The 57,671-nt window shown below is 34.9% G+C and carries 51 protein-coding genes (2 of these 51 running past the window's edge); 22 read left to right on the top strand and 29 right to left on the bottom strand.

What is annotated here, in order from left to right:
* Nucleotides 1-855 carry the 5' portion of a magnesium/cobalt transporter CorA gene (corA, locus tag VB798_RS16550; RefSeq protein ID WP_323260312.1) on the bottom strand. The gene continues 216 nt to the left of window position 1, outside the view, so the window shows 855 of its 1,071 coding nt (coding positions 1-855); it begins with the start codon at nt 853-855; the stop codon falls past the left edge of the window.
* A 131-nt stretch (nt 856-986) separates the two neighbouring features.
* Between corA and VB798_RS16545 the strand changes: the two genes are divergently transcribed.
* From VB798_RS16545 to truA, 4 genes are all read left to right on the top strand, one after another.
* Nucleotides 987-2,219 (top strand): serine hydrolase domain-containing protein, encoded by a 1,233-nt coding sequence (locus VB798_RS16545; protein WP_323260310.1) that lies wholly within the window; start codon nt 987-989, stop codon nt 2,217-2,219.
* Nucleotides 2,220-2,323: 104 nt separating this feature from the next.
* A complete protein-coding gene (locus VB798_RS16540; RefSeq protein ID WP_323260307.1) occupies nt 2,324-2,869 on the top strand; it encodes a nuclear transport factor 2 family protein in 546 nt (181 codons plus the stop codon).
* Between the two features lie 157 nt (nt 2,870-3,026).
* Nucleotides 3,027-3,743, top strand: a complete 717-nt coding sequence (locus VB798_RS16535; RefSeq protein ID WP_323260305.1) for a YebC/PmpR family DNA-binding transcriptional regulator — start codon at nt 3,027-3,029, stop codon at nt 3,741-3,743.
* A 238-nt stretch (nt 3,744-3,981) separates the two neighbouring features.
* Nucleotides 3,982-4,764, top strand: coding sequence for a tRNA pseudouridine(38-40) synthase TruA (truA, locus tag VB798_RS16530; protein WP_323260303.1), 783 nt, complete (start codon nt 3,982-3,984; stop codon nt 4,762-4,764).
* 175 nt (nt 4,765-4,939) lie between these two features.
* Here the strand turns inward: truA and mutS are convergent, their stop codons facing one another.
* Both mutS and radA read right to left on the bottom strand, forming a co-directional pair.
* Nucleotides 4,940-7,630: a DNA mismatch repair protein MutS gene (gene mutS / locus VB798_RS16525; RefSeq protein WP_323260301.1), complete on the bottom strand. Its 2,691-nt coding sequence runs from the start codon at nt 7,628-7,630 to the stop codon at nt 4,940-4,942.
* Between the two features lie 151 nt (nt 7,631-7,781).
* A complete protein-coding gene (gene radA / locus VB798_RS16520) occupies nt 7,782-9,158 on the bottom strand; it encodes a DNA repair protein RadA (protein WP_323260299.1) in 1,377 nt (458 codons plus the stop codon).
* Nucleotides 9,159-9,373: 215 nt separating this feature from the next.
* Here radA and VB798_RS16515 point away from each other — a divergent pair, with 215 nt between their 5' ends.
* Nucleotides 9,374-10,009 carry a porin family protein gene (locus VB798_RS16515; RefSeq protein WP_323260297.1) on the top strand — a complete coding sequence of 212 codons (636 nt, stop codon included), beginning with the start codon at nt 9,374-9,376 and terminating at the stop codon, nt 10,007-10,009.
* A 181-nt stretch (nt 10,010-10,190) separates the two neighbouring features.
* The gene (locus VB798_RS16510; RefSeq protein WP_323260296.1) at nt 10,191-11,627 is read left to right on the top strand and encodes an ATP-dependent DNA helicase; all 1,437 of its coding nucleotides are present in this window, start codon (nt 10,191-10,193) and stop codon (nt 11,625-11,627) included.
* A gap of 2 nt (nt 11,628-11,629) precedes the next feature.
* On the opposite strand, the gene VB798_RS16505 is transcribed toward VB798_RS16510, so the two are convergent.
* Nucleotides 11,630-12,316: an NUDIX hydrolase gene (locus VB798_RS16505; protein ID WP_323260294.1), complete on the bottom strand. Its 687-nt coding sequence runs from the start codon at nt 12,314-12,316 to the stop codon at nt 11,630-11,632.
* A gap of 137 nt (nt 12,317-12,453) precedes the next feature.
* Between VB798_RS16505 and pyrE the strand changes: the two genes are divergently transcribed.
* Nucleotides 12,454-13,092 (top strand): orotate phosphoribosyltransferase, encoded by a 639-nt coding sequence (pyrE, locus tag VB798_RS16500; RefSeq protein ID WP_323260292.1) that lies wholly within the window; start codon nt 12,454-12,456, stop codon nt 13,090-13,092.
* Nucleotides 13,093-13,176: 84 nt separating this feature from the next.
* Here the strand turns inward: pyrE and dprA are convergent, their stop codons facing one another.
* From dprA to VB798_RS16485, 3 genes are all read right to left on the bottom strand, one after another.
* On the bottom strand, nt 13,177-14,295 hold the full coding sequence (dprA, locus tag VB798_RS16495) for a DNA-processing protein DprA (protein WP_323260290.1): 1,119 nt from the start codon (nt 14,293-14,295) through the stop codon (nt 13,177-13,179).
* 48 nt (nt 14,296-14,343) lie between these two features.
* Nucleotides 14,344-14,712, bottom strand: coding sequence for a MerR family transcriptional regulator (locus VB798_RS16490; RefSeq protein WP_323260289.1), 369 nt, complete (start codon nt 14,710-14,712; stop codon nt 14,344-14,346).
* A gap of 102 nt (nt 14,713-14,814) precedes the next feature.
* Nucleotides 14,815-15,702 (bottom strand): oxygenase MpaB family protein, encoded by an 888-nt coding sequence (locus tag VB798_RS16485; RefSeq protein WP_323260287.1) that lies wholly within the window; start codon nt 15,700-15,702, stop codon nt 14,815-14,817.
* A gap of 279 nt (nt 15,703-15,981) precedes the next feature.
* On the opposite strand from VB798_RS16485, the gene alaS reads away from it, so the two are divergent.
* The 5 genes from alaS (at nt 15,982) to VB798_RS16460 (ending at nt 21,770) form a co-directional block, all read left to right on the top strand.
* Nucleotides 15,982-18,621, top strand: coding sequence for an alanine--tRNA ligase (gene alaS, locus VB798_RS16480; protein WP_323260285.1), 2,640 nt, complete (start codon nt 15,982-15,984; stop codon nt 18,619-18,621).
* Between the two features lie 105 nt (nt 18,622-18,726).
* Complete coding sequence (locus tag VB798_RS16475; protein ID WP_323260283.1) at nt 18,727-19,731, top strand: aminodeoxychorismate synthase component I; 1,005 nt, start codon at nt 18,727-18,729, stop codon at nt 19,729-19,731.
* A 120-nt stretch (nt 19,732-19,851) separates the two neighbouring features.
* Nucleotides 19,852-20,727, top strand: a complete 876-nt coding sequence (locus VB798_RS16470; RefSeq protein WP_323260281.1) for a hypothetical protein — start codon at nt 19,852-19,854, stop codon at nt 20,725-20,727.
* Between the two features lie 24 nt (nt 20,728-20,751).
* Nucleotides 20,752-21,231: an NUDIX domain-containing protein gene (locus tag VB798_RS16465; RefSeq protein WP_323260279.1), complete on the top strand. Its 480-nt coding sequence runs from the start codon at nt 20,752-20,754 to the stop codon at nt 21,229-21,231.
* Nucleotides 21,232-21,290: 59 nt separating this feature from the next.
* Nucleotides 21,291-21,770: a DUF4199 domain-containing protein gene (locus VB798_RS16460; protein ID WP_323260277.1), complete on the top strand. Its 480-nt coding sequence runs from the start codon at nt 21,291-21,293 to the stop codon at nt 21,768-21,770.
* 353 nt (nt 21,771-22,123) lie between these two features.
* Here the strand turns inward: VB798_RS16460 and VB798_RS16455 are convergent, their stop codons facing one another.
* The 6 genes from VB798_RS16455 to VB798_RS16430 form a co-directional block, all read right to left on the bottom strand.
* Nucleotides 22,124-22,540 carry a DUF1801 domain-containing protein gene (locus VB798_RS16455; RefSeq protein ID WP_323260275.1) on the bottom strand — a complete coding sequence of 139 codons (417 nt, stop codon included), beginning with the start codon at nt 22,538-22,540 and terminating at the stop codon, nt 22,124-22,126.
* Nucleotides 22,541-22,566: 26 nt separating this feature from the next.
* Nucleotides 22,567-22,929, bottom strand: a complete 363-nt coding sequence (locus VB798_RS16450) for an iron chaperone (protein WP_323260273.1) — start codon at nt 22,927-22,929, stop codon at nt 22,567-22,569.
* Nucleotides 22,930-22,945: 16 nt separating this feature from the next.
* Nucleotides 22,946-23,317 (bottom strand): DoxX family protein, encoded by a 372-nt coding sequence (locus VB798_RS16445; RefSeq protein WP_323260271.1) that lies wholly within the window; start codon nt 23,315-23,317, stop codon nt 22,946-22,948.
* Entirely contained in the window at nt 23,304-23,744 is a 441-nt protein-coding gene (locus VB798_RS16440; RefSeq protein ID WP_323260269.1) for a VOC family protein, read from the bottom strand. Before VB798_RS16440 ends, VB798_RS16445 begins: the two co-directional genes overlap by 14 nt.
* Nucleotides 23,745-23,814: 70 nt before the next feature.
* On the bottom strand, nt 23,815-24,654 hold the full coding sequence (locus tag VB798_RS16435; protein ID WP_323260267.1) for a VOC family protein: 840 nt from the start codon (nt 24,652-24,654) through the stop codon (nt 23,815-23,817).
* Nucleotides 24,655-24,669: 15 nt separating this feature from the next.
* Nucleotides 24,670-25,095: an SRPBCC domain-containing protein gene (locus VB798_RS16430; protein ID WP_323260265.1), complete on the bottom strand. Its 426-nt coding sequence runs from the start codon at nt 25,093-25,095 to the stop codon at nt 24,670-24,672.
* A gap of 123 nt (nt 25,096-25,218) precedes the next feature.
* Between VB798_RS16430 and VB798_RS16425 the strand changes: the two genes are divergently transcribed.
* Nucleotides 25,219-26,196 carry a GlxA family transcriptional regulator gene (locus VB798_RS16425; RefSeq protein ID WP_323260263.1) on the top strand — a complete coding sequence of 326 codons (978 nt, stop codon included), beginning with the start codon at nt 25,219-25,221 and terminating at the stop codon, nt 26,194-26,196.
* Nucleotides 26,197-26,258: 62 nt separating this feature from the next.
* On the opposite strand, the gene VB798_RS16420 is transcribed toward VB798_RS16425, so the two are convergent.
* The 5 genes from VB798_RS16420 to argS form a co-directional block, all read right to left on the bottom strand.
* Nucleotides 26,259-27,638 carry a PAS domain S-box protein gene (locus VB798_RS16420; protein WP_323260261.1) on the bottom strand — a complete coding sequence of 460 codons (1,380 nt, stop codon included), beginning with the start codon at nt 27,636-27,638 and terminating at the stop codon, nt 26,259-26,261.
* A 555-nt stretch (nt 27,639-28,193) separates the two neighbouring features.
* Complete coding sequence (locus tag VB798_RS16415) at nt 28,194-29,525, bottom strand: tetratricopeptide repeat protein (RefSeq protein ID WP_323260259.1); 1,332 nt, start codon at nt 29,523-29,525, stop codon at nt 28,194-28,196.
* A 145-nt stretch (nt 29,526-29,670) separates the two neighbouring features.
* Nucleotides 29,671-30,654 carry a 1,4-dihydroxy-2-naphthoate polyprenyltransferase gene (locus VB798_RS16410; RefSeq protein ID WP_323260257.1) on the bottom strand — a complete coding sequence of 328 codons (984 nt, stop codon included), beginning with the start codon at nt 30,652-30,654 and terminating at the stop codon, nt 29,671-29,673.
* A 127-nt stretch (nt 30,655-30,781) separates the two neighbouring features.
* Nucleotides 30,782-31,411, bottom strand: a complete 630-nt coding sequence (locus VB798_RS16405) for a glutathione peroxidase (protein WP_323260255.1) — start codon at nt 31,409-31,411, stop codon at nt 30,782-30,784.
* Between the two features lie 13 nt (nt 31,412-31,424).
* Nucleotides 31,425-33,200, bottom strand: coding sequence for an arginine--tRNA ligase (argS, locus tag VB798_RS16400; RefSeq protein ID WP_323260253.1), 1,776 nt, complete (start codon nt 33,198-33,200; stop codon nt 31,425-31,427).
* Between the two features lie 382 nt (nt 33,201-33,582).
* Between argS and VB798_RS16395 the strand changes: the two genes are divergently transcribed.
* From VB798_RS16395 to VB798_RS16380, 4 genes are all read left to right on the top strand, one after another.
* Nucleotides 33,583-35,166, top strand: coding sequence for a hypothetical protein (locus VB798_RS16395; protein ID WP_323260251.1), 1,584 nt, complete (start codon nt 33,583-33,585; stop codon nt 35,164-35,166).
* Between the two features lie 81 nt (nt 35,167-35,247).
* The gene (locus VB798_RS16390; RefSeq protein ID WP_323260249.1) at nt 35,248-35,802 is read left to right on the top strand and encodes an L-threonylcarbamoyladenylate synthase; all 555 of its coding nucleotides are present in this window, start codon (nt 35,248-35,250) and stop codon (nt 35,800-35,802) included.
* A gap of 208 nt (nt 35,803-36,010) precedes the next feature.
* The gene (locus VB798_RS16385) at nt 36,011-37,435 is read left to right on the top strand and encodes a CCA tRNA nucleotidyltransferase (protein WP_323260247.1); all 1,425 of its coding nucleotides are present in this window, start codon (nt 36,011-36,013) and stop codon (nt 37,433-37,435) included.
* Between the two features lie 80 nt (nt 37,436-37,515).
* The gene (locus VB798_RS16380; RefSeq protein WP_323260245.1) at nt 37,516-38,421 is read left to right on the top strand and encodes a sugar phosphate isomerase/epimerase family protein; all 906 of its coding nucleotides are present in this window, start codon (nt 37,516-37,518) and stop codon (nt 38,419-38,421) included.
* A gap of 74 nt (nt 38,422-38,495) precedes the next feature.
* Here VB798_RS16380 and VB798_RS16375 read toward each other — a convergent pair whose 3' ends face one another.
* The 5 genes from VB798_RS16375 to VB798_RS16355 all read right to left on the bottom strand — a co-directional run bounded on the left by VB798_RS16375 (nt 38,496) and on the right by VB798_RS16355 (nt 43,218).
* On the bottom strand, nt 38,496-39,386 hold the full coding sequence (locus tag VB798_RS16375) for an SDR family oxidoreductase (RefSeq protein ID WP_323260244.1): 891 nt from the start codon (nt 39,384-39,386) through the stop codon (nt 38,496-38,498).
* Nucleotides 39,387-39,559: 173 nt separating this feature from the next.
* Nucleotides 39,560-40,159, bottom strand: a complete 600-nt coding sequence (locus tag VB798_RS16370) for a YceI family protein (RefSeq protein ID WP_323260242.1) — start codon at nt 40,157-40,159, stop codon at nt 39,560-39,562.
* A gap of 36 nt (nt 40,160-40,195) precedes the next feature.
* Complete coding sequence (locus VB798_RS16365) at nt 40,196-40,666, bottom strand: MarR family winged helix-turn-helix transcriptional regulator (protein ID WP_323260240.1); 471 nt, start codon at nt 40,664-40,666, stop codon at nt 40,196-40,198.
* 106 nt (nt 40,667-40,772) lie between these two features.
* Nucleotides 40,773-41,234 carry a MarR family winged helix-turn-helix transcriptional regulator gene (locus VB798_RS16360; protein WP_323260238.1) on the bottom strand — a complete coding sequence of 154 codons (462 nt, stop codon included), beginning with the start codon at nt 41,232-41,234 and terminating at the stop codon, nt 40,773-40,775.
* Between the two features lie 103 nt (nt 41,235-41,337).
* Nucleotides 41,338-43,218 (bottom strand): hypothetical protein, encoded by a 1,881-nt coding sequence (locus VB798_RS16355; protein ID WP_323260236.1) that lies wholly within the window; start codon nt 43,216-43,218, stop codon nt 41,338-41,340.
* A 91-nt stretch (nt 43,219-43,309) separates the two neighbouring features.
* On the opposite strand from VB798_RS16355, the gene VB798_RS16350 reads away from it, so the two are divergent.
* Nucleotides 43,310-43,891, top strand: coding sequence for a Maf family protein (locus tag VB798_RS16350; RefSeq protein ID WP_323260234.1), 582 nt, complete (start codon nt 43,310-43,312; stop codon nt 43,889-43,891).
* A gap of 223 nt (nt 43,892-44,114) precedes the next feature.
* Nucleotides 44,115-46,895 (top strand): alpha-amylase family glycosyl hydrolase, encoded by a 2,781-nt coding sequence (locus VB798_RS16345; RefSeq protein ID WP_323260232.1) that lies wholly within the window; start codon nt 44,115-44,117, stop codon nt 46,893-46,895.
* 259 nt (nt 46,896-47,154) lie between these two features.
* Here the strand turns inward: VB798_RS16345 and VB798_RS16340 are convergent, their stop codons facing one another.
* From VB798_RS16340 to VB798_RS16325, 4 genes are all read right to left on the bottom strand, one after another.
* On the bottom strand, nt 47,155-47,880 hold the full coding sequence (locus VB798_RS16340) for a CDP-alcohol phosphatidyltransferase family protein (RefSeq protein ID WP_323260230.1): 726 nt from the start codon (nt 47,878-47,880) through the stop codon (nt 47,155-47,157).
* A gap of 23 nt (nt 47,881-47,903) precedes the next feature.
* Nucleotides 47,904-48,545, bottom strand: a complete 642-nt coding sequence (locus tag VB798_RS16335; RefSeq protein ID WP_323260228.1) for an MBL fold metallo-hydrolase — start codon at nt 48,543-48,545, stop codon at nt 47,904-47,906.
* 61 nt (nt 48,546-48,606) lie between these two features.
* The gene (locus VB798_RS16330; protein ID WP_323260226.1) at nt 48,607-49,299 is read right to left on the bottom strand and encodes an SAM-dependent methyltransferase; all 693 of its coding nucleotides are present in this window, start codon (nt 49,297-49,299) and stop codon (nt 48,607-48,609) included.
* 50 nt (nt 49,300-49,349) lie between these two features.
* A complete protein-coding gene (locus tag VB798_RS16325; protein ID WP_323260224.1) occupies nt 49,350-50,123 on the bottom strand; it encodes an alpha/beta fold hydrolase in 774 nt (257 codons plus the stop codon).
* 503 nt (nt 50,124-50,626) lie between these two features.
* On the opposite strand from VB798_RS16325, the gene VB798_RS16320 reads away from it, so the two are divergent.
* Nucleotides 50,627-53,971: a TonB-dependent receptor gene (locus VB798_RS16320; protein ID WP_323260222.1), complete on the top strand. Its 3,345-nt coding sequence runs from the start codon at nt 50,627-50,629 to the stop codon at nt 53,969-53,971.
* Between the two features lie 67 nt (nt 53,972-54,038).
* Here the strand turns inward: VB798_RS16320 and VB798_RS16315 are convergent, their stop codons facing one another.
* Nucleotides 54,039-54,395 carry a CoA-binding protein gene (locus tag VB798_RS16315; protein WP_323260221.1) on the bottom strand — a complete coding sequence of 119 codons (357 nt, stop codon included), beginning with the start codon at nt 54,393-54,395 and terminating at the stop codon, nt 54,039-54,041.
* Between the two features lie 98 nt (nt 54,396-54,493).
* Between VB798_RS16315 and VB798_RS16310 the strand changes: the two genes are divergently transcribed.
* Together VB798_RS16310 and VB798_RS16305 are read left to right on the top strand one after the other, a co-directional pair.
* Complete coding sequence (locus VB798_RS16310) at nt 54,494-56,536, top strand: hypothetical protein (RefSeq protein ID WP_323260219.1); 2,043 nt, start codon at nt 54,494-54,496, stop codon at nt 56,534-56,536.
* 72 nt (nt 56,537-56,608) lie between these two features.
* Nucleotides 56,609-57,199, top strand: coding sequence for an HNH endonuclease (locus VB798_RS16305; RefSeq protein ID WP_323260217.1), 591 nt, complete (start codon nt 56,609-56,611; stop codon nt 57,197-57,199).
* 64 nt (nt 57,200-57,263) lie between these two features.
* Here the strand turns inward: VB798_RS16305 and porZ are convergent, their stop codons facing one another.
* Nucleotides 57,264-57,671: the end of a type IX secretion system anionic LPS delivery protein PorZ gene (porZ, locus tag VB798_RS16300; protein WP_323260215.1), read on the bottom strand. It continues 1,476 nt past the right edge of the window; the window shows 408 of its 1,884 coding nt (coding positions 1,477-1,884); its start codon lies beyond the right edge, outside the window — the gene reads right to left on this strand; the stop codon is at nt 57,264-57,266.

The raw sequence follows: 57,671 nt of genomic DNA, 5'->3' as shown, positions 1-57,671 counted from the left end.
AAGATACAAATCCATCAGCGATGCTCCTAGGTCACGAAAAGAATCAATCGTTTCAACAACTTGCATCACGTGGTCGAGTACATCTCTTAAATAAAGACTAGTATTAGAAGTAATCAATGGAGCTTCTTCCCTAATCAAATTCGCCAACATTTCACGCAAAGGGAAAATTACCCTTCTCATTAAAGTAAGCTCACGTTTCATACTGTAAAGTTCGTTCAATGATTTTGGATTGGGATTTTTAATAATATCTTCTTCCAATCTTTCCATATTCTCTGAAAGCTTATCAAGTACTGAAAAGTAATTATCAACTACTAAGTCAATCAAAGAATAAAGTAAATAATCAGCGCCATTTTTTCGAGTTTTACCAGCCGAAGCTTTAATTCTTGTCAGAATAGGTTCAAAAATATCTTTTGAACGTTCTTCTTGAAACGAAATCACATAACCATCACCCATGACAAAACTTAAATGCTCAATTTCAACTTCACGTGTATAAGGATTGTATTCAATCATTTTAAGCGTCACAAAAAGTTGTTCTTCATTGTAATATTCAAACTTAGGTTTTTGTTGTGTATTCAGAATATCCTCCAACATTAATGGATGTAAGGTAAACATATCTCCAATCGTAGCAATGACGGCGGGTTCATGAATGCCATCAACATTCATCCAATAGGTTTTATTCTCTGTTAGTTCTACATTAAAAGTATCTAAAGTAGGGATTTTGGCTACTTCATATTCTTCAAAATTATAGCTAGTCCAAAGTATTTTGGTTACAAAATCAACTTCTTTTCCTACATAAGTGAGCGTACCGGGCGAAGTTCCTAAGTTTTTATTCTGAATAATATATCTTTTTGACATCAGCGTCGTTTTATTAGCATTGTGATAAAATAGTATTCAATTTAGAGAGTAGATTGGCAATTTTCAAATTCCAGCAGTAAATTGCTACATTAATTGACCACTCAATTAAGATTATAATCCTTTACAGCATCGTGATAATATTAAAGTACACAAAACATATCATTATATGTAGCTTAATTTCAGGTATCGTTTTATTGGCTTGCTCACATCAGCCAAAACAATTAGGCAAAAATACTTCAACAGACATTTCTATTCGAAATGATAGTATTACCAAATTATTTGACCCTAAACTTGCCGCCAAAAAGGCTAGTAAGCTTGATACTTTTTTCAAGAAACTTCATAAAGTTAATGGTTTTAATGGCGCCGTTTTGGTTTCGCAATATGGCAAAGTGATTTATAAAAATGCTTTTGGTTATGCAAGTTTCAGTAAAAAAGATTCTAATACGACTCAAACGCAATTTCAATTAGCCTCTGTTTCAAAGCAGTTTACTGCGGTTGCCATCATGCAATTACATGAAAAAGGTTTAATAAATTACGATGACCCCGTTTATAAATACATTCCCAATTTTCCTTACGACCCAAGTATTACCATCAAAAGTTTACTTTCGCATAGTTCTGGAATTCCAAACTACGTGTATTGCTTAGATAAAATCATTAATAAAAAAGTAGCGCTTACCAACAACCAAGTGGTTGATTTATTTGCTCGCCACAAGCCCGGCATTAATTATTATCCAAATAGTAGATTCAACTATAATAATTCAAACTATGCTTTGTTGGCTTATATTGTTGAAAAACTTTCGGGAATGAATTTCAGAGAATATGCCAAGCGAAATTTGTTTGCACCAGCTGGAATGTCGAAAAGCTTTGTTTACGACCCTGCGAAACCAGAATTAGTAAGTTCTGCGGCTGTTGGTTATACACCAAGACGAAGAGGTTTTTGGCAAGTACCTTTCGACCACCTCGATGGTGTGGTAGGTGATAAAGGAATTTATTCAACCGTTGAAGATTTATATAAATGGGACATGGCTTTGAACAGTGAGAAACTCGTAAAAATGAGTACCCTCAACGAAGCCTTTTTACCTGCACATTCTTTTAAAAACTTGTTGACTAAAAATTATGGTTTTGGTTGGAGACTTCAGTTATTGGACGATGGTACTTGGCTAACTTTCCATACAGGTTGGTGGCATGGTTTTAAAAACTATTATATGCACAATAATCGAGATAATTCCTCTATTATTATTTTACAGAATGTTTCAAATAGAGCCTTAGCAAGAGTAAAGGTGGCACAATCAATATTATATCCAGAAAAAGCATGGTATTTTATGAGTGGCGAAGGCTTACCGGGTGAATTAGAAATTGAATAATTTACTTCGTTTAATTTTGACAATAATTATTTAAAAACTCGTTTAATCATAAAAAAAAGCTAATTTTAGAGGGTAAAAAACCTTTTATGAAAATTTAAAAAAACATGAAAATCTCGAAACTACTACTCAATTTTTTTTGCTTGTTGATGTGTCTTTCCTTCACTGTGAAAGCCCAGTCGGAAGATGAAGCCATCAAAACTTGTGTGAATAATTACTTGGAAGGTGTTTTGAAAGGCGATGCGGCTCGCTTAAATCTTGCCTTTCATCCAACGGCATTGTTGAGAAGTGTCAATACAAGTAATGGTACTTTGCAAGATATTCCAGTTGCTAAATTCATTTCAACTACGCCAGCTGGTGGCATTCAAACAAAGGGCGGTTCAACAAAATTGATTTCCTATTCATACATAGGTATTTCTGCCTTAGCAACAGTTGAATTACGTTTTGGAGAATTCAAATATGTTGACTTACTAAGTATGTTAAAATTTGGTGAAGAATGGAAAATCGTAAGCAGAGTATTTAGTCGTACCGATTTAGACAGCCAAGTAAAAGGTACTGCGGCGGCTACTGCTACGGCTCCAACAGCTAGCAAACCTGTGGTAAAAAAATCATCCTCAGCAAATGTAAAACCTAAAGCAGATGATGGTTGGTAAGACCTAAAAAATATAATTCTCTAAAGCTCATGAAATTCATGAGCTTTTTTTGTGTAAAGCCAAAAGCTAAAACAAACTCACCCTTTGCGTAAAACCTAATAATTCCTAACTTTGCAAACTCAAAAAGAAAAGGTAGCAATCACAATTAAAAATAGAAATGGGAAGAGCATTTGAATTTCGTAAAGCAAGAAAATTTAAGCGATGGGGACAAATGGCAAAAACATTTACCAAAATCGGTAAAGATATTGTCATTGCAGTAAAATCGGGCGGACCAGACCCTCATTCAAATTCACGTTTACGGGCAATTATCCAGAATGCCAAGGCAGTGAATATGCCAAAAGACAATGTTGAGCGTGCTATCAAAAAAGCTTCATCTAAAGAACAAGAAGACTACAAAGAGATTGTTTATGAAGGATATGCTGCTCATGGCGTTGCGGTGTTAGTAGAGTGTACAACTGACAATACCAATCGCTCTATTGCTAATATCAGAAGTCATTTCACTAAATGTGGTGGAAGTGTTGGTACTACAGGTATGTTAGATTTCATTTTTGAACGCAAATCTGTTTTCAAAATTGCCAAAACTGCCGACATTGATGTGGAAGAATTAGAATTAGAATTGATTGATTACGGTGCAGATGAAATCTTCTTGGATTTAGAAACCAATCAAGTAAACATTTATGGAGAATTCACTGCATTTGGAGCTATCCAGAAATTTTTAGAAGAAAAAGGTTTTGAACTACAAGGAGCTGATTTCGAAAGAATTCCGAATGATACCAAAGAACTCACTGAAGAACAAATGGCTGATGTTGAAAAACTAATCGAGCGTTTGGAAGAAGATGATGATGTTCAGAACGTTTATCATAACATGAGATAGATTTTCTTAATCAATAAAAAGATGAGTCATATTGAACTTCCTCATCAAAAGCATTTTAAAGTTTTTGAACTTGTTCTCGTCCTTACTTTTCTTTCCTTGATGAAAGAAAAGTAACAAAAGAAAATCAAGAATTACTAAACTCGCTTCGCTCAAACAGTAGGAATTCGATGTTCATCAATCACAAAAAAGCGGTCTAAATTAGTTTTTTGACCGCTTTTTTGTGATTTTAAAATTCGGAATGATTTATATTTTCCTTCACAATCATCATTCATTCAGTAATAAAATTGAAATGCGATATTTTATAGAGTGTTCATATAAAGGCACAAATTATTGCGGTTGGCAAGCACAAGAAAATGCACGTACTATTCAGGGCGAAATAGAAAAAGTACTTTCTATTTTACTTAGGAAACCTGTTGAAATCGTAGGAAGTAGTAGAACAGACACGGGAGTTCATGCAAAACACCAAACAGCACATTTTGATTTGGAAGAAGCCATTCCTAATCCTGAAAATACGGTTTATCGCATGAACAAAATGTTACCTTTTGATATTTCTATTTTGAATATTTTCACTGTTGCCGACGATTACCATTCTCGTTTTGAGGCAACTTCAAGAAAGTATGAATATCATATTTCGAGAAAAAAAAATCCATTCCTAAAAGATTTATGCTATGAATTCACTCCTGTTCTGAATATAACAGCGATGAACGAAGCTTGTCAATACTTCTTCAAATACATTGATTTTGAAAGCTTTAGCAAACTACATTCACAAGTTTTCACTTTTAATTGTACTATTATGGAAGCAAGATGGGAAGAAAGAGAAAATGGCATATTGATTTTCCACATTAAGTCAAATAGATTTTTGAGAGGAATGGTAAGAGCAATCGTCGGAACGTTAATTGAAGTAGGCATGGGGAAAATTAGTGTAGAAGATTTTGAAAAGATTATTCAATCAAAAAATCGCCAGAAAGCAGGTGGTGCGGCTCCTCCACAAGGATTGTTTTTAATGGAGGTAAATTACTAACACTAACGATTTCCTGAAAATATCAAACCTATCTCTAAGATGAAACTTTGCGGTAAAAACATGCAAAAATCCATCTCCGAGATAGAATCATGAGGTAAAAAGACGCAAAAACCTATCTCCGAGATAGAATCATGAGGTAAAAAGACGCAAAAACCTATCTCTGAGATGGCAATGTCTATATCAATATTTTCTTCACTTCATTTAATTTCAACAAAGCCTCTATTGGAGACATGGCATTGATGTCGAGATGTTTTAACAGGCTTTCAATTTTCTCAAATTTCGGATTGCTTTCTCCACCGAAAATACTCATTTGAAAGTTTTGTTTTGGCATTTCACGAATCGTCTGACGATGTTGTTCTTTTGAACGGTTTTTCTCTAATTCTACCAAAATTTCACTGGCACGATACACTACTGTTTGTGGAATTCCTGCTAATTGTGCTACATGAATCCCGAAACTATGCTCTGAACCACCTTCTTTCAATTTACGCATAAAAATCACCTTACCATTGATTTCTTTTACTGAAACATTGAAATTTTTAATTCTTGGAAAATCGTTCGCCAATTCATTCAGTTCATGATAATGCGTTGCAAAAAGTGTTTTTGGACGATAATTTGAATGATTATGCAAATGTTCGGCAATTGCCCAAGCAATCGAAACGCCATCATAAGTACTTGTTCCACGCCCAATTTCATCCATCAGAACTAAACTTCTATCCGTAAGGTTGTTCAAAATACTTGCCGTTTCGGTCATTTCTACCATAAAAGTAGATTCTCCTTTCGAAAGGTTATCACTCGCTCCTACCCTTGTAAATACTTTATCGACAATCCCGATTTTGGCTTCGCTGGCTGGTACAAAACAACCGATTTGTGCCATTAAAACTATCAATGCAGTTTGTCGTAATAAAGCAGATTTACCCGCCATATTTGGACCTGTAATGATAATAATTTGCTGGGTAGCATCATCCAAATACAAATCATTTGGCACATAAACTTCGCCCAAAGGCAATTGTTGTTCAATTACTGGATGGCGACCATCTTTAATTTCAAGCTCTTTATTATCAGACACTTGTGGTTTAGCATAATTGTTTTTCTCCGCAATTTTAGCAAAGTTGGTCAATACATCCAGTACCGCAATAATCTTAGCATTTTGCTGTATTTGATGGACGTAATCGTTCGCTACATTTACCAATTCATTGAAAATTCTGAATTCAATTACTGCAATTTTATCTTCCGCACCGAGAATTGTTTCTTCATACTCCTTCAATTCTGGCGTGATATAGCGTTCTGCATTCACCAAAGTTTGTTTACGAATCCAGTCGTTGGGTACTTTATCTTTATGGGCATTGGTTACTTCTAAATAATAACCAAATACTTTATTGAAAGAAACTTTGAGCGATGTAATGCCCGTGCGTTCGATTTCACGGTTTTGTAATTGCAATAAAAAGTCTTTCCCTGTATGAGCAATACCTAAAAGCCTATCTAATTCATCATCAACGCCATGTTTAATCATACCGCCTTGGTTGGTCACAATTGGCAAAGATTCGTCACGCAATTCATTTTCAATTTTATCTAATAAAAACTGACAAGGATTCAATTGGTCGGCATACTTTTTCAGCATCGTCACATTGGTAGCTTTAGCAGAGGCTGATTTATCTTCTGAATGTACAGAATTCATCAACAATTCTCGGATAGGCTCAATGCGTGATAATGCTCTTTTTAAAGTAGCTAATTCACGTGGATTAATTCTACGAACGGCAACTTTTGAAATCAACCTTTCTAAATCGCCAATGGGTTTGAGTTGCTGTTCGATAGCTTCACGCAACTCAGTATTTTCTTTGAAAAACGAAACGGTTTCCAAACGTTCTTGAATCAAAGACTTTTCTTTCAAAGGCAAAACCAGCCATTTACGGAGTAATCTTGCCCCCATCGGTGTGGTAGTTTGATCAAGAATTTGAATCAAAGAAATACCACCTTCTTGTTGCGGAGCTACTAATTCCAGATTACGAATCGTGAATCTATCCAACCAGACATATTTCTCTTCTTCCAAGCGGTTGATTCTTGAAATATGACTTACTTCTTTATGCTCAGTTTCTGCCAAATAGTGCATAATTACACCCGCAGCGATGATTCCTTCCGCTAACGTTTCAATGCCAAAACCTTTTAAAGAATTGGTTTTGAAATGATTGGTGAGTAATGGATATGTAAAATCACGAGTAAAAGCCCAGTCGTCAATCCCGAAAGTATTGAATTTATCACCGAACAAAGCTGTAAATTCTTGTCGATTTTTCTTGCAAAAAAGTACTTCCGAAGGCGAAAAGCTTTGTAATAATTTTTCGATATAAGCCGCACTTCCTTGTGAACAAAGGAACTCTCCTGTTGAAATATCCAAGAAAGCAATGCCAATAATTTCTGTAGAAAAAGACGAAAAACTAATAGAAGCTAAATAATTATTTTGTTTGGTATCCAGTACATTATCGTTGAAAGAAACACCTGGAGTAACTAATTCTGTGACGCCTCTTTTTACAATTCCTTTGGCAGTAGCGGGGTCTTCGAGTTGGTCGCATATTGCTACACGTTCACCAGCACGCACCAATCTTGGCAAATAAGTATCCAAAGAATGATGCGGAAAACCCGCCAAGTGGTCGTCGGCAGTACCGTTATTTCTACGAGTGAGCGTAATTCCCAAAATCTTTGAAGCACGAACAGCATCTTCCCCAAAAGTCTCGTAAAAATCACCCACTCTAAACAACAACAAAGCACCCGGATAGCGAGCTTTTATTTGATTATATTGTTTGGCAAGGGGAGTTTCGTTAGGTTTTTTGGTGGCTTTTGAAGTATCGTTAGGATTTTGAGAAGGTCTTGCCATGTTGATTATTAAAAGTTTCAAATCATAAGTTCAATTTTTTTTGAACAATAATGCTTGAAATTTGAGTTTGCTATTAAAATTAAATGTTTCACAAAAATACACAGAGCGTTGCAAAGAATTTATTAATTGGGAAAAGATTTGGGAAAAAGCATTACTTCCTCAAAACCTGCATAAATACTTCATCTAATCGTGAAGCCATTCTTACTTTGATTTTATAATTATTCACATCCAAACCTTTTGCGTTGAATTTAGAAATCCAGATTTCTTTAAAGCCTAATTTCTCGGCTTCTGAAATACGATTTTCAATGCGATTTACGGCTCTGATTTCTCCGCCCAAACCTACTTCTGCCGCAAAACATATCGTACTCGGAATAGAAATATCTTCATAAGATGATACAATGGAAGCACAAACTGCCAAATCAATCGCTGGGTCTTCTACTTTTAAGCCACCTGCTATGTTCAAGAAAACATCCTGATTGCCCAATCTGAAACCTCCCCTTTTTTCCAAGACTGCCAACAACATATTCAAACGTTTGGCATCAAAACCCGTTGAACTTCTTTGTGGAGTACCGTAAGTAGCAATAGAAACCAAAGATTGTGTTTCAATCAACAAAGGACGATTTCCTTCCAACATCGCTCCAATGGTAATTCCTGAAAAATCTTCATCTCTTTGTGAAATCAAAATTTCGGAAGGATTTGATACTTCTCTCAAACCAGAATTTAACATTTCGTAAATACCTAATTCAGAAGTACTACCAAAACGATTTTTGGTAGTTCGTAGAATTCTATACGCCAAGTGACGGTCACCTTCAAATTGTAAAACTGTATCCACCATGTGTTCCAAAACCTTTGGACCAGCCAAAGAACCATCTTTAGTGATATGTCCAATAATAAAAACTGGCGTACCCGATTCTTTCGCAAATTTCATCAGTTCAGCAGCACATTCTTTTACTTGCGAAACACTTCCTGCACCCGCTTCTATGAAAGACGATTGTAGTGTTTGGATAGAATCAATGATTAAAATATCGGGTTCAAAATTCTCTACTTGTTTGAAAATATTTTGGGTTTGGGTTTCTGTCAGGATAAAACAATTATCACTTTTGTTTTCCAAACGTTCCGCTCGCATCTTGATTTGATGTTCAGATTCTTCCCCAGAAACATACAATACTCTGTGCGTATCCAACATCAAAGCAATTTGCAACATCAAAGTAGATTTCCCAATGCCTGGTTCTCCACCAATAAGCACCAACGAACCTAATACAATTCCTCCACCCAACACACGATTTAATTCAGCATCTTTCGTCAAGATTCTTGCTTGCTCCTGAAAATTAATTTCTTGAATCGCTCTTGGTTTTGCAGCAATTTTTAAGGAAGTACTTACTTTCCAAGAACCTTTTTGAGGTTCATCTTTCTGTACAACTTCTTCTACAAATGTATTCCATTCACCGCAAGAAGGACATCTTCCTAACCATTTAGGTGCCTGATTTCCACAGTTTTGACAGAAAAATGAAGTTTTAGTTTTTGCCATATTATGATTTAACAAGCTCATTATCAAATAATAACGAACTATACTTTATTTCTTTAAAATCCATGATTAGGATTATCTCTATAATTACTTGTTGATTATCAAGTTCAACCTTAAAATACTTACCGTTTACTAAATTATGCTAAAAAAAATGGGTAACAAAATACTTCAGGTCGGTGATATACTGTTATCTTGCTAACAAAATAAATTTTACTACTATGCACAAAAAAATCATTTTACTCGTTGCCCTGTTAATTTTTGTAAAAACCAGTAGCGTTTTTGCACAAATTTCATTCGGTATCAAAGGTGGTGTAAACTTCTCTCAATTAAAAACTGATTTCGAAAGTCAGTCAGTCGGAGCGAATTTAAAACAAAGCTTAGATACCAAAACTGGTTATGTTGGTGGTGTATATTTCCGCTTCGGAAAAACGTTTTTTTTACAGCCAGAATTGATTTTCTCGGCTAAAGGAGGAAGCTTGAATCTATTAAAAAGTGGTTCATCCACTGATTATGAAACGGTAAAAATTGATTACACAAGCCTTGATGTACCATTGTTGATTGGTTACAAATTTGGGCCTCTTCGTGTAAATGCTGGTCCTGTAGCATCTTTTAAAGTATCAAACAGTATCAGTGACGACTTGAAAAATTATTCTAGCAACATTGGTGATTCGTTCAAAAATGCTTCTTATGGCTATCAAGCTGGCGGTGGTATTGACCTTGGTTCATTGTCTGTTGATTTACGTTATGAAGGAAGTCTTTCAGATATTTCTTCAGTGGTTGATTTATCAAAAAGTGTTAACTATAGCCAAAAAGGAAACCTTTGGCAAATGACTCTAGGCTATAAGATTTTTTAAGATTCTCAAATCACAACTTTATGAGTGCTGATTCCCATGCAAAAGCGTTTGGGAATCAGCACTCATTTTTTGTTTAATATTGTTAGAAGACTTTTGTTGTTTGATTTTCAAATTCATTCTTCATTCAATCAAGTGCTTTGATTACTTTTGTGCTGACAACACTCATTTCATAGCTAAACACTTGGAAAATACAAAACCAACCCCTTCCTTCCTACTACGCCAAAAGTTCCCTTTTGAACCTACTAATGGGCAAATTGACTTGTTTCAGAAAATGGATAAGTTTATTCCTAATCAGGATGATTTTGGTCCACTTTGTTTTTTGTTAAAAGGTTATGCGGGTACTGGTAAAACTACGGTTTTGAGTACCATCATGAAAGTATTGCCTAAATTTGGCTACAAGGCTATATTACTTGCTCCTACTGGTAGAGCGGCGAAGGTGATGAGTAATTACTCTAAAACCAAAGCATTGACGATTCATAAGAAGATTTATCGACAAGTTGCCAACCAATATACTGGTAGTTTAGAGTTTCAATTACAGAATAATTACGCTACCAAAACAATTTTTATCATTGATGAAGCCTCAATGATTTCGGATGATGCAGAATTTGGCACACCTGGATTATTGACAGATTTAATGAAATTCATTTTCTCGCATCCTGAATTAGACTATAATTTCAATAAAGTAATTTTTGTAGGCGATACTGCTCAATTACCTCCTGTGGGCAAATTAATGTCGCCTGCTTTAGAAAAAGGTTATATGGAAAGTCAGTTTCATTTGGGAATAATGGAACAAGAATTAACAGAAGTAATGCGTCAAGATGCGGATTCTGGCATTTTGTTTAATGCGACGAATCTGAGAAATATTTTGAAAGACGAAAAACCTCAAATCAGTTTCAACACCAAAGGTTTTAAGGATTTCTTTAAAATGACTGGTGAAAAACTGGAAGATGGGCTAAACTATGCTTACCGAAAATTTGGCAGAGAAAATACCATCATTCTGACTCGTTCCAACAAAACGGCTGTTCAGTACAACCGATACATTCGTCAGCAAATATTTTCGATGGAAGATGAATTATCGGCTGGCGATTTGCTGATGATTGTCCGAAACAATTATCATTGGTTAGGCGAAGATTCTCCAGCGGGTTTTCTAGCAAATGGTGATTTCGTAGAAGTAATGAAAATCAGAGGTATCGAAGAGATGCACGGATTTAGGTTTGCGACACTTACGCTTCGTTTATTAGATTATGAAGAACATCCACATATCGAAGCCAAAGTAATGCTAAGTACGCTTTATACGAATACACCAGCGATGTCTAAAGATGAAAATAAAGCATTGTATGAATCCGTTTCAGCAGATTATGAGCATTTTGCCAGTAAGAAAATCAGGAATGAGGAAATCAGAAAAGACCCTTATTTGAATGCACTTCAAGTAAAATTTGCGTATGCACTTACTTGCCATAAATCACAAGGTGGACAATGGAATGCCGTTTTTGTAGAACAAGGTTATTTAACCGACGAAAATATCAATGAAGATTTTATCAGATGGCTTTACACGGCTGTCACCCGTGCAACCCATGAAGTATTTTTATTGAATTTCCATGCAGATTTTTTCGATTAAATTCATTTGTCTTCGCCTTCGTAAAAGTATTTTTTTAATACATAACGAATCGAATAATAGGAATTTATCATTGCCATGTGGATTTGCTTTCTATCCATCCACTCTAATTTTTCAATATCTTCCTCAAACTGAGGTTTCATTTTAGCGTCGTCAACTAATTCCATCGAATACCATTTTGTTTGTTTCAAAATGGCTTCGTTTTTATAAGTATAAGTATGGTATGTGGTACAGATTTTTTCTTCTAATCTAGCTTTTACGTTACATTCTTCTTCTACTTCACGCACGGCAGCTACTTTGAATGATTCCCCTTTATCAAGTTTACCTTTGGGCAAATCCCATTTTTTGAGGCGATACATCATCAACACTTTACCTTCTTCATTTCTCACTACTCCACCAGCGGCTCTAACCACTTTGTATTGAGATTTGATTTGCGTTTCTGTTGCATCTTTATTTTCTGAAACTAACGTTATCGATTGTAAGTTAGGAAGCTCTTCATTTTTTAAGAGAGAGAATAATCTAGAAATTGTCGGAGAAAGTACATTGATAATCAAAACATGACCATGCAAACTATTGGCTTTAATGGCTTCTAACTGAGCATCTATCAAGTGATCAAATTCTGTTGAAGTAAGTGCTTGGGCTTTCTTTTTCCCTATGACCTTAATTGGTCTTTCGTTAATGAAAATTATCATTTTTAGTTGGATTGATCCTTAATGATTAGCTCGTAAATTAAAATCAAAATTTATATTTCATCGTAAAATTAAACTTTTGTTACGAAACATTACTGAGAGTTTTTAATTTTGCACACAGATTTAACAAAAACCCCAAAATGGCACAACGTACTCTTGCAGAAACAGTCGCTTCTATGTTACTTGAAGTTCAAGCTGTTCGACTTAGTCCAGACCAACCTTTCAAATGGGCATCAGGCTGGAATTCACCTATTTACTGTGATAATAGAATCACGCTTTCGTATCCTAAAGTGCGTACTGCTATCAAAAATGGGCTTGCATCAGCTGTGAAGGCGTATTGGAGTGATGTTGATATTATCGCTGGTGTAGCAACTGCTGGTATTCCACAAGGCGCATTAGTGGCTGATTGGTTAGAGCTTCCTTTCTGTTATGTTCGTCCTGAACCTAAAAAACATGGCATGGGAAACCAAATCGAAGGAAAAATTAAAGCTGGACAAAAAGTAGTTTTAATTGAAGATTTAGTTTCAACAGGTGGAAGTTCACTGAAAGCAGTTGATGCTTTGCGTGAAGCTGGCGCAAATGTTTTAGGAATGGTTTCTATTTTTACTTATGGTTTTGAGATTGCGGACAAAAATTTTGCAGAGAAAAACCTAAAAGTTTATACTTTAAGTAATTATGATACTTTGATTAAAGAAGCTGTTGCAAAAAACTATGTTTCTGAAAGTCAATTAATTACTTTACAAGAATGGAGACATAATCCTTCTGAATGGAAAGTATAATTCAGGTAAAAATTAGACAAAAACCAATCTAAACGAAAATTAGATTGGTTTTTTTATTCCCTAAAACTGACTTCCCAAAACCGATTACCGCACTGAAATCGCATACTTCTTTCCCGGTAAAGATTTTAATACTCCTTGAAATTCCAGATTCAATAACAGCGAAGATAATTTAGCGATATGAATTTGCGATTGCCAAGCAATTTCATCAATTTCCATCACCTGATTTTTATGAAGTAAAGCCATAATCTGACTTTCTTCTTCGGTGAAAGCACTTAAATCAAGCGTTTGTTTTGCAACTTGGTTTTTCTCGTGTCCAGCTAAATCCCAATTCAAAGTTTCTACTACATCCTGAATGCTGGTATAAATCTCAGCTTTTCTTTCTTTAATCAGTTTATTACAACCTTCTGAAAAAGATTTCCCTAATTGTCCTGGCACGGCAAAAACATCTCGATGATAGTTATTGGCATACTCTGCCGTAATCAACGCTCCACCTTTTGCAGCGGCTTCCACAACAATGGTAACATCTGCCATTCCAGCAATGATTCTATTTCTTTGAGGAAAAAATCTTGGGTCGGGCTGAGTTTCAAAGGTTTGTTCAGTGATAATTCCACCCGTTTCTTGCATTTGAATCGAAACGTTTTTATGCTGATAAGGATAAATCAAATCAATCCCACTTGCCATTACGCCCAATGTAGGAACAGCGTTTTTTAAACAAGCTTTATGAGCAATAATATCAATGCCATAAGCCAAACCACTTATCACCAAAGGGTTAAAAGGTTTTAAATCTTCAATGATTTCCTCAGTAACATTTTTACCGTATTCTGTAGATTGACGAGTGCCCACTATCGCTACCGTTTTAGTATTATTCAAATCGGCTTTGCCTTTATAATACAACAAAACAGGCGCATCATAAAGCTGTTTTAAACGATTAGGATAGTTTTTATCGGTATAAAACAACAATGCTACTTGCTGTTTTTCAGCTTCTTCAATAATTTTTGAAGCTTTATCAAGAACAGATTTATCTTGAAGATTTTGGGCTAATGTTTTCCCGATGTTGGGAATTTTAAGCAGTTTCGGAACAGGCGTTTTAAATACTTGTTCTGCTCCGCCACAATAACTGATAAGTTGACGAATAAGTACATCCCCAATTTTGGGAATTAATGTGAGCGCAATTTGATATTGCAGGTTTTCGGTAGAAGACATAAAAATAAGGTAGAATTGTAAGTGAAAAATATTTAAGCTTGAATAAAATTAGCTTTCGGGTGATTGAGTAACATCTTCTTTGTTTTCATCAATCGCATCACGAAGCTCTTGCATAAACTTTTTAATATCTGCTAATCTATCTATGATTGCTTGATTTTCTTGTTTTTTACGTTTTTTTGCTTCTAAAGCTCGCTTTGCTCCTTCAATCGTATAACCTTGTCCTTCTACCAAATCCACAATTTCTTCAAGGTGTTTAATGTCTTCCTGAGTATATTTCCTATCGCCAGAACGGTCACGCTTAGGATTGAGTGACGGAAATTGTTCTTCCCAAAAACGAAGTTTAGAAATGTTCATATCAAACATCTGAGCAACTTCTGAAATTGAATAATATCGTTTGGTTAGGCTAACACTTTCCATCAGGCAAAAAACAAAATAAGGATTTAAGAAACATAGCAAAGATAGATATTTTGTAGAATACTTGATATTTTAGTTTTGGATAGATTTATGAGAACCTTATTATTATTTCTTCTTCGTCAAATACTCTGGACCTAAAGTTTCTATCGTAAATTCATGTTTTGGATAAGTACGATAATAAGTATTGCTGATTTCTGTCGGATATTTTTTGAAAGAGACATATTTCAAAAAGTACTTCCTGATTTGGAAACTCATATTTAATATTTCACAAAACAACGTCGAAGGCTTTTTATAGCCAAAGGCTTCTCTTAATTTTTCAGTAATCAAAGCTGCAAAAACAGGTTTTACAGCAAATCTTAAAAAACTTGGAAACCAATTTGCTACAATTTTTATCGTGGCATCAGCAATCACTTTATTACTTTCTGCATAGCGAAAATGCTTTTGTTCATACTCCTCTGCAAAGTTTTTTAATGCTTCAAAATCCTCAGGAATATCAGTTAAATTCATTCTTTGCGCTACTTCTTTGAAAAAGATAAACAAGGCTAATTTTTCACCTTCACTCATTTTTCGCCAGCCATTTACTTCCATCCAATTAATTGGATAAAAAACGAATGTAGAAAGTACCAGTAAATAATCTTCATTCGCAATTCGATAATTCCCATGAATTTTATTCATTTGGTCAATCGCTCTTGTGCCTAATTCGCTATCATAACCAGCTTGCATAAATTGGGCAATCAAGATTCCAGTATCGTCATAACGCTTTTGTCCTCTTTTTACAAACTCGCCAGTTTTTTGTAAAAGTCCCGAAATACTTGGACTAGCATAAGTATGGAACAATGCCAATTCTAAAGACCGCACCATATCAAAAGGAAATTCATAAGCTGTCATCAAATATACTATTCGCTGATGGTCGGTGATGGGATTGAGCGAAGCGATTTCTTGTTGAATTTCAGGATTACGAAAAATAAAGGCTTTTTTGGCGTACTTTTTCATGGAGGAATGGTTTTGAGTGATAAAGTTTAAGTTCAAAAGTAAAAGGAAGAAAAGTAAAACGAGTTCTCAACTCGTAAAAATACATACAATTGTTTGGACGAGTTGGAAACTCTTTCAACGGAAGTATTAATTCATTACCATAAAAACTTCATTTTTTATGTATCCTCTCATTTTCTCTTGTTTTACTAACATTCTCCAAGACTATTCACTAATTTTGCGGTTAATTTAAAAAATGCTGTCGAGCGATTGTGTTTCGACTTTCCAAATTCCGATTTTATAATGACTTCCAAAGAAATACGTCAACAGTTTTTAGATTTCTTCAAATCAAAAGGTCACTTAATTGTTCCTTCAGCTCCACTTGTTGCTAAAAACGACCCAACCTTGATGTTCAATAACTCAGGGATGGCACAGTTCAAAGATTTTTTCTTAGGTAATGGCACGCCTCCTTCAAAACGTATTGCCGATACGCAAAAATGTTTGCGTGTGTCGGGTAAACACAACGACCTTGAAGACGTTGGTTTCGATACGTACCACCACACCATGTTTGAAATGTTGGGCAACTGGTCTTTTGGCGATTACTTCAAAAAAGAAGCCTTGGCATGGTCTTGGGAATTGCTTACAGAAGTATATAAATTACCCAAAGAAAGAATCTATGTTTCTGTTTTTCAGGGAGATGAAAAAGACGGCGTGCCTTTCGATAAAGAAGCTTGGGATATTTGGGCAGCTATGGTGGGCGAAGACCGTATTATTTTGGGAAACAAAAAAGATAATTTCTGGGAAATGGGTGATACTGGACCTTGTGGTCCATGTTCTGAAATCCACATCGACTTACGTGATGCGGAAGAAGTAGCCAAAAAATCTGGAAAAGAATTAGTCAACGCCGACCACCCACAAGTGGTTGAAATCTGGAACAACGTATTCATGCAGTTTGAACGCATGGCAGATGGTTCTTTGGTTTCATTGCCTGCCAAACACGTAGATACTGGTATGGGTTTTGAACGTTTGTGTATGGCGATTCAAGGCAAACAATCGAATTATGATACTGACGTTTTCTCTAATACCATCAATTTTGTAGCTGCAAAAGCGGGTAAAAAGTATGGTGAAGGCAAATGGGAAGATATTGCACTTCGTGTAATTGCTGACCATATTCGTGCGATTGCTTTTGCAATTGCCGACGGACAGTTACCTTCAAACAACAAAGCGGGTTATGTAATTCGTAGAATTTTGCGTCGTGCAGTGCGTTATGGATATACTTATTTAGGTTTCCGTGAGCCGTTTATGCACAGCATTATTCCATTGTTGGCTGAACAATTTGATGGCGTTTTTCCTGAATTAGTCGCTCAACAAGAATTTGTGGAAAGAGTAATATTGGAAGAAGAAAATTCTTTCTTGCGTACTTTGGAAACAGGTTTGACAAGATTGGATAAAATCATTGCTGAAACTGAGAAAAACGGAAGAATTGCAGGAGAAATCGTTTTTGAATTGAATGATACTTTCGGTTTTCCTTCTGATTTAACAGCTTTGATTGCTCGTGAAAATGGGCTATCAATTGACGAAGAAGGTTATAAAATTGCACTTCAAGCGCAAAAAGACCGTTCACGTAAGGATTCATCTAAAGAAGCAACCGACTGGACAATTGTTTCTGATGAAGATTTCGACTTTGAATTTGTAGGTTACGACGAAACAGAAACGTCGGCAAGCCTTATCAAATACCGTAAAGTAAAAACCAAAGCAGGAAGCGAGTATCATATTGTATTAGATAAAACGCCTTTCTACGCAGAAATGGGTGGACAAGTTGGCGACTCTGGTGTATTAGTTTTAGGAGATTTATCTATTAAAATTTCGGATACTAAAAAGGAAAACGATTTGTTTATTCATATTTCCACGGATAAGAATTTCGAGAAATTTGTTGAACAATACGCTACCAACAAAACTTTAGTAGCCAAAATTGATACAGCACGCAGAAGTAAAATTACTTCAAACCATACCGCAACGCACTTGATGCTTTCGGCAATGCGTGAAGTATTGGGTTCGCATATTTCGCAAAAAGGTTCTTACCAAAACGAAGACCTTACTCGTTTCGACTTCTCGCACTTCTCGAAAGTTACAGACGAAGAATTAGGCAAAATCGAAGACATCGTTAATGCCAAAATCAGAGCAAATATTGCTTTAGACGAAAAACGTAATGTACCTATCCAAGAAGCCATTGCCGCAGGTGCAACAGCTACTTTTGGAGAAAAATATGGCGACTTTGTCCGTGTAATTACTTTCGACCCGAATTTCTCAGTAGAACTTTGCGGTGGTACACATTTGCCTTCGACAGGACAAATTGGTTTGTTTAAATTCGTAGCAGAAAGTTCTGTTTCGGCTGGCGTTCGTCGTGTAGAAGCTTACACAGGCGAAAATGCTTTGGCAATGTTTGAAGAACAATTGGCGATTGTGAATGAATTGAAAGGTTTGTTCAAAGGTCAAGCAGACGTAATAAAAGCAGTAAAAACTTTGTTGGAAGAAAAAGCCATTTTAAGCAAAAAAATTGAAGCTTTTGAATCTGAAAAATTACAAGCCATCAAAGAAACTTTATTAACGAAAGTACAAGCAGTTGGTGAAGTTAACGTAATTGCTGAAGTAGTTTCTGTGCCAAATGCTGATGCCTTGAAACAATTGGCGTATGAATTAAAAGCTAAAATTGATAATTTGTATTGCGTATTGGGTGCGGAAGTAGCTGGCAAACCGCAATTAGCAGTAATGATAGCTGATAATTTGGTAGCTGATAAAGGCTTAAATGCTGGACAAATAATCCGTGATATGGCTAAAGAAGTAAAAGGCGGCGGCGGTGGTCAGCCTTTCTTTGCAACGGCTGGTGGTTCTGATGTTTCAGGATTAGCGAAGGCGATTGAGAAAGGAAAAAGTGCGGTTTAGTTGCGAACTTTGAGCCTTGAGTTATGAGCTTTTTTATTTCTTAAAAAATAGTTATTAATAAGCTAAAAGACCTGTGAGGAAAAACCTCGCAGGTCTTTGTGTTAAATGAATTACAAAAAACAAATATTATCTCAAGCATCGAAAGAAGCCATTCAGTTAATGAATGATTTAGGGAAAGACCGCAAACCTTTCCTTTTCATCATTGACTATGAGATGAAAAAGCCGATAGTTTTGCCACTTGAGGAAGTTGAAAAAGAGGATATTTTATACAAAGTTGGCAACAAAAGTAATTTCAATCCAGAAAAAGAATTACTTGAAAAACCTTTCTATTTAGAAAAATATCCGATTAGTTTTCAAGAATACCAACAGTCGTTCGACATCGTAAAACGCCATTTAATTCGTGGAAATAGTTTTTTGGTAAACCTTACCAAGCCCACTCCTATTAAAGTAAATTTGAGTTTAAAAGAGATTTTTGAACGTAGTTCGGCTCAATATCAATTGTACTTCAAAAATCAATTTGTACTTTTTTCTCCTGAAATTTTTGTTAAAATCAAGGACGGAATCATTTCTTCACATCCTATGAAAGGTACAATTTCGGCAACAATTTCCAATGCTGAATCGGAGATTTTGAATAATAAAAAAGAACTTGCAGAACACGCTACTATCGTCGATTTAATCAGAAATGACATCAGCATGGTGGCAGAAAAAGTTTGGGTTGAACGTTTTAGATATATTAGTAAAGTACAAACTTCAGAAGGCGATTTATTACAAGTAAGTTCTGAAATTTGCGGGAAATTGCCTGAGAATTTCAATAAGCAAATCGGCACTTTATTGTTCAAATTATTGCCAGCAGGTTCTATTTGTGGTGCGCCTAAAGCTCAGACCTTAGCCATTATTGAAGAAGCTGAAAACTATAAACGAGGGTATTATACAGGCGTTTTTGGTATTTTTGATGGTGAAAATTTAGACAGTTCAGTTATGATTCGTTTTATCGAAAAAACGGAAAACAATTCACTTATCTTTAAAAGTGGTGGTGGAATTACAGTTTTTTCAGACGAACAATCTGAGTATCAAGAAATGATTGATAAAGTATATCTTACTTCAAAATAAATCGAGTCGTATCTGTAAAACACATGACTTTTTAGTGGAAATTAGAGTAAGGTCAATAGTTAAAATCGCAGCGACAAACCACTCATAATTCATCACTCAAAACTCATAATTCACAAGCTTGTGTGGCAATCCGGAATTTATACTTTATTAGAAAAGCATCAAATTAGTTTTGAAATAAAAACTTTTGATTCTCCTTTTGAAATCATTTATTTACCTGATTATCAATTGCATTTACATTTTATTTCACTTGAAATTTTTCAAAATGCAACAATTCCTCTCAATTTCTTCAAAGATTTTTCTGAAAAAATTCAGTCTCAACAACAAAGAATTATTCATCTTTGGGAAGATGTTTATGCCCAAAATTCAGCTTTAGTGAATGCCAGAATTTTGGCTTTGTGTGGACATTCTAAACGGCTAAATGCCAGACATTGCTTTGTAGAAAGAATTGATAATCCGACGGCAGAAGTATTTTTGAATGAAAATCATTTGCAGGCTTCAGTGAAATCTAAATTCAAATATGGTTTATTTTTGAAAGCTCAGTACCTTGAAAAATTTATAGATTCGGCACTGATTCAAGAGAAAAATAAGCCTTTATTAATTGCTGTGGCTACTTTTAGTGCAGGACGAGCGATGAAATACGGCGAGCGTGCAGGTACTCGTTCTTATGAATTATTGCGTTTTGCAACATTAAAAAACCATCATGTAGTTGGTGGAATGGACAAGCTTTTAAAGGCTTTTTCTAATGAACATCAGCCCGACGATGTGATGTCTTATGCTGATAGAGATTGGTCTGACGGACGAAGTTATGAAACTTTGGGTTTTCAGAAAATAGAAAATACTTCTCCCCAAAATTTTATGGTCAACAAGCAGACCTTTGAAAGATTAAACATTAATCAATCTGAAGGTTTGAAAGAACAAAGTTTTATTCAGATATTTAATGCCGGAAGTATCAAATATATAAAGCTTCTTCATGATAAAGAAATGGCTAAAAATTAGCTCTTTTCAAAACCTAAGTATAAAATGATAGATAGAGTTCATGAGCAAGTGATGGCTCAATACGGTGAACAATTACGAGTAAGAGTATGCGGTATTTGTGTTCAAGACGATAAAATTTTAATGATAAAACATCAAGGCGTTGTTGAGAATGCAGCCTTTTGGTGTCCGCCAGGTGGTGGTTTACAATTTGGAGAGAATGCAGCAGAAGGTATAAAAAGAGAGTTTTTAGAAGAAACGCATACAGAAATCTCTATAGAAAACTTTATGTTTGTCAGTGAGTTTATTGATGCACCATTACATGCAATTGAATTGTTTTTCAGGGTAAATCTTGAAAAAGGGAATGTCAAAAAAGGCACTGACCCAGAATTGGAAGAGCAAATTATCCAAGAAGTAAAATGGATGAGCTTTGAGGAAATCAAAGCAAAACCAGTTCGTGAAGTACACAGAGTTTTCTCTTTTTGTAATTCTTTGGAAGAGCTTTTGAATACAAAAGGAATGATTTAGTGCGGTTGGGAAGACAATTTTCTTATTTGATGAATTTTAACAATTTAACCAATTAATTCATGAAAAAGCTATCCCTCGAATTCAAATGGGCAATTGTATTTGTTGCTATGTCTTTGATATGGATGTTACTCGAAAAGCTCGCTGGCTTGCACAGTACTCATATTGACAAACACGCTACTTATACAAATTTTATCGCCATTCCTGCCATCACCGTATATGTCTTTGCTTTGTTGGAAAAAAAGAACAAGTTTTATCATGGTTCTATGACTTATCTGCAAGGCTTTATTTCTGGTACAATTATCAGTGTAATCATTGCGATTTTGAGTCCATTAACCCAAATTATTACTACAGAAATTATCACGCCTGAGTTTTTTCCAAATGCCATTAACTATTCAGTAAGTGCTGGTTTGATGAGACAGGTGGAAGCAGAACAATACTTTAGTTTAGAGAATTATATCAAAGAAGGATTAATCGGTGCTTTATTTATGGGAATTATTACAACGGCTATTGTAGCAATTTTTACCAGAGGAAAGAAATGAAAGTTGATGAGTTTAGAGTTTATGAGTAAAGTGATGTCCTAGATTTCTCTTAAAAATTGGTTTTCGATATTTTAAACACTAAATCCACTCAGATTTGAGTGGATTTAGTGTTTTTTTTACTCTATTCGTTCACAACAAAGTCCCATCTGGCTTAATATCTCAACGATGTGGTTTGAAGGAAAGTTATGACCTTGAACCCTTAAAATATTGTCGCAATCTTCAAGGTCAAAGTTTATTTTAAGATGAGGATAAAAGCCCTTGAGTAAGTTTAATACTTCGTCCGATGTTTGCTTGTTGCTTACATTCGTTTTGAATATTTCTATTACTATTTCTGTCATCCTAGCCTATCAATTTTATTTATCTACTTGGTTTAACCAGGTTTTTATTACCTTCTTCAAAGCCATTTCTTTGTTATTTGCTTCCTCTAAAGTCATAAATTTAGCAATCTTTCTGGCATCTGTAAATTTTCCTTCCAAAAATCCTGATGTATCATTTATTGTTGCTCCCGTCGGGAAAACCAATAATACACAGTCATTTTTATAAAGATTGAACACAACAATATCCCTTTTATATTCTTTTGGATCAAAAGGTTTCATTGCTCCAGTATAATAGAAACTTGGTGAATTCCATTTGATTTGTTCTGCAATCTCTTCATCGGCAGAAAGTACAATTTTTCTTAATGCTTGAACAACATTCTTCAATGGATGATTCAACGCTTCAAAATATTCTGTCACTTGCTCTTCCTCAGAAAGTTTAGGTTTCTTTGCCATGATTGCTTAAAGTTCTATCAATGAATTCATTTTTTCACTGCTTTTTTAAGGTTTTCTTCTACTCTGAAAGCAACAACTCTTTTAATAAATTCAAGCGGTAAAGGTTTATCAAGGGGAAATTGCACCGCTCCTTTTGAAAACTTATAATGAACCATTTCTTCAGGAAATGCTGTAATGCCTGATGGAGCTGGGTAAAAACCAATATGATTTTTATATGCAGCAAAATGCACCAAGTTTCCTTTTAAATAAAAAGTGGGCATGGCATAACTTATTTTTTCTGTAGCTTCTGGAACAGCATTGCTTATCGTCTCACGGATTTGCCTTAAAAGTACTTGCGTTTCATCAGGAAAATCGGCAATGTATTCATCAATATTATTTACAACTTTCATTGCTAAGTATCAATAATTAAGATTGTGAGTTTTGTAATTTATGATAGCTAAAATATGACACCAATAAAACAGCCATCACTATAACAGGAACTAAAAGCATAGCATTAAATCCATCAACTGCCCATAAACTAATGGTTGCAAAAATAATATCAAATACAAAACCTGCATAAGCCCATTCTTTAAGTACTTTGGGAATCTGTGGAATAATCAAAGCTAGTGACCCTATTATTTTAAAGATGTTCAAAGCCATTCCGAAATATTGAGGATAACCTAAATGTCTTGTACCCTCTTTTGCCATCTCAGTGTGGCCAGTCAATGCTGGCATTACACCCATAAATAAGAAAATCAATGAAGTACTAATCCAGAAAGTAATTTTAGTCGTTTTCATGTTTATTAGTTTTAAGTTTATTTTTTTGGTAATGTAATAGCCATTGATTGCCAAATTTATCAGTTAAATCGCCAAATAAAGCTCCCCAAAAACTTAGCGCAATTGGATGTGTTTGCTTTCCTCCTTCTGAGAGTTTCTGATAACAATCTTCAATCTCAGTTTCGCTTTCGCAATGTAATAATAATGAAATGGTATTGCCTTTTATCAAACCTTCGTCGCCAAGCATATCGGTTCCCATAATGAGTAAGCCTTTTCTGCTTAAACTAGCATGAAGTACGCAGGCTTTCATTTGCTTGGGCATTTTATCGGCATCAGGATGTTCAGCGAGTGTTTGCATAGAAAGTTTTCCTCCTAAACATTGCTGATAAAAGTGCATAGCTTCACGACAATTTCCGTTAAAATTCAAATATGCACTGATAGTTGACATCTAAGATAAGTAAGAGTTTTGAATTATGAGCGATTCTTCGCTACGATTTAAAACATTGATATACTTCTGTTTATGCGTTCAATAATGTTTCGATATCAAGTTTTCGCATTTTCATGATTGCTTGCATAGCTCGTCCTCCTTTTTCGGGATTACTCATAAGTTTACCTATTATTGAAGGTACAACTTGCCATGATACTCCAAATTTATCTTTCAGCCAACCGCACATACTTTCGGCGCCGCCTTCTGTAAGTTTATACCAATAATGGTCTATTTCCGCTTGTGTTTCACAACTAATCATCAAAGAAACTCCTTCATTGAAAGTATATTCATGTACTCCAGGACCATCCATCGCAATTAAAGGTTGTTGACTCAACTGAAATTCTGAATACATTACTTTACCTGCATGGTCTCCACCATCTGGATACAGAATCAGTAAATCTGTTGTTGAATCACCAAAAATACTTGTATAATGCCTGATTGCCTCCTCGGCTTTACCAAATTGATTACTGGTGAATAACATCGATGGTCTTATTTTCTGCTCAGTTCCACCGTCGTTGGCGATACTGATTTGCCATGTTACGCCAAATTTATCTTGTAACCAGCCATATCTTTCACTCCAAGGATAAGTATCAATAGGCATTAATGCTTTTCCTCCATCAATCAATTTATCCCATATTTCGTTCACTTCGTCGTGGCTCCCACAAGTAACAAAAAATGAAATAGACGGATTAATCTTGAACATCGGTCCACCATTTAGTCCCATAAATTTTGTTCCATTCAATTCAAAAGTGACAACCATCGGGTTTTCTGATGTGATTTTGCTACTTTTAAAAACAGCACCATAAAATGTTGCAGCTTCTTTGGCTTGTCCGTCAAACCACAAGCATGAAGTAATAGCGTTTGTGTACATGATTATGAAATTGGATTAGTTTTGTTCTACGTACTTTTTAAAATTATCAAGAATTGCTTGCCAACCACCTCTTTGTAGTTCAAGAGAATTCTGTTGCTCTGGGTCAAAAGTTTCTGTTACTTTTACACCATTGGCTGTTTGTTCAAATTGTACGCTTACTTCTCTGCCATCTTCCAAAATATATTCTACAATCGCCAAGTCTTCTATCTTGGTATAAATCCATTCAAAATCAAAAGAAAAACTTCCATCTTTAGCAGCCATAACGGTTTTACTTTTTCCGCCTTCTCTGAAATCATTTTCAGCCGCAGGTGCATGCCAATCGTCTGAAGCAAAACACCAATGAATGATGTGCGCTGGGCCATTAAATTGCTCCCATACTTTTTCGAGCGGAGCATTTATTAAAACTTCTACGGTAATCTTGGTCTTTGTTACACTTTCCATAATGTTAGGTTTTTTTAATGAATTATTGATGATACAAATGTGCAAAAGCTTTTTCTAAATTAACGATGTAAAAACGACAAATGAAGGGTAATTTACGACAAAGTATTTTTCTATATTTGTACTATGAAAAAAGTGGCAATTCTAATTCCTGAGCATTCAACTATCCATGTGGTAGCTATTTCACGGTTTATGTTTGAAACTGTGAATCAGTTCCTTATCAATTCGGGTAAAGAAAAACTGTTTGATATTAAATTGGTCGGACAACAAAAGCAAATGCAAATCATTGATGGACCTTTTGTGGTTTCACCTGACTTACTTATCAATGAGGTTGACGATACAGATTTAATCATTATTCCACCAATGGCTGGCAATATGCAAGAAGGTATTTCGGCTAATAAAAGTACTATTGATTGGATTATCAGCCAACATCAAAAAGGTTCGGAAGTAGCTTCTCTTTGTGTTGGGGCATTTTTGTTGGCATCAACGGGTTTGGTGAATGGCAAAAAATGTTCGACTCATTGGGGATTTAATGATGAATTTAGAACGATGTTTCCAGAAGTGATTTTACAAGATGGAAAAATTGTAACGGATGAAGATGGGATTTATTCAAGTGGTGGAGCTAACTCTTGTTGGAATTTATTGCTATATCTTATCGAAAAATATGTTGACCGTGAAACGGCAATTCTTACTTCAAAGTATTTTGCCATTGATATTGACCGCACCAGTCAATCATCATTTGCGATGTTCAAAGGACAAAAAGAACATAAGGATGATGCCATCCGAAAAATTCAAGTATATATTGAAAGTAACATTGAAGAAAAATTTACCGTAGAAGATCTTGCTGAAAAAGTTGCTTTGGGCAGAAGAAGTTTTGAACGTCGATTCAAATTAGCGACTAATAATTCGGTATTAGAATACATTCAAAGAGTAAAAATTGAAGCTGCCAAACGAAGTATTGAAAGTAGTCGAAAAAATATTAACGAAGTAATGTTTGATGTTGGTTATACCGACACGAAGGCATTCAGAACTACTTTCAAAAAAATAACAGGACTTAGCCCAGTTGAATATAAAAATAAGTATAATAAAATTGCAACCGATTAAGGTTTGAAATAGTTAGAAAGGCACTCATCCTTTCTAACTATCCCTTTTGCTTTTATCGCTTTTCAATGCTCGTTGGCATAATTAACGATGTTTCGAATTACTTCATCTAACTCTTCTGTTGCTTGAAATAATAAATCTATATAATAGTCTTTTTCTTCACTACTTATCTCAGCATCTGTCTTTAACAAATGGCAAATTCCTAAAATATTAGCAACTGGTTTTCTTACTCCGTGCGACTGTTGCCAAGCAATTGCTTTAAGTCGATTCAATTGATCAAGAATTTGTTTTTCATGTTGTACTCTTTGAGTGACATCTTGAATAATCGTTAGCACATGGCGTTTATCGCCCAATTCAAAGCTATTTAAACTCACTTCAACAATGATTTCTGTACCGTCTTTTCTGATAGCAGGTGTAAATCTGTTTGCACCCATTTTATAAGGCACTGGGTTATTCAAATAGTTTTTTTGATAATGTACATGATTGTCATGATATCTATCTGGAATCAACATTTTGATATTTTTGTCCTTTAGCTCTTCAAAGGTATAGCCAAAAACACTTTCAGCTTCAGGATTCGACAAAACGATATTCATGTTTTCATCCACAATTAGCATTGATGTTGGGGCTGCTTCAACAATACTTCTAAATTTTGATTCACTTTCTTTTAATAAAATTTCCGCTTTCTTTTTATCGGTAATATTCAAAGCAAAAAGCGAAATACCAAGTAGTTCACCATTGCGTTTATAAACAGGAAACATTCGGGACTGAAACCAATATTTTTCATTATTGCCATCTACCATCATTACTTCTATTTCATAATTATTGCCTTTGATGGCATTGGCAAAAGAAGTAAAAAATGTTTCGGATTGTTCTTCGTAAATAAAGTCTCTGAAATCAGCGCCAATCTTGAGTTCTTTATTCGTATTGGTAAAAATCCTATCCCTAGCAGGTTTATTGAATTGTAAAATTTTGTAATCAACACTTAGGAGTAAAATAGATTCGGTATTATTTTCAATAATTGCTTGAAAAGTCTCCACCATGTTTTCTAATTCCAACTCCATTCTTTTCTGCTCATCTATATTTTTAGCCATCAAAGTAACACCTAAAAAAACACCTTCAGCATTATAAGTAGGATTCATCGTGAATTCTACCCATATTGAACCCAGTGCAGATTTGGTTTCGTTTTGAATAACGACTTTTCCTCCTTTAGATGCCTTTTCGAAATTAGTTAAATACAAATCCTTGTGGGCATCTAGCACATAATCTCTGTAGTCATGTCCAACCACAATTTCTTTGTTCAAATAAATCTGTAAAACTTTTTTAATTACTTTGTTAAAGGCTAATACTTTATGTTCGGGAGATATTAAAACAATACTTTCAGGAGAATTGTCCAATATCACTTTCAATGCCTCAGCTATATACAAAGATTGTTCATATCTATCCATAACTACATAATTAAGATCAAGACCAAAACCATTAATTAAAACTAATCCAAATGGCTATATACTCCAAATTAAATTGTAATTCTTTATTTTTTTGATTGTGAGAAAAATATTTTTGATAAAATTCCTTCACTCCTCCTGAGTATCATTTCAATACTCGAATGAATCAATTCGATACTCACGAGCATCATTTTAATACTCGAATGAATCAATTCGATACTCACGAGCATCATTTTAATGCTCGAATGAATCCATTTGATACTCACGAGCATCGTTTTAATGCTCGAATGAATCCATTTGATACTCACGAGCATCGTTTTAATACTCGAATGAATCAATTCGATACTCATGAGCATTATTTTAATACTCGAATGAATCAATTCGATACTCACGAGCATCGTTTTAATGCCCAAAAAAAAGATTCAAGGTTTAAACCTTGTCTCCAAAGCTCAAATCTTGAATCTCTAAATTTTCACAAGACAAATTTTATATCTTTCGTCTTACATCTTGCCTCTTGCTTCTTACTTCTTAAAGTCTTCAAATCCTTAAGTCCTCCATCTAATTACAATAATCACGAATAGCTGCATAAGCCGCTGTGAAACCTAGTTCACCAGCTTTACTTAAATCATTACAACCATCAGTATCACCCAAAGAATGACGAATAATTCCTCTTACATAATACGCTTCAGAATATTTCGGATTCAAAGTAATGGCATTATTACAATCTTGAATCGCACCTCTTTGGTCACCCATCTGAGATTTCACCATACCACGAGTAAAGTACGCTTCTGCATAAGTAGGATTTAATGCAATTGCCTTGTTATAGTCTTCAATAGCAGCTTTGGCATCACCAGACTTTGCTTTCGCCAAACCTCTGTTATAATATACTTCCGAACGCTGTGCAGTAATTTCAGACATTTTCAAACGTTCTTGCACATTGTTACGAAGCTCATCTAAAATCACTTTAGTAATCGCTCCAGTATAAACTACTTTCGTATTTTCTGTATTTCCGATAGCGATTGCTTTGTTATAATCTTCAATGGCACTCTTTGTATTACCTAATCTACTTTTTGCAAATCCACGACCATAATATGCACTTGCACTTTCAGGGTCTTGAGTAAGCGCTTGGTCGAAATCAGCTAAAGCACCTTGAAAATCTTCTAATTGACATTTACTAAAGCCTCTGTAATACAAAGATTCAGCATCTTCTGGCACCAATTCCAATGATTTACTATAATCGGCAATAGCACCTTTATAGTCGTTCATTTTCATTTTGCTATAAGCTCTTCCAGAATATGAACTAGCTCTTTTCGGGCTAATTTCAATGGCTCTGTTAAAGTCTTCCAAACTTCCTTTATAATCTTCTATTTTTTGTTTAATCGTTCCACGAGAAGAAAGCCCTTGAGCATTATCAGGCGTTAAATCAAGGGTTTTATTAAAATCCGAAAGCGCACCTTTGTAGTTTTCTAATTTAGCTTTACTGATTCCACGGATAAAATAAGCATTAGCATCAACAGGATTCAAATCAATGCTTCTATTATAATCTTGCAAAGCACCTTTGTGGTCATCTTGACGAGCTTTACTTTGCCCTCTACCACTATAAGCCTCCGCATATTTTGGGTTCAATTCAATTGCTTTATCAAAATCGTTGATAGCACCACGATTATCTTTCAAATTGGCTTTGGTCACACCACGGTCATAATAGGCAACAGCATCATCTGGTTTAAGGGCAATTGCTTGTGAAAAATAGCTTTGAGCCATCGCATGGTTACCAAGACGACTTTGTGTAACGCCCAAATCCATTAACTCTTGGAAAGTCTGACCCTGTGAATAACTAAAGTGGCTAATTAGCAAAAAAGCTAAGGATAAGAAAAGTAAACTCTTTTTCATAAGTAAAAACGATAAACAATTTATAATGGGTGATTTTAAGCCCACAATATTACAAATTTACTGTCAGTTTTTTTAGGCTTAATGCCTATTAGTTCAAATTTGTAATATCGAAAAATTAAATTGGGCTAAAAAGATGAAGCAAATATTAAATCAATTGTCCAATGCCAAAAGTGATGACGAATAAAAGAGTCGTTAATGCCATTACTTTCAAGAAAGGGTCGATTTGTGCAGGTGTTTTTCCTTTGGCTAAACCTTTACAAATTCTGATTAGCAAAGGAACTGTCACTACAAAAAGCCAGTTCAACCAAAGTAAATTAAAGTTCTGGTCGCCAGTACCAACATTCAGATGAAGGTCAGTGTTTTTATAACTTAAGTTGATATTAAATTCAGAGTGTTCTTTTAAGGTAATAATCGTTTCATAAATTACCGTACACAAAAAACCTATTCCTAATAAAAACCAATGATAAATTACAGCTTTATCTTTCCCTAAACGAACAGGAATAGAGTTTTTACCCGTTTTAGTATCTGATTCTATATCACGAATATTATTAATATTCAATACTCCAACGGCAAATAAACCGCATGAAGTAGCAGGCAATACATTCAGCCAAACAAACTCATGAGCAAACAAATAATAAGTACCCAATACACCAACCCAACCAAAGAAAATCAATACAGAAATATCGCCCAAACCCATGTAACCGTAAGGTCTTTTACCAACGGTATAAGTAATGGAAGCAATAATGGCAAGGATTCCTAAACCAAAGAAAGTAAGTATTGCCTGAGTTGAAGTATCTTTCAGTCCTTCATAAATCAACCAAGAACCTGTAATAAAAGACAAAACAGCCATGACAATCATCGCTCTAGTCATTTGCTCACGAGTAATTGCTCCTGTTTGAACGGCACGAGTGGCAACGGTTCTTTCAGCAGTATCTACACCGCTGACAGTATCGCCATAATCGTTAGCGAAATTAGAAAGTACTTGCAAGAAAATGGTTGTAAGAACGGCTAAAGTGAAGGTAGTCCAAGAGAAAGCATGCGCACCAGCGGCTAAGAAACTTCCCATGAAAATACTTGAAAGGGCAAGCGGTAAAGTACGTGGTCTGGCAGCAGAAATCCAGTGTTTCATAATGGTTATAAATAATTGTAAGAACCTCACCCCCAACCCCTCTCCTGTTGAGAGGGGAGCTTTTGAGCTAAAAAAGCCCCCTCTCAACAGGAGAGGGGGTTGGGGGTGAGGTTTTCTTTAAAATCTATTATAATTTGATGGCTTCTAAAAACTCAGGACTATCAGGTTTTACTTTTGAAGCAAAGAAATGTGTTAATTCTCCTTTTTCGTTGATAACGTATTTACAGAAATTCCAAGATGGTTCTTTGTCATTCCAACCGTTCAACGATTTAGTGGTTAACCATTGATACAAAGGACATTTACCTTCGCCTTTCACTACCACTTTTGAAAACATCGGGAAAGAAACACCATAATTTTTCTTGCAAAAAGTAGAGATTTCTTCATCAGAACCAGGTTCTTGTCCACCAAATTCATTTGCTGGGAAACCCAATACTACTACTTTATCTTTATTTGCTAGATAGAATTTTTCCCAATCTGCATATTGTGGCGTAAATCCACATTTAGAAGCAGTGTTCAAAATAATTACTTTTTTGCCTTTGTAAATCGACAAATCTACATTTTTGCCATCTAAAGATTTCACTTTGAAATCATAAAGACCTTGCTTTGCTGGAGCTTCCATCGTTTCTGGACGAACTGCAATATCATTTTGAGTAAAAGGTACTGCTAAAGCACCCATCAATGAGCCAATTTTCAATAGTTTGAGTAACATAATTGTGATGATGATTAAGATGAAAGTTAAAATAATTTTCTTTTTCATGAAATGGCAAATGCTACATTCTGCTTGGAACATTTATTCCTAATAACGCCATTGCCTTCTTAATTGTTTCTCCAACCACACTCGAAAATGCAATTCTAAATTGCTGAGCATCCAAATCGGTCTCATTAAAGATACTTACTTCGTTATAAAAACGGTTGTAAGCCTTCGCCAAGTCGTAAGCATATTGGGCAATTAAAGACGGAGAAAGCTCTCTACCAGCATCTGCTAATTTTTTCGGGTATTCGCTCAATAAATATATTACTTCTTGTTCAGATTCATGCAAGGTTTTGTAATTACTTGCTACACCAATAATTCCTTGTTCATGCGCTTTTCTTAAAATAGAACAAATACGAGCATGAGTATATTGAATAAATGGCCCTGTATTTCCTTGGAAATCGATTGATTCTTCTGGATTGAACAACATTCTTTTCTTAGGGTCAACTTTTAGTAAGAAGTATTTCAAAGCGCCCATTGCTAAAGTATGATACAGTTCTTCGGCTTCTTCTTTTGAGAAACCATCGATTTTGCCAAGCTCTAAAGTACGTTCACGAGCTGTATCCGTCATTTCTTGCATCAAATCGTCAGCATCCACCACTGTTCCTTCACGAGATTTCATTTTTCCCGAAGGTAAATCTACCATTCCATAACTTAAATGATAAGTACCGTCTGAGTATGGACGACCCAATTTTTTCAAAATCTTGAACAATACTTCAAAGTGATAATCTTGTTCATTTCCAACTACATACACCGATTTCGACATTTTAAAGTCATTATACTTTAAATCTGCCGTGCCTATATCTTGAGTGATATATACCGAAGTACCATCTTTACGCAATACCAATTTTTGGTCTAATCCTTCATCGGTTAAATCAATCCAAACCGAAGAATCTTCTTTTTGGAAGAAAACACCTGATTTTAAACCTTCTTCAACAGACTTTTTACCCAATAAATAAGTATTTGATTCACGATAGATTTTATCAAAACTTACGCCCATTTTTTGATAAGTTTGGTTGAAACCCGCAAAAACCCAATCGTTCATTTTGTTCCAAAGTGCCAAGGTTTCAGCATCGCCTTCTTCCCATTTCAATAGCATTTCTTGCGCTTCAATTAAAAGCGGTGCTTGTTTTTTAGCATCATCTTCCGATAAACCATTCGCTTTTAAAGCTTCAATTTCTACTTTATAATGTTTATCGAATTCTACGTAATATTTACCAACCAAATGGTCACCTTTCAATCCTGATGACTCAGGTGTTTCTCCATTTCCAAATTTTTGGTAAGCCAACATCGACTTACAAATATGAATTCCTCGGTCGTTTACTAAATTGGCTTTTACTACTTCATAACCATTGGCTGACAAAATTTGAGCAACCGAAAAGCCCAAGAAATTATTACGAAGGTGACCAAGGTGCAAAGGTTTGTTGGTATTTGGCGAAGAATATTCCACCATTACTGTTTCCTTTTTATCAGCTAATTGTCCAAACTTTTTATCTTTAAAAATTCCACCGAACATATCAAGCCAAGCAGCATCGGCAATAGAAATGTTTAAAAATCCTTGCACAACATTGAAAGCCTTCACCACACCCGAATTAGCCACCAAGTAATTCCCGATAGCGTTTCCCAATTCAACAGGAGATTTACGTAAAGTTTTTACATAAGGGAAAACCACAAAAGTGAAAGAACCTTCAAAATCTTTACGAGTGGGTTGAAGGGCAATATTCGATTCTTCTACGTCAAATTCAGCTTTCAAAGCCGCTGCGATGTGCTCTTGTAATATTTTTTCTAAATTCATTAAAATTGTTTTTTATACTGACTGCCCGTAAAATCAAATCTTGAAATTTGCTACTGTGGCAAGTGATTTTATATTTTTTTCTATTTTAAAATTCGTTCAAAAACCAACGAAGCTTCTTCTTTAACTTCATTTTTACTAGATTTTGCTTCTAAGGTATCTAAAAAATCTTCTACTTATTCCCTATGAATTTTAAGGTCAATAACCACCGCTGTTTTTAAACCTTTTTCATTCGTCAAATAATTAATTCCTTTCATCTCTTTCCTTTTTTGATGTGGAATAAATAAAATCAAATTTCATTCATATAATTTTCTACAAAGTTAGCCAATTTTATCTTGAGTAAACATCGGATTTTGTAACTTGTTATTCTAAATGTATTCAAGCTATGAAGTATCTACTAACTAAACTTTCGTTGTTGTTGAGGTTAAGAACAATTCATCGTTTTACTTCAATACATCAAAAAATTGCTTTTACAGGATTTCTTTCCTTTTTGTTACTTTCTCAAAACATTTTTGCACAGCTCAACCAAGTTGCTTCCATTGAAATTCCCAAGAATAATAAAACGGAAGAAACCATGACGGTTTTGCCATTAGAAAATGATGGCTTGCTCTTGACGCTCGAAAAAAATGGAATGTACAATCGTGATGGCATGCAATGGACATTCCAAAAGTACAATACCGACTTTCATTTATCGTGGACTACTAATTTTTCAATGGCTTATGAATATGAGCTTCAAATGAGTTTTCAGAACAAAGATTACTTGTTTTGGCTTTTTAGTATTCCAGAAACTCCCAAAATCAATATTGTTCGAATTGATTTAACTAGAGGAGAAATTGATGAATTTAAAGGCGAATTACCAAGTATTATTGATTTTTCTTTCTTTAAAGTATTGAGCAATACGGCTTTTTTGGGTGGAATTTATTTTGATAAACCTATTGTTGCTTCTTTTTCATTTTTCAATCAAAAAGCTAAAGTACTCCACGGTTTGTACGATGACCGACTGGAAATTAATGCTTTGGAAATTGATGAAAAAAGAAATGAATTGAACGTTATCGTCAAAGAGCGTAGAAAAGGAAAATGTGGTTTGGTGATTCAAACTTACTCTTACGAAGGTAAATCTTTGAGAACCATCCATGTACCTGATAAAGAAGGAAACAGTTTGAGTTTTATCAGTGGAAAAATGTTGACTTTAAATGAAAAAGAGACGCTTTTGGTCGGCAATTTTTCGAATAACTGCAATGAATTTTCAAAAGGTTTATACCTTACTCGTTTGGAAGAAGGACTCGAAAAAAACACCAACATCATCAAATTTGCTGATTTGAAAAACTTTTTCACTTTTATGTCGCCCAAGAAACAAGAAAAGCTGAAAGAAAAAATTGAACAGAAAAAGAAAGAAGGAAAAGATCCAAATTTTAGCTATAAATTACTGGTCCACAACTTATTAGAAACTAAAAAAGGAGCAATTTTAGTTGCTGAAATCTATTATACTTTGCCTAAAAACTACAATAATTTCAATACTGTAACCCGAACAAGGTTCAAGAATTATGAAAACAAAGACGATTATCGTTTTACGCACGCCGTCATTTGTGAATTTGATAAAGAAGGAAATCTTTTATGGGATAATGCCTTGGTCATGGATAATTTAGAAAGTGGTGAATTGGTAGAACAAGTACAAATTTCTAGTTTACAAGACCGTTATTTGATGGCGTATTTCAAAAAAGGCAAAGTACAAATGCAGCAAATCAGGAAAAATGAAGTATTAGGAGAAATTGAAACTTTTGAAATAAAAAGCGATAGTACGCAAAAAGCCGATGAAGATGCCAATGTTGCAGCTTGGTACAATCAGAATTTTCTGGTTTGGGGAAAAAGAAAGTTAGAAGGTAATAGTCGTTTAGATGAATTACCAAGAGAAGTATTTTACCTTCGGAAGCTCCATTACGTTCCACAAAAAGAGACAAAAAGTCAGTAAGCAAAAAGGTTGAAATTACAATCATTCCAGTTAAGAAGGCAGAGCGAAGCTTTTTTCATACCTTTGCAAAAAACATTAATCATGTACCACGACGCCCTTCAACATTTACGCAAAGGAGATACTCTTCTTTACCCCTCTGATACTATTTGGGGTTTAGGATGTGATTCCCGCAACGAAAAAGCCGTTGAAAAACTTTATCAGCTTAAACAAAGACCTGAAAGTAAGGCTTTTATCATTTTGATTTCAAAAATCGAACAACTTTCAGAATATGTAACTGAAGTACCAGAAATTGCTTGGAATTTGGTAGAATTCGCAGAAAAGCCATTGACAGTAATTTATCCGCAAGGGAAAAATCTTGCGCCGAATTTATTGGGCGAAGACGGTTCCATTGCCATTCGTTTGGTGAAAGATGAATTTTGTAAAGGTTTAGTTTACAAATTTGAACGTGCCATTGTTTCTACTTCGGCAAACCTTTCTGGAGAACCTTCTCCGCAAAAATTTGAAGACATTTCTCCGAAAATCATTGAAAATGTTGACTTCATTTTGAAGAATCCCAAAGGAGAAAATAAAAATATTCAGCCTTCACAAATTGTAAAATTAGGGCTTGGTGGTGATTTTAAATTCATCAGAAAATAAATTACTTAGTGATTAGTAGTGATGCAGTAGGCTATAAGCTTTAGGCAGTAGGCAAACTATATTTTGTTAAAAAAGATAGTTTTATGCTTATTACATACAGCCTAAAGCAAGTAAAATCAATCAACAATAATACAAAGGGTAATTTGTGAGCGGTCAACCGCTGCGATTTAAATGTAGTAATCAATAAATCGCTCAATTACTTATCAATATGAATTTCGCAGAAACTTTACATACAAATCCAATTTTTAAAATTGTGGCAGATGCCGCAAAAGCCTTAAATGTACCTGCTTATGTAGTAGGTGGATTTGTGCGTGACCTTATTTTAAATCGACCTTCCAAAGATATTGACATCGTTTGTGTAGGTTCGGGCATTGAATTAGCAGAATTAGTTGCCAAAAACTCTGGCAGAGAAGATACTTACCTTTCCGTTTTCAAAAATTTTGGAACGGCAATGATAAAATTAGACGATTGGGAAGTAGAATTTGTAGGGGCAAGAAGAGAATCTTACCAACGTGATTCACGCAAACCCATCGTAGAAGATGGTACTTTAGAAGACGACCAAAACCGCAGAGATTTCACCATCAATGCGATGGCGATTTCTTTGAACGATAATAATTTTGGTGAATTAATCGACCCTTTTGATGGCTTGGCTGATATTCGTAGAAAAATCATCAAAACGCCTTTAGAGCCAAGTATTACTTTTTCGGACGATCCGCTCAGAATGATGCGAGCTATTCGCTTTGCTACGCAACTCAATTTTGATATTCATCCAGATACTTTTGATGCGCTTATCAAGGAAAGAGAACGTATTGATATTATTTCAAAAGAACGTATTACTGATGAATTGAATAAAATCATTTTGGCAAAAAAGCCCTCTTACGGTTTTCTATTATTAGATTCTTGCGGTTTGTTAGAAAAAATTTTTCCAGAGTTCGTAAAACTAAAAGGCGTAGAAACCGAAGAAGGCAAAGGGCATAAAGATAATTTTTATCATACGCTACAAGTACTGGATAACGCTTCTACTAAAACCGATGATTTATGGATTCGTTGGGCAGCCATTTTACACGATATTGCCAAACCTGCTACCAAACGTTTTGATAAAAAGCGTGGCTGGACTTTCCACGGGCATGAGGAAATGGGAGCAAAATGGGTGAAAGGAATTTTCACCGAGATGCGTTTGCCTTTGAATGAAAAAATGCGTTTTGTAAAAAAATTGGTTCGTTTACATTTACGACCAATCGCTCTATCCAAAGAAGCCATTACCGATTCAGCACTCAGACGTTTGCTCTACGAAGCAGGCGAAGATTTAGAAGGTTTGATGATACTTTGTCGGGCAGATATTACTTCTAAAAACGGTGAAAAAGTAAAAAAATACCTCCGCAATTTCGACATCGTAGAGCAGAAATTAAAAGAAGTAGAAGAAAGTGACAAATTACGTCAATTTCAGCCAGTAGTAACAGGCGAACTTATTATGGAATTATTTGGCATTAAACCATCCAAAGAAGTAGGCATCATCAAAATAGCTGTTCGTGAAGCCATTTTAGAAGGACAAATTGAAAATACTTTAGAATCAGGCATTCCATTTGTGTTGGCAGAAGGAGCTAAATTAGGTTTGGTGGCAGTTGAGAAATAGCCACCAAAACCGAAATTCATCACAAGCAAAGACACCATTTCTGCACGAAGTTTTTATATTGTTGAAAAAAAATATCAGCAATGAACCAAAACCATTCTCGACGCAAATTTCTCCAAACTACTGCTTTGGCTGGAACAGCTCTACTGATTCCAGATACTCTTTGGGCAAGTAAATCTTCTCAAAAAAATATTGGCTTACAATTATATTCTGTCCGTGACGACATGAAAAAAGACCCTTTGGCTACGCTAAAAGCTGTTGCTGAAATGGGTTATAAAAATGTAGAACATGCCAATTACATCAATCATAAATTTTATGGTTACGAACCAAAGGAGTTTCGTAAAATTATTGATGATTTAGGACTTTCGATGCGAAGTGGTCACGTGGTGATGAAAGGAGAAGACTGGGACGCTACTAAGCAAGATTTTACTGACTCTTGGAAACAAACCGTGGAAGATGCTGCTATTCTTGGACAAAAGTATTTAATCAGCCCGTGGTTGGATATTAGTCTCCGCAGAAATTTTGAAGATTGCAAACGCTTTATGGATGTATTCAACAAAGCAGGTGAACTTTCTTTGAAATCAGGCGTAAAATTTGGCTATCATAACCATGACTTTGAATTTAGTCTTCGTCTGACGAGTGTAAAAGTGTATGACATCATTATGCAATACACTGACCCTAAATTAGTTTGTCAGCAATTAGATATTGGTAATATGTACGGTGGTGGCGGTCGTCCGATGGAATTATTGAAACAATATCCCGGTCGTTTTGAATTGATGCACGTGAAAGACGAAGTAAAAGGCGAAAAAGAGCCTTGGGAAAGTTCAATGCTTGGCAAAGGCATTATGAATGTAGCAGAAGTATTGAAAATGGCTGCCAAAACTGCTGGAACAACCGAGTATATCATCGAACAAGAATCTTATCAAGGGCATACTCCACTGGAATCTATGAAATATGATTTGGAATGGATTAAGAAAGTGAAGTTTTAGCAAGCTTATGAGTTGAAAGTTTATGAGTCGAAACTGTATTTGTTTTCTCATAAACCTTCAACTCATAAATCATATTATTTTTTCCCTCGAACAGCCTTAGCAATGGCTTCCCATTTTTCTTCAGATACTTCGTTTAAATCAGAAAATTCCCCTGCTCCCATCAGCCATTCTCCGCCGTCAATCGTAATTACTTCGCCGTTAATATATGCTGAAAATTCTGACATTAAGTAAGCTGCTAAATTGGCTAATTCATGATGTTCACCTACTCTTTTGAGTGGAATTCTATTTTCTGGGGCTAATTTATTTGCCAACTCCTCTCCCATCGCTTCTGCTGGAAAGAGTCTTTCCCAAGCTCCTTGTGTTGGAAACGGACCCGGAGCAATGGCATTAAAACGAATACCATACTTTGCCCCCCATTCTACAGCTAAAGAGCGTGTCAAGGCTAAAACCCCAGCTTTTGCTGTTGCTGATGGCACTACATAAGCTGAACCCGTCCAAGCATAAGTAGTCACAATAGACATTACTGTTCCTTTTATTTTTTGTTCAATCCAATATTTCCCGACGGCTAAACTAAAGTTATAAGAGCCTTTTAAAACAATATCAACAACAATATCAAAAGCTTTGTGTGATAGTTTTTCGGTAGGACTAATAAAATTACCAGCGGCATTATTTACCAATCCATGCACAGCACCGAAATGCTCAACTGAACTTTTCAGTACATTTTCTACTTCATCATAATTTCTAGCATCACAAGCAATCGCCAATACTTTCCCTCCTGTTTCTGCTATAAGTTCCGCAGCCGTTTCGTCCAAAACTGCTTTTTTTCTTGAAGCAATTACAACGTTGGCACCCAACTCTAAAAAATATTTTGACATCGAACGCCCCAAGCCAGTTCCTCCGCCTGTTACAATAATTGTTTTTCCTCGCAAGGCTCCATCCCTTAGCATTGGTTCATTAAAATTCATAGCAATCAATTTTATACAATTTCAAGATAAAATATAATGCAATATGAATTAAATATAATTATTATGCAAGCATACCTTTGTTGATTTTATTGAACAAAGAAAAATCCTCATAAAGCATCTCGAAAGAATACTTTATGAGGATTTTAAAACCTAGAATGAAGGTTTAAGGGAAATTACTTTCCAGCAACTAAAGTTACATCTAAATTGAAAACGTCATCGATAGCTTTGTCACCGATTGATTCGAAGAATTTCTTAGAACCGTATTTCACGTTGAAATCTGTTCTGTCAACTGGAATAGAAGCAGTTGCAGTAGTTTTTCCACCAGCAGTTGTAATTTTAGCAGGGAAAGTGATTGATTTTGTGATGCCGTGTAAAGTTAAATCTCCTGTGATGTTTGCACCAGCTACTTTAGTGATTTTGAAAGTAGAAGTTGGGAATTTTTCTACTTCGAAGAAATCACCAGTTGTGATGTGACCGATGAATTTTTTGTTGTATTCAGCATCAGTGATGTCAGTACAAACGATTGATTTCATGTCGATTACAAAAGAACCACCAGTTACTTTGTTTCCTGAAGTTACTAATGAACCTGAAGAAATAGCAATTGTACCTTCGTGCTGACCTGTTACTTTTTTAGCCAACCAGTGAATTTTACTTCCTTTTGTATCAACCGCTAAAGTTGTTGCTTTTTTACCTGTGTTTGGAGTACCTGCAACTGCTACGTTTACAAACAAAGCTGCTGCTAAAACGCTAAGAATAGATTTGATAGATTTCATTACTTGAATTTATTTATTGTTATTTATTAAAATTATTTATTGTTCTGATTCGGGTGGCGATTGTCTCAATTTATCCAACAAATCGCTTAATTGTAGGGCTTCACTTTCTGTTAAACCATAAAGTTGTTGCTCCCATTGTTTTTGTAATACATCTAGTTCAGCTAATAAGTCTAAACCTTTTTGAGTAATCAAAATGTCAACAGCACGGCGGTCGTTCGGGCATTCACGTCTTACAACCATCTCTTTCAACAAAAGCTTATCCACTAATCTTGAAGCGTTAGACATTTTATCCAACATTCTTTCAATAATTCCTATCACTGTGATAGGTTCTGGATGATGCCCTCTCAAAATTCTAAGAACGTTGTATTGCTGAAGTGTTAAATCATAAGGTTTTAAAACTTCCATTTGCAAAGTAGCCAACCAATTGTTTGTATAAACAATATTGACCATCGCTTTCGAATGGGCTGATTTAAAGCTTGCTTGTTTTATGTCTTTTTCGATGCTCATAATTTTATTACGATACAAATTTAATGTAAAAACATTTAATGTCAATACATTTAATTGTTAATTTTTTGTTAATAAAAATAACATACTGAATATCAAGTGCTTAATATCACATACTTGCCGAATCTCTCATCTTATTCAGTAAATTATGAAGTACTTTAATTTCTTCTTTCGTCAGTTTTGAGTAATTGGCTTCCCATAAAGCTACTTTTTTGTTTAATTCATCTACTAATAATAAACCTTTAGGAGTAATGGCAACGTTCATTGAACGCTTATCTATCTTTGAACGAACTTTAACAACAAGTTTTTTTTCGACTAATTTATCTACCAAACGAGAAGCATTAGACATTTTATCTAACATTCTTTCGATAATAAAATTAACTGAAACAGCATTGGGATGGCTTTCACTAAGGATTTTTAACACGAAATATTGTTTATCCGAGAGATTATAGGGCTTTAAAAGTTGTGTATAGTGATTCAATAACCAACTATCTGTGTACATCAAATTCACTGCAACTTTTTGATAAACATTCTTAAAGGACTTCTGCTTAATGTCTTTTTCAATGGACATAATCTAATCGTTTACTTAGGTTAAACTTTATACTAATTTTAAAAACGTAAGCTAATGAGATATTGTTTCGAAATGGCTTAAAACTTAGTTAACGGTCATTTTTTTACCTAAAAGGTACAATTTCAGGTGCCGAAATATCAAAATCTTTTAGTCTTAAATTATAGGTATCATTAAATGAGGCATTCAAAACTTGGATATTGGGCAGATTGGGGAAGTATGAAAATTTAATTTGGAAAGTATTAAACGTTAAATTTTCATTTCTGAGGCGTATCCCAATTCCAATACTTGTATAGGGCGTTTGCTTGAACAAAAACTCATTTTTAGGATTAATAAATGCAAAATCTGTCTGAAAAAATGGAGCAATTCTGAATCCGACAAAATTCAATTTTGAAAAAAACACTATCTGATAACCCAAACCCATTTTTTTCGTTCCCCAAAGTTTATCACTATTTACATCTAAAATTCCATTTTCACGATTAACATTGATGAACTCTCCTGTGTAACGTTGTGTACCAAAGGCATATCGTAAATTAACAAAATGCCTGATTTGTGTACGTCTTCTAAAAGCATGAAGCGTACTGAAATAATTGGACTCAATGCTCATTCCAGTTGTACCGTTTGAGTAACCTCCAACATTTATTAATCCATACAAATAACCAGCTTTGCCAATATACTCTCCTTTCGCAAGTTTTATTCCTGCATACCAACGACTCCCGAAAGCATCGGAATTTTCCATACCTGTTACAAAACTAGCCAAGTAACCGTAGGGAACGTCTTCCGTTAATCCGAAACCATAAATCAAAATATCACGTTTGTATTTTCTATTTGAAAAACCGATTCCAATCAAATAATCTCGGTGATTTCTATAAAGTTGATTGGTATCGGCCGTTACTTCTGGGCGTTTATCAAACCTTACATCGCTAAATCTAAGTCCGACTACAAATCTAGAACGACTGTCTTTTCCTTTGTTCAAAAAATTTACTTTAAAGGCACGAGCCAACCAAAAATCTATAAAATCCTTTTTGATAGGAAAAAAGAAATTGGTGCTATCGTTAAGTCGGTAGGTTGTGCCATCAAAAGCCCTGAATTGCATGCGTTCATTTTCATCTTTACTTATTACTAAACCTCCTGCTAATTTCATTTCAGGTGTAAGAAAAGGACGAAAAAGCCGAAAAGCATAATGTGAAGAAGTTCTCTTCAACTCTAATTCAGCCTGACCAGTCACAAACGTTTTACCGATATAAGGAATGGTGTAAGTACTGGCATATTCTAAAGCGGGTTTTTCACGGGTATTCATGAAAAAAGTATTACTCCACGAATGTCCTACGCCCCTAAAATTTACCTGCCGAACCCTGATTGAATAATTTTGTAATCCATTGGCTTCGCCATCAACAATTAAAGACCAAATATCTTGGGTAAGTACTAATAAATCTACTAAATTAGGATACTCTGGGTCGGGTAAAACCAATATTCGGGCATCGTGGAGAATAGCACTTTGGCGCATCAAGCGCTCATTATCTCTTAATCTATCAGCATCAACAATATCACCCACATTGAATAACAAAAATGATTTTCGAATTACACTCTCTTGAGTATTCGCATGTAATGAACTCAAAAACTTTTCAAAACCTTCCGCAATTCTAGTGGTATCGGCAATACTTTCTCCGAATACTCTTAGGCGTTTTACATAGATTTTACGAATTACTCTACCTTCGTATTCGGTAAATGGATCGTCTTCAATTTTTACAATTTCTTGCCCTTGATTATTCGTATTATAAACATCTTTGAACAAAGCATGATGGATTTCTCTGAGGATTTTATTTTTAGAAAACTTCTTTTTGAGTTTAGTAAAAGTAAGGCTATCTTTTTCAGATTTCATGCTGACATATAGTGCTGTTGCTTTTACCTTTGGAATTTCTATCCTAATTGAGTCTAAATTTTGTGCATTTGAATTGATGGGAGTAATAAAAAGTAATATACTCATGAAGAAAATAAACTTCATGAGCTGATTGACTGAATTTGAGTAAATTTGTCGAGTTTTATTCATTAATTTTAATTTCCCAAAACAAGAAATAATGCTTCAATTAACTAAACCGCTTATTCTAGCGTCCAACTCACCCCGTCGCCAACAGTTATTACGAGAGGCTGGTTTTGAGTTTACTGTTAAAGTAAAAGATACCAACGAAGACTTTCCTAATACCATGCCAGCTATTGAAGTTCCCGCTTTTTTAGCACTCAAAAAAGCAGAGGCATTCAAAGAAGAGCTTGACAATCAAATCATTCTTACTGCCGATACCATCGTGGTTGTGGATAATGATATTCTAAATAAACCCAAAGATGCTATCGAAGCAAGCTTGATGCTTAAAAAATTATCGGGTCGTCAGCACCAAGTAATTACTGGCGTTTGCGTGATGACAAAGGAAGGTACGCAAAATTTTGTCGATATTGCCAATGTTTTCTTCCGTGAACTAACGAACCAAGAAATTGAATATTACATTAAAACTTGTAAGCCTTTCGATAAAGCTGGAGCTTATGGCGTTCAAGATTTTATTGGAATGGTTGGTATTCCACGCATGGAGGGTTCATATTTTACCGTAATGGGTTTGCCCGTTCACCGTGTTTATGATGCCCTTCAACCATTCTTCAAAATTCAATAAAATACTGTTTATCAAACATTTAGTTTCTGGTTCTGTAAAATACTTCATCTTTGCATAACTAGAAGCTAAAAGCTGATTTTTCTTCTTTTTCTTGGCAAAATTCACCTCAAAGTACTATTTAACAATTAAATATTTCTACGTTATACCTGTGTAGCACTCTACCAAAGTACTCGCTCCTTTCTAGTACCTTCGGGTTTCCATTGACCAACCTTTTATAAACATCATGAAAAAATCAACAATACTATTCGCTCTGTTTTGGGTGATTAGCCTCTGCTCTTTTGCACAGGTCGTCACCACAATTCCTGCATTACCAAATGGAGACCAAGAAATTACCATCATCTTCAACCTAAAACTTGCCAAAGATTCTCGTGCGAAAGCTTTATTAGGCAAAACATCCGACGTTTACTTATGGTCTGGCGCAGGCACTACCGAAACGGGCGATGCCTTTCAATATCAACCTGCTGGGCAAACCAATTTTGCCCAACCTTTTGAAAAAGGAAAAATGACTTCTCTCGGCAATGACCAATGGAGTATCAAAATGAAACCCAGAGATTATTATGCAGTGCCAGTTTCATCAACCATCAAAAGACTTGGAGCATTATTAAAAAGTGGCGACGGGACTGCCCAAACCGAAGACCTCTTTGTAACAATGTACGATAATAAGCTGAATGTGGCTTTTATTCAACCTCAAGAAAAAACATTTTTTGCCAACGCAGGCAGTACAATTCCCATTGTAGCTGTGGCATCACAAAAAGCTAATTTAAGTTTAACAGTGAATGGTAGCACTGTTGTAACGAGTATTAATAACGATTCCTTGAAGTATTCTTTGAACGTAGGGAATATTTCTGGGGCCATCCAAACTGTAAAATTTACTGCCACAAGCCTAACCGAAACATCCACTACGGAATTTATTGTTACTGTGAAACCAACGCCAATTACTGAAGCCTTGCCAGCGGGTTTAAAAGATGGTATTAATTATATCTCTGATACAAAAGTTGCTTTGGTACTTTTTGCTCCAAAAAAAGATTTCGTTTACCTCATTGGAGACTTTAATCTATGGAAAAGTGATGCTAAGTATTTGATGAAACGTACTCCTGATGGCAACCGTTATTGGCTAGAAATTGAAGGTTTAACCAAAGGAGAAGAATACGCTTATCAGTATTTAGTAAATGGTACTTTAGCCGTTGGTGACCCATATTCTGAAAAAATACTTGACCCTAATAATGACCAATACATTACAAGCAGTACTTACCCAAACCTGAAAAAACTCCCAGAAACGGTAAAGAGTATTGCTTCTGTTTTTCAGATTGGACAAACGCCCTATCAATGGAAAACGACTAATTTCAAACGTCCTTCACAAGATAATTTGGTGATTTACGAATTACATATTCGTGATTTTGATACGGATGGTTCTTACAAAAATGCCATCAATAGAATTCCTTATTTAAAAACATTGGGAATCAATTGTATTGAGTTAATGCCTGTGACGGAATTTACAGGGAATGATTCTTGGGGTTATAATCCAATTTATTACTTCGCTGCCGACAAGGCTTATGGTACTAGAGAAGACCTGAAGAAATTCATTGATACTTGTCATGAAAATGGTATTGCTGTGGTTCTGGACATTGTTTTCAACCAAGCAGATTATGAATTTCCTTATGTGAAAATGTATTGGGATGGCTCGCAACCTTCTACAGATTCACCATTTTTCAATCAGCAGGCAAATCATCCATTTAGCGTTTTCTTCGATTTCAACCATGAAAGCCTCAATACCAAAGCGTATGTAAACCGTGCAAATGAATTTTGGTTGAAAGAGTATAACATTGATGGTTATCGAGTGGATTTAGCCAAAGGCTTTACACAAAAAAGTTCTTCAAACGATAGTCAGTTTAGACTGTACGACCAAAGTAGAGTTGATATTTTAAAAGGATATTACGATAATATCAGAAGCTTCGATAAAGATGCTTACTTCATTCTTGAATTATTTTCAGAAGATAAAGAAGAACAAACTTTTACAGATTTGGGAATGATGGTTTGGGCGAATCTCAATGGTGAATTCAGAAATGCTGTAAAAGGGAATGCCAGTGATTTCAGCCGACTTTCTTACAAAGCTCGTGGTTTCAAAAATGCAGGAGCAATTGGTTATATGGAAAGCCACGATGAAGAAAGAGTAGCTTATGATGCTTTGAAAAACAGTAAGGCGATTTTCAGTGTGGCAACTGTGATGGAAAGAACAAAGGCGGCGGCGGCAATGTTTTTTGCAATTCCGGGGCCGAAAATGGTTTGGCAATTTGGAGAATTGGGCTATGATATTTCTATCGACCAAAATGGTAGAACGGGCAAAAAGCCAATTCGTTGGGACTATAAAGACGATGCCGACCGAATGAAACTGTATAAAGTATTTTCGGAATTAATTAAATTAAAAACGAATCAGGAAGTATTTAAAACGAGTGATTTTCAAACGGAACTTTCAACAACTGTTAAAAAAATTACTTTGAATTCAGCTTCTCAAAAAATACTCATGATTGCTAATTTTGATTTAGAGCAGAAGACAATCACAGATGTTTTTCCTAGTACTGGCAAATGGTACGATTTCTTTACCAATTCAGAAATCAATGTAAGCGATTTAAAAACGAAATATGTATTAGCACCTGGACAATTTCATGTATTGAGCAGCGTGGCTTTAGCCAAACCAGAAGCCAATTTAGTACCTTGGAAATTAGAAGAAGAAAGGATTTTGGCAAATGCAGAAGAACAAGAAGTTGGGATTAAAGTCTATCCAAACCCAAGTGAAGAAATCATTACGGTTGAAGTAAACACTCAACAAAAAGGAACGATATTACTTAAAATCAATAATTTATCAGGAAAACCAGTTTATGAAAGTGAACAAAAAGACGCTGGTAAAATCTACCCTATCGACATCCGACAACTTCCGCAAGGAATTTATTTATTGAATGTCAGCCAAGGCGAAAAACAATTCACGAAGAAATTCATTAAAAAATAAATTGAAATGATGTTTTGAGCGTCTTTTAGATTCTCAAGATATACTTCGAGTATCTCACGAGATACTTTTTTGCGGTAATTTGCGGTAATTTATATCTCACGACATACTTCAAGTATCTCGTGAGATATTTTTTTGCGGTATTTTGCGGTAATTTATATCAACGGACATACTTAAAGTATCTAACGAGATACTTTTTGCGGTATTTTGCGGTTTTTAGTATCAACCGAAATAATCAAAGTAGGAAACAACAATTTCTTTATTATTGATTACTTTTCAGTAAGAAATTCTGAATAATTGACAGCAAAATGTAAACTAAAATGATGACAGGAACTGCCACAAATTTTAAGAAAACTAGCAGAAAAATAGAAAGAATCAGGAATACATACTTCGTTTGATTTGACTTCCAGTCAAAATCCTTGAATTTCAAAGCAAACAGCGGTAACTCTGCCACCAATAAATACGACATGATGATAGAGTAGAAAATCAACACATTATAATTGATAAAAAAATCTTTGTATTCTGGTTGATAAAAAGCGATAAGTGGCAAAGCTGCCACAACCATTCCATTCGCAGGTGTTGGCACACCAATAAAAGAATCACTTTGACGAGTATCAATATTAAATTTAGCCAAACGTACTGCTGAAAAAATAGCTAATCCAAAAGCAATATAAGGTTTATGAAAACCGAAAAGCCCAGTAGTACAATAACCAGTACAACTACTTTCAATAAGATTCAACATCATAAAAGCAGGCAAAGCACCAAAAGTAACCATATCTGCCAATGAATCTAATTGTTTTCCGATAGGCGAAGAAACATGTAACAATCTAGCCACAAAACCATCGAGCCAGTCACAAATTAAGGCAATTCCAATTAAGTAAGATGCAGTTTGCAAGTCACCATTGAACACCTTTAAAATTCCAAAGCATCCGCAAAGTAAATTGGCACAAGTTAGTGTGTTAGGAATGTGTTTTTTAATTTCAATCATTTTATTCAGATGAAGATGTTTTTTTACAATCGGATAAAAGGGTTATAAATTTTTTCAAAACCAATTGTTGTAGTTTCACCGTGACCGGGATATACCACCATATCATCCTCAAGGGTATAAAGTTTGGTTCTAATACTATTTTCTAAATCTTCAAAACTGCATAAAGGGAAATCAGTTCTACCAATACTTCCTTTGAACAACACATCACCACTCACACAAATTTTTTCAGCTTTATTCAAAAAAGCAACATGACCAGGCGCATGACCGGGCACAAAAATTATTTCTAATGCAGATTTACCAAAAGTTATTACATCACCTTCTTCAATAAAAACATCTACAGTTGACTCCTCATAAGTAGGAAAACCATAATATTCAGCTCTACTTCCAGCATTCAATAAAAGTGGTAAATCTTCTTTATGAAGATGCAATTTCACACCGTATGTTCTTTTGATAAATTCATTGCCCAAAACATGATCAATATGTGCATGTGTATTCAATAGATGAATCACCTTCAAACCTTGGTCATGAATATAATTTTTCAAAGCACTTCGTTCCTCATAAACATGGCAACCGGGGTCGATGATGACACATTCTTTGGTCTCATCAAAGAGCACATACGTGTTTTCGCCAAAAGGGTTAAACCTAAATGTTTGAACTTGAATCATAGTAGTGGTGAATAATTAATGTTTAAAAGCGCACAAAGATGACGATAAATCCTCGAAATTTTTAGATTGATAATAAAAACATCGTAGGTTTTTTATGCAAATCAGGTTTTTGTTTTTTCCACTCAGCAATTGTTTTTGTCTGAATGAATTCATCTGAACCCGTTACATTACAAGCAATACATAAAAAAGTACTTGAAGCTAAATTACTCAATAAATCATCTAACAATTGATTATTTCTAAAAGGCGTTTCCATGAAAATTTGGGTCTGTCCTTTTCTTGCATCATTTTCAAGTACTTTCATTTTTTTAGCTCTTTCTACTTTATCAATGGGCAAATAGCCATGAAAAACAAATGATTGTCCAGAAAAACCTGATGCCATCAAACCCAAAAGAATCGACGAAGGACCAACCAAAGGTACTACTTTCATTCCCAATTGATGGGCGGTCTGTACTGCCAAAGCACCGGGGTCGGCTACGCCAGGGCAACCCGCTTCTGAAATCACGCCAATTGATTTGCCTTCAGGAATTTCTTTAAAATACTGCTTTACTTTAGCAAGAGGAGTATCTTTATCTAATTCAAAAAAATGAAGTTGGTCTATTACTTTACCGACTTTCAATTCGCTGATAAAACGACGAGTCGTGCGAATATTTTCAACAAAATAATAATCAGTTTCCTTGATTACTTCTCTGATTTGTGGAGAAAGTCCTGATTCAGAAGTATCAGGAGCTAATGTGGAAGGAATTAAAAAAAGCATTTTTAAAACGATTTGTTTGAGATTGTAATCCAGAAAAATTCTTAAAACATTTAAGCTTTTACAAATCGAGATAATACTTCGATGAATTCTTGAGGTTTATCAGCTTGCACCCAATGCCCCGCTCCTTCTATGGTTTCTAATTCATAATTCGGGAATAATTCCCAAATTTTACGCTCATCTTCTGGCTGAATATAATGAGATGATGCTCCACGAATAAATAAAACAGGTTGAGTTACACTGTGTTCATTTTCAAGTTCATGCCCAACTACATCAATATTTTTAGTGATTACAGGAACGTTGATTCGCCAATCGAACTCATTGTTTTTTTCAGGATTTCGCCAAAGGTTCTTTAAAAGAAATTGACGAACGCCTTCACTTTCTTCGAATCTTTTTAAAATCTCGTTCGCTTCGGTTCTACTTTTTAAGTTTTTTAAATCAACTGCTGCCAATCCTTGTAAAATCATTGAGTGATGAACAGGGTAAAATTTAGGAGCAATATCAACTACCACCATTTTAGCAAAAGCATCTGGATAATTCATCGCAAACTGCATAACTACTTTTCCTCCCATTGAATGCCCAACTAAAATAGGATTTTCGATAGCATTTTCTTCGATAAATTCTTTCAAATCAGCAGCCATTACTTCGTAATTAAAGACATCACTTCTTGGCGATTGACCATGATTTCGTTGGTCGAGCATATAAACAGTATGTTGCTCTGCAAGTACTTTACCGATAGTTAACCAATTATCCGACGAGCCAAAAATACCGTGTAAAATGACAATATTCGAACCACTTTCTCCTGTTTTTCTACAATATAATTTCATTGAAAATTGTATAAATTACCATGCTGAGCTTCAAGAAATTTTCTCAAATTCAGGATGAATAATGTTATTGCTAATGTTTATATATCAAAAATTCATCTTTAATGAATAACTTTTTCAAAGTTCCCCTTTCTTTTTCAATATTACAAATAGCCTAAAAAGGCATATTCAAGCAAAATTATCTATTAAATCCCCTTTTAAAAAAACTTTTATAGCGATATTTAGTTTATTAAAATCAAATATACTGGCAAGAGGTAAATCTTCAAAAAATACTAAACTTATAGAGTTATAAATAAGTTATTTTATAATTGAATCTTTCTTTTCCAAAAAAAGGCAGACAACTAAACTTTTCAAACAAATAATTGCACTATACCTACAAATCAAGCGATTAGACTATTCTTGTTTACAGTTTCTTAATAAAGGTATATTGTTCTTGCTAAAAAAAAGTTGTTATTTTGCAAACAAATTCAACAATTCAAATTCTAACTAAATTCCAAATTTTCAACATGAAAAAATTCTTTACTACAAAGGTAATTTTCGGTTTCCTACTGATTTTTACAGCATTTTTTTCGAGTAATACTTTTGGTCAGGTAACAAGCTCTCAGATTACGGGTATTGTTACAGATGACAAAGGTTCTGGACTTCCGGGTGCTACAGTTATTGCCGTTCACGTTCCTTCAGGTTCACGTTATGGGGTAACTACTAATGCAGCGGGGCGTTATACTTTACCAGCTGTTCGTGTTGGTGGACCTTACACAGTTAAAGCTTCATTTGTTGGTTTTAAAGACCAAGTTCAAGAAGGCGTTGTTGCTAACTTAGGAGCTGCATCAAATGTAAGTTTCAAATTAACTGAAACTGAAAATGCACTTGCTGAGGTAACAGTAACAGGTAGCCGTTCTGACATCATGTCATCTAACCGTACTGGTGCTGCTGCTTCATTCGGCACAAATGCGATTAACAGTCTTCCAACAATCGGTCGTACTATTAATGATATTACTAAATACAATGCTTATAGCAATGGTCGTTCTTTCGCTGGTCAAGATTCACGTTTCAACAACTTCACTATCGACGGTTCAGTTTTCAACAACGGTTTTGGTTTAGGTAGTTCAGCGCAAGCGGGTGGTCGTACTGGTACAACTGCTGTTTCATTAGACGCTATCGAACAAGTACAAGTAAACATTGCTCCATTTGACGTTCGTCAATCTGGTTTTGCAGGTGCTGGTATTAACGCAGTTACTCGTTCAGGAACAAACGAATTCACAGGTTCCGCATACCACATTTTCAGAAATAGTGATTTAGTTGGAAAGAAAGCAGATGGCAAAAGTTTACCTCCTGTTAACCTTAATGAGAAGACTTATGGCTTTAGAGTTGGAGGACCGCTTATTAAAGATAAATTATTCTTCTTTGCTAACTACGAGAATTTTAAAAGTTCAACTCCAGCATTGAACTGGGTTGCAAACCGTTCTGGTGCTACAGGTAATGTTTCTCGTGTTTTATATTCAGACATTGAGGATTTAGGCAACTTTATGAGAACCAATTTTAATTATGAAATTGGTGCAATTGATGGATTCAATAATGAAGTAAATAGTAATAAAGGATTAGTTCGTTTAGATTACAATATCAATAACAATCACAAATTAAGTGTAAGATATTCGTATCATAATTCAGAATCTGACGCTGTAATAAGTAATAGTAATAGTAGTAATACTGCTGGTAACGGAAACAGAACAGGTGTACCTACTGGATCTTATGCTGGTGATTTAGCTCTTTCTCCACAGAACACTGGTTACAAAATTCAAGATAACACTCGCTCAATTGTAGCTGAATTAAGTTCAACTTTCAATAGTAAATTTGCTAATAGTTTCATAGCAACATATAATAAACAAATTGAAGATAGAGTACAACAAAGTCTTTTCCCAACAATTGATATTTTGAAAGATGGTTCTACTTACACTACAATGGGTATGGACCCTTTTACACCAAACAATAAATTAAATTATTCAACATTAAATTTCACGGATAATTTAAGTTATTTCGCAGGTAAGCATACATTTACTTTAGGTTTGAGTTATGAATACTTTACTTCAAACAACGTATTCTTCCCTTCTTCAAACGGTGTTTGGGTGTTTAACTCAATTGCTGATTTCAAAACAGCAGCATTAGCTTATAAAGCAACTCCAACATTGACAGTTTCTCCTGTACCTATCGCTCGTTTCAACTATCGTTATTCTTTATTACCTGATGGACAAGAACCTCTTCAAACATTGAAAGTTTCTAATTATTCAGCTTATGTACAAGATGAATTCCAAGTAAATGAGAAATTGAAAGTTACTGGTGGTCTTCGTTTCGATGTGTTTAGCTATGATAATTCAACTTCATCAGCATTCTTTAACCCTGTAGTTGCCAACTTAACTTACAAGGACGAAAACAATGAAAATTTAAGAGTAAATACAGGAGCTTTCCCAACTGCTAAATTATTAGTGTCTCCAAGAATTGGTTTCAACTATGATGTTAAAGGAGATAGATCTCTTCAAGTAAGAGGTGGTACAGGTATTTTTGTATCTCGTGTTCCACAAGTATTAGTATCTAATCAGTTAGGAAATAATGGTGTAAATACTGCTGTGGTAAACCCTACTACTGCTGCTGAAAGATTGAATTATCCATTCACTTTAAATCCATCAGTTTACAAACCAACTACAACAGATATAACAAAATTACCTGCTTATGCTGTAAATGCTTCAACTGAAGATTTGAAAAACCCAATGATTTGGAAATCAAACATTGCTGTAGATTATAAGTTGCCATTTGGCTTAATCGGTACTTTAGAAGCTATCTATAACAAAAATATTCAAGCCTTACGTTATATTGATGCTAACTTAAATGGACCTACTACCAAATTTACAGAAGCTGACAAACGTGACCGTTTTACTTCACCAAGATTTATTAACAGTGCAACTACCAACGTATTTGTACTGACAAATACTAATAAAGGTGAATCTTACTCTTTAACTGCTAAAGTAGAAAAACCTACAGTGAATGGTTTAGGTGGTATGTTTGGTTATACTTATGCAAAAGCAAAAGATATTCAATCTGTTGGTAGTACAGTACAAGCAAACATTCCTACAGTAGCTGGACAGAATTATTTAACAACTGCTCTTTCTGATAATGATTTACGTCACCGTTTTGTAGGATATGTTAATTACCGTATTAATTATGGTGGTGAATTTGGAGGTTCAACGATGTTTACTTTAGGTGCTGTTTCTAACAGTGGTTTAAGACAATCTTACGTATTTGCTAGTGATTTCAACGGAGACGGTCAAACAAATGACTTGATTTTTGTTCCTAACAAAGCTTCTGATTTAAACTTTACTCCGTTAACAGTAGGTTCTGGTGCAACTGCTAAAGTTTATACTCCTGCTGAACAAGCTACAGCATTTGATGCATATATCGAAGGCAATTCATATTTGAAAACTCGTCGTGGACAATATGCTGAACGTAACGGTGGTTATTCTCCTTGGTTAACTCGTTTTGACTTTACAGTTGAACAAGATTTTTATGTTAAAGTATCTGAAAAAGGAAAGAAAAATACTATTCGTTTACGTGCAGATATCTTAAACATTGGTAACTTATTAAACAATGCTTGGGGAGTTGGTAACGTATCAACAAGTAGTAGCCCATTAAGACCAACAGTAGCTAGTAATGGTACTGTTACTTATCAATTAGGAACTCAAGTTATTCAAGATGCTTCTGGTGTAAACCAAACTATTTTATTACGTGATTCATTCGTAAAAAGCATCACAGTTGATAACGTTTGGCAAATGCAATTGGGTATCCGTTATATCTTCAACTAATCATTATTGCAGATACAACAACCACAAAAAAACTCAGAGAAATTTCTCTGAGTTTTTTTGTTTTCAATCAATATTGCTTAGTGGAAAGTAATACTAAAGTACAGGCTTCTTCTACAATAATTCCTGCTGTTTTTGCTTTCTCTTCAAATGCTTCATTTTCTGTTCCAGGGTTAAAAATTATTCTTCTTGGTTTTAGTCCTAATAAATAATCATATAAATCAGGTTGATAATTAGGACCAACGTACAAGGTAATCGTATCTATATTTTTGAAATCAGGATTACTCGTGTTGATTTCTTTTCCTTCAATCTCTCCTACTCTTTTTCCTAATAATTCCACTTCATGTCCCTTGGCTAACAGCATTTTAGTGGCTTTAAATGAATATCTTTCTGTATTTGTTGATGCTCCAACTACTAATGTTTTCATGTTTGTATGATTTTACCAATAATTTATTTTATTTTTAAACATTTTTCAGGAGGCTTTTAGTTCTTCCGAAAATTCAAGACCATTTTTATACAACTTATATGCACATTCCTGATACTTATGATGAATTTAGCCATTTTTGGGCTAATCATCAACAGGAGGCTATTTTGGCGTACACTAGCCAGAAAGACTCCTTTATCGTTGGCTTATTGCCTGAACAATCAGTAGCAATGCCAGCTATTCAACTATTTTATATTTTAGAAAAACGTTTCGGACAAACTGCATTGTACCAAGCTTTAAATCCAGATTTTACTGTTCCAAGTCCTGTTGCTCATCAAAAAGATACATCTTGGATTAAAACGGTCAATATGGTCGGTATTAATGTTCGTACCATTAGTAGTTTTTTTAATGTTGTAAAATATTCTCTTACTTTACCTGCATCGCAATCTTCCATACATTTACTTCCTATTTGGGAATGTGGCGTTGTGGCTAGTTTGTACGGAATGGCAAGTTGGAATATTAATCCTGAATTTTATGATGAAGAATTAGCAAGAGCTTTCCCTCACTTGAATACCGTAGAAAAACAGTTAAAAGTAGTTTGTAATCTTTTACATTTAACTGGTAAAACGGTAGGAATGGATGTAATTCCGCATACGGATAGATACTCTGAAATAGCATTGGCTAATCCTCATTTTTTTGAATGGTTACAAAGAAAAGAGTTTGAAATCATTAATCATGATGCCAACTTACATGAAAAAGTTCAAGAACGTATTCTGGTCTTTCTTCAACAGTTTGGAGCAGTCGTTGACATAGAATATCCAAAAGAACCTGAAGTATTTTTCAATAATCAGTTATTTCCAGAAGAAAAAAGGCTACAAGTACTTTTTGGCGAAAAAAGTAATTTGTGGGGTAGAAATAAAAAAAGAAATCAATTAATCAGCTTTTTATTTAATGAGGGTTATGAGCCTGTACCAGCTACGATGGCTCCGCCTTATAGAGGATTAACAGTTGATAAACGTGAAGAAGCCAAAACAATTGATGAAGACGGCAGAGTATGGAGAGATTATACCATTTCAAAACCCGAAGCAATGTCAAGAGTTTTTGGTCCTTTGGCAAGATTCAAATTGTATGAAAGTTTAGACAACAACCAACATTGGGAAATTGACTTTTCAAGTCCACGAAAAGAAGTTTGGGAATATACGGCAGCAAAATATTTGGGTTTCGCCCAACAGTATAATTTTGATTTCATGCGTGGTGATATGTCGCATGTTCAACTTAGAAAAGAAGGTACTCCAGCCAATCCAGATGAATATTATGACATTCATAAATATATCAAAGGAGTAATTTGTCGAACAAAACCTACTTTTTCGTATTTTGCAGAGAGTTTCTTGGCTCCGCCCAATACAATGGCTTATGGTGTAGAAGAAGAGCACCTTGAAGGTTCTGATGCCGATAGTACTTTAGGCGATTTACAATCAATGACATTGGGTTCTGAAACATTTGTTTCGGCATTCGCCCGTTATCATTCATTATTAAAAACATGTACTTTTGCGCCCAACTTTACCATTATTACAGCCGATAAAGACGACCCAAGATTTGATGAGTTTTACTTGAGAGGAAACGAAATTAGAATGTTCATGGGATTATTTTTAAGTGATATGCCTTCTTATATGAGCTTAGGCTTTGAACAGAGAGACGTCCACTTTAGTCCCGCTCCAAATGAACATTATACTAAATTGTATGTCTTTCAACTTACCGAAGGACCAAAAGCGACGCATTCAAAATATCAATGGGGAAAAAATGCTGAATTATTCAAAGGTTTGACTACCTTGAGAAAAATCTCGGAGGAAATTTGCTCTGCCATAGCAAACCAAAGTACACAGTGGCTTATTGCGCCAGATTTCACTGGAAAAAATAAAGTAATAGCATGGACACAAAGCGAACATCCACAGTATCTATTTATTGTAAACTTGGATACTGAGCATGAAAGTGAAGAAATTTCATTTAAAAATATCGTAGAAGCTAAACATTTAGAGCATATTTTTACTTCTAATAAAAAAAAGGACATCACTTGTAATACAGAAAGTATCCAAATTAATTTATTAGAAAAAGGAGAATATAGTATTTACCGTTATCAATTTTAAAGTAATGAAAAACATCTCATTACTTTAACCCCAGTAATATAACCACAAAAAAAATTTAAGAAAAAAAACCAAATGATCGACAAAAAAACTGCTTTAGGAACCAAAAAAAGCGCAAGCTTTTGGAATGAAAAATGGGTAGATATTCCTTTTAACGAAGTTGAAAATCCACCTGTTTATAAGGTGTCAAACTATGGTCGTTTAAAGAGTTTCCAAAATGACCCAGTTCAAGGAGACATCATTAATGGATCTAAAATTCAAGGATATAAATCGTTGAATATTAGGGCAAAAGGAAATAAGTCATTAAACAGGTATGTTCATAAACTTGTAGCTGAATTCTTTTTAGAAAAACAAAACGAAGAACAGAAATTTGTCATTCATCTTGATCACGACAAACTCAATAATCATTGGGAAAACCTAAAGTGGGTTTCTCGTGATGAAATGACTATTCATAACCGTGAAAATCCTGCGGTGAAAGATAGAGTAATTCCGAAACGTACCAAAAATTACAAATTGACTGAAAGTAAAGTTATCATGATTAAGAAAATGCTTAGGTCAGATAAAAACCGTTTGAAAATGATTGCCAAACAATTTGGTATTACGCATACGCAACTCAACAGAATTCGTTCAGGCGAAAACTGGGGACATGTAAAATTAGAAGATTAATAAAAAATGGGTTTAGAATCTAAAAGTTCTAAACCCATTTTCAATTTGTCTATCAAAGCTACGCTTACTTCACTACAGCCAAGCGACTTACCAAAGTCTCCTCTCCTTTTGCATTCGCAGAAAAAATCAAGTAGATTCCTGTTTCAGCTCTTTTCCCATCTAAAGTTTTTCCACTCCAAACAGCAGTACCGCCGTTGGCTCTGGTTTCATAAACTAAATTTCCTGCAATGTCTGTAATTTTTACGAAGGCATTTTCAACCAATCCTTCAATACCAATTTGTCCTTCAAAATCTGGTCTAACAGGGTTCGGAAACACTTTTACATTCTCTTCAGCTTGATTATTGGTACTTTCGGTAGCAGTACCTCTGTATGAAACCAAACCTTTTGTTGTACGAATAAATACATTTCCTGAACTTTGTTCAAGGGTAATATAGTCAATAGCATTAGAAGGTAAAGGTGAATTACTTTCGGT

Origin of the sequence: Arcicella lustrica (assembly GCF_034930985.1) — a bacterium.
GTDB lineage: Bacteria > Bacteroidota > Bacteroidia > Cytophagales > Spirosomataceae > Arcicella > Arcicella lustrica.
Note: the sequence above shows the minus strand (reverse complement) of the source record. Positions and strands in the feature narration are given on the sequence as shown.

Bases quoted from the DNA above. Each gene is read 5' to 3' on its own strand.
- VB798_RS16540 (WP_323260307.1), top strand. From the start codon at position 2,324: ATGAAAATCTCGAAACTACTACTCAATTTTTTTTGCTTGTTGATGTGT.
- VB798_RS16535 (WP_323260305.1), top strand. From the start codon at position 3,027: ATGGGAAGAGCATTTGAATTTCGTAAAGCAAGAAAATTTAAGCGATGG.
- truA (WP_323260303.1), top strand. From the start codon at position 3,982: ATGATTTATATTTTCCTTCACAATCATCATTCATTCAGTAATAAAATT.
- mutS (WP_323260301.1), bottom strand. From the start codon at position 7,630: ATGGCAAGACCTTCTCAAAATCCTAACGATACTTCAAAAGCCACCAAA.
- radA (WP_323260299.1), bottom strand. From the start codon at position 9,158: ATGGCAAAAACTAAAACTTCATTTTTCTGTCAAAACTGTGGAAATCAG.
- VB798_RS16515 (WP_323260297.1), top strand. From the start codon at position 9,374: ATGCACAAAAAAATCATTTTACTCGTTGCCCTGTTAATTTTTGTAAAA.
- VB798_RS16505 (WP_323260294.1), bottom strand. From the start codon at position 12,316: ATGATAATTTTCATTAACGAAAGACCAATTAAGGTCATAGGGAAAAAG.
- pyrE (WP_323260292.1), top strand. From the start codon at position 12,454: ATGGCACAACGTACTCTTGCAGAAACAGTCGCTTCTATGTTACTTGAA.
- dprA (WP_323260290.1), bottom strand. From the start codon at position 14,295: ATGTCTTCTACCGAAAACCTGCAATATCAAATTGCGCTCACATTAATT.
- VB798_RS16490 (WP_323260289.1), bottom strand. From the start codon at position 14,712: ATGGAAAGTGTTAGCCTAACCAAACGATATTATTCAATTTCAGAAGTT.
- VB798_RS16485 (WP_323260287.1), bottom strand. From the start codon at position 15,702: ATGAAAAAGTACGCCAAAAAAGCCTTTATTTTTCGTAATCCTGAAATT.
- alaS (WP_323260285.1), top strand. From the start codon at position 15,982: ATGACTTCCAAAGAAATACGTCAACAGTTTTTAGATTTCTTCAAATCA.
- VB798_RS16475 (WP_323260283.1), top strand. From the start codon at position 18,727: ATGAATTACAAAAAACAAATATTATCTCAAGCATCGAAAGAAGCCATT.
- VB798_RS16465 (WP_323260279.1), top strand. From the start codon at position 20,752: ATGATAGATAGAGTTCATGAGCAAGTGATGGCTCAATACGGTGAACAA.
- VB798_RS16460 (WP_323260277.1), top strand. From the start codon at position 21,291: ATGAAAAAGCTATCCCTCGAATTCAAATGGGCAATTGTATTTGTTGCT.
- VB798_RS16455 (WP_323260275.1), bottom strand. From the start codon at position 22,540: ATGGCAAAGAAACCTAAACTTTCTGAGGAAGAGCAAGTGACAGAATAT.
- VB798_RS16450 (WP_323260273.1), bottom strand. From the start codon at position 22,929: ATGAAAGTTGTAAATAATATTGATGAATACATTGCCGATTTTCCTGAT.
- VB798_RS16445 (WP_323260271.1), bottom strand. From the start codon at position 23,317: ATGAAAACGACTAAAATTACTTTCTGGATTAGTACTTCATTGATTTTC.
- VB798_RS16440 (WP_323260269.1), bottom strand. From the start codon at position 23,744: ATGTCAACTATCAGTGCATATTTGAATTTTAACGGAAATTGTCGTGAA.
- VB798_RS16435 (WP_323260267.1), bottom strand. From the start codon at position 24,654: ATGTACACAAACGCTATTACTTCATGCTTGTGGTTTGACGGACAAGCC.
- VB798_RS16430 (WP_323260265.1), bottom strand. From the start codon at position 25,095: ATGGAAAGTGTAACAAAGACCAAGATTACCGTAGAAGTTTTAATAAAT.
- VB798_RS16425 (WP_323260263.1), top strand. From the start codon at position 25,219: ATGAAAAAAGTGGCAATTCTAATTCCTGAGCATTCAACTATCCATGTG.
- VB798_RS16420 (WP_323260261.1), bottom strand. From the start codon at position 27,638: ATGGATAGATATGAACAATCTTTGTATATAGCTGAGGCATTGAAAGTG.
- VB798_RS16415 (WP_323260259.1), bottom strand. From the start codon at position 29,525: ATGAAAAAGAGTTTACTTTTCTTATCCTTAGCTTTTTTGCTAATTAGC.
- VB798_RS16410 (WP_323260257.1), bottom strand. From the start codon at position 30,654: ATGAAACACTGGATTTCTGCTGCCAGACCACGTACTTTACCGCTTGCC.
- VB798_RS16405 (WP_323260255.1), bottom strand. From the start codon at position 31,411: ATGAAAAAGAAAATTATTTTAACTTTCATCTTAATCATCATCACAATT.
- argS (WP_323260253.1), bottom strand. From the start codon at position 33,200: ATGAATTTAGAAAAAATATTACAAGAGCACATCGCAGCGGCTTTGAAA.
- VB798_RS16395 (WP_323260251.1), top strand. From the start codon at position 33,583: ATGAAGTATCTACTAACTAAACTTTCGTTGTTGTTGAGGTTAAGAACA.
- VB798_RS16390 (WP_323260249.1), top strand. From the start codon at position 35,248: ATGTACCACGACGCCCTTCAACATTTACGCAAAGGAGATACTCTTCTT.
- VB798_RS16385 (WP_323260247.1), top strand. From the start codon at position 36,011: ATGAATTTCGCAGAAACTTTACATACAAATCCAATTTTTAAAATTGTG.
- VB798_RS16380 (WP_323260245.1), top strand. From the start codon at position 37,516: ATGAACCAAAACCATTCTCGACGCAAATTTCTCCAAACTACTGCTTTG.
- VB798_RS16375 (WP_323260244.1), bottom strand. From the start codon at position 39,386: ATGAATTTTAATGAACCAATGCTAAGGGATGGAGCCTTGCGAGGAAAA.
- VB798_RS16370 (WP_323260242.1), bottom strand. From the start codon at position 40,159: ATGAAATCTATCAAATCTATTCTTAGCGTTTTAGCAGCAGCTTTGTTT.
- VB798_RS16365 (WP_323260240.1), bottom strand. From the start codon at position 40,666: ATGAGCATCGAAAAAGACATAAAACAAGCAAGCTTTAAATCAGCCCAT.
- VB798_RS16360 (WP_323260238.1), bottom strand. From the start codon at position 41,234: ATGTCCATTGAAAAAGACATTAAGCAGAAGTCCTTTAAGAATGTTTAT.
- VB798_RS16355 (WP_323260236.1), bottom strand. From the start codon at position 43,218: ATGAGTATATTACTTTTTATTACTCCCATCAATTCAAATGCACAAAAT.
- VB798_RS16350 (WP_323260234.1), top strand. From the start codon at position 43,310: ATGCTTCAATTAACTAAACCGCTTATTCTAGCGTCCAACTCACCCCGT.
- VB798_RS16345 (WP_323260232.1), top strand. From the start codon at position 44,115: ATGAAAAAATCAACAATACTATTCGCTCTGTTTTGGGTGATTAGCCTC.
- VB798_RS16340 (WP_323260230.1), bottom strand. From the start codon at position 47,880: ATGATTGAAATTAAAAAACACATTCCTAACACACTAACTTGTGCCAAT.
- VB798_RS16335 (WP_323260228.1), bottom strand. From the start codon at position 48,545: ATGATTCAAGTTCAAACATTTAGGTTTAACCCTTTTGGCGAAAACACG.
- VB798_RS16330 (WP_323260226.1), bottom strand. From the start codon at position 49,299: ATGCTTTTTTTAATTCCTTCCACATTAGCTCCTGATACTTCTGAATCA.
- VB798_RS16325 (WP_323260224.1), bottom strand. From the start codon at position 50,123: ATGAAATTATATTGTAGAAAAACAGGAGAAAGTGGTTCGAATATTGTC.
- VB798_RS16320 (WP_323260222.1), top strand. From the start codon at position 50,627: ATGAAAAAATTCTTTACTACAAAGGTAATTTTCGGTTTCCTACTGATT.
- VB798_RS16315 (WP_323260221.1), bottom strand. From the start codon at position 54,395: ATGAAAACATTAGTAGTTGGAGCATCAACAAATACAGAAAGATATTCA.
- VB798_RS16310 (WP_323260219.1), top strand. From the start codon at position 54,494: ATGCACATTCCTGATACTTATGATGAATTTAGCCATTTTTGGGCTAAT.
- VB798_RS16305 (WP_323260217.1), top strand. From the start codon at position 56,609: ATGATCGACAAAAAAACTGCTTTAGGAACCAAAAAAAGCGCAAGCTTT.